The organism is Bacillota bacterium (assembly GCA_013314855.1).
GTDB lineage: Bacteria > Bacillota > Clostridia > Acetivibrionales > DUMC01 > Ch48.
The window spans coordinates 1-55,662 of the sequence record JABUEW010000010.1 but is presented as its reverse complement, the minus strand read 5'-3'; the positions used below and the strand labels follow the sequence as shown (position 1 = coordinate 55,662).

Genomic DNA, 55,662 nt, shown 5'->3' with positions numbered 1-55,662 from the left:
AAAAAATTTTTAAAGAGACGAAAAAATAAAAAAAGTACGCAAATTTTATAACAGCAAGGAATCCTGCAAAGCCTTTCATATCAAGACTTTACAGGATTTTTATTTCTTCCAAGTGTCAAACTTGGGATTATATAACATGAGAAATAATAAAACAATAATAAGTGTGAGATCTCAGAGCTGACTTCTTCATTCTCTATCATTCTCTGTTTTCTGCCAGTGTAACATAATATTGCCTGAAGGAATATTATATATAAGAAATAGTGTTTTACATAAAACACTATAAAGTTTAAAGGAGGATGTAAACTATGAGCCCTTTCTATTGGTGTCCATTCATGCCTAAAGGTACTATCGGGATGAATATTTATCAGCAGCAAGACCAAATAGTGCCCGGTCAAATGATTCCGGGTCAAATGCCACCAGGACAATTGCCGCCAGGCAGCGTGTATCCGGGCTTCATGCAACCGGTACCCCAGTTATATCAAGGTCAAGGGATTCATATGCCCCCAGGAATGGGTATGTTCGGTCCTTATGATACGGATAATATGCTTGATATGTACGATATTGATGAAATGGATGAAATGGAGGATATGGATATAAAAGGTATAACTACCGACCCTCCTCCAGTATTAAGTAACAACCCGGCTGTAACTACAGTAGTACTTTTTAAGGAATTGACGGGGTATCCTAACTACGGTAATCCAAGCGGTAACGCAGATATTTTATATACAGGGAACAGAGGTGTATGGACTTTTGAAATACCCGCATTTTTATTTGTACCGGGAGCTTTAAGAGCACAACTTGCTATTCGCGCTGTTTTGGATGATCACTCCAATGTACCTGTAGATAGATATTCCGCAAGAATAACAGTAAACGGTACCGTAGTCCATACAGGACGTTTACCTCTTGAACATGGAAGGCCTGCAGGCGGGAAATTCACAAACTGGAGTCTTTTAACCTTTAATGTACCCAATATAAGAAGAATCAACAGGGTTGTAATTGTTAATACTTCCAACACCGGCCCGGATGACTGGATTGGATTAGACTGGATGGAAATGAGGTTAAGCCCTGCAAGGTGAGTTGCAGGGCTAAGGTACTTCAATTATAGGTATACTTACTGTTACAGTAGTACCTTCCCCGGGAATACTGTCAATAGTTAGTCCATAGTCATTTCCGAAATAAAGATTTATACGTTTCTGCACGTTATATATTCCTATGCTCTTTCCTGTATTATCACCCAGGTTATTCCTGATTTGGGCAAGTTGCTCACTGTTTATGCCAATGCCGTTATCAGTAACTTTGAAAATTATTAAATCAGCTGATCTGAAAATATATATTTTTATCAATCCACCTGTATCCCTATCCTGTAGTCCATGATATATAGAATTTTCAATCAATGGTTGAAGGATAAGTTTTGGGCACAAACAATTCACAACAGTATCTTCAACAAACCAGAAACATTCCAGCTTACTTTGATACCTTACTTTTTGAATATCCACATAGGCTTTTGCGTAATTAACTTCTTCTATTATTGGAATGAATATTTTATCTCTACTAATTCCTAGTCTGAAAAGGTCTCCTAATGCAGTAATCATTACATCTACTTTATCTTTTTCTCCCCTCTTATTCATCCATTTTATAGATTCCAGTGTATTATATAGAAAGTGGGGATTAATTTGTGCTTGAAGTGCAATTATTTCTGCATCCTTCTTTTCTTTTTCAAGTTCAATTAACCTACGGACGCGTCTTGCCATAATATTAAAGGTTTCAGCCAAATCCTTGATTTCGTTAATGTAAATATTTCTACTGAAATTTATTTCCGTATCACCCTCACCTAATCTGATCAGGTCGTTATTAATCTTGTTTATTGCCTTTGTAAAAAAATAGGAAAAAAAGTATGATATTATAAATGCTGAAAGAAAGGCAACAAGTATAGTATAAATGTTAGCTAGCAAAATTCTCTGATTATTGGTTGATACATAATCATAAGGTATTTTACTAACAAGCACCCAGGGTAATTTTTTGCATTTAGCATATATAGTAAGAATTGGTTTCCCATTTTCATATTCAATATTGCTCCAGTTTTTCGTTGTTTGATCATATATGTTAAAAGGAACCTGTTTTCCTATCATTGATTTATACTTATGTGTGATAATGGTCCCTAAACTGTCAATAATATATATACTAAAATCTTTCTCATTAATATCAAAATCCTTATAGAGACTCTCTATAGTAGATTCATTATACACCAAAAATAAAAATCCCAGAGTTTTAAGGTTATACCTGCTATCGTTGACTATACCCTTTACTCTCCTGGCAAGTCCCAAAATGTTTAAGTTATTACTGTCGCTCCTATAGTTTACCCAGAATGGTTCACCATAAGTTTTCATTAGTTTTTCATATAATTCTGGCTCCATACTTTCTCCCGTTCTATAAATAGTAGAAAAAATAGTTTTCCCTTTACTATCATAAATTATAGTTTCGAAGAGATTATTAACTATAGCTGCCTTTTCAGAGAGCACATCATTTAGCTTATTTATATACAACTCATTATCATAATCTAAAGACGCTGTTTTAGCTATGAGATATTCTTGTATGTTTTTATCAAACATAATGGTAGTAGATACTCTTTCGTTTCTTTCTATGAATGCATCAATATTTTCAACAGTTTGATTCATTGTTATATAAAGTGACTCCTGAACCTTATCTTTAATAATTCCGGATGATATGCTATAAGTTACAATTGAATACAATAAAACAGGTATAAAAACGATGAACAAAAAATAAAGCATAGCATTTACCATAAGGTTGCTTCCAGCACTTTTAATGCTTACAAATTCTATTTTCTCTTCTACCTTATATCTCGAAGCTACTTCTATTAATTCATATATAGGTTTTGTTATGCGGAACGAAAAATACTTTGAAAGGATAAAACTTACAACAAGACTTATAAGAATAGCCATTAAAGAATAATTTCTAACCTGTCTGACAGGCCGGAACATTTGGGATATATTACTAAATGTCAGTATTGTCCAATTATTTATATCAGATTTAATATAAGAAATATTATAGCGGTCTTTATCGCACGCAAAAACTATAGTACCTTTATTATGTTTTATTAGTTTTTTGATATTATGGTAATATTTGGTTAAAAAAATATCGCCCGACCAGATAAGATGGTCCATATCCAGATCGCATATCATCGTCTTTGAATTAAAAGATAACATATCAAACCAGTTGCTTTGCATAACAATAATCAAATAGCCAATTTCTATATTGTCTCTATATACAATACTACCAAAACAGGGTGAATTAAAGGAACCTAAAAATTCATCCCTGTATCCCGGCTCAATAAGAATAACAGAATCCTTTGATTTTAATGTATTTGAATATAAATTAGACTTAATAATATTATTATACGTAATAACAGGAATATCCTTCCTTTCTGCTTGAACTGTATTTGAAACATGCCCATCTTTAAAATAAAATTCAACTGAATTAATACCTCTATAATACATATTGGAATTATCAAATGAGCTTTTTATTGCTTCATAAAGGTTTATCTTAAGCATATAATCATTTCCGGCTTGTATGTATTTTTTTAAAAGATCAACCAAGGATTTGTTTTTAGACATGTTTACCGTATATCTTTTCATCTCATTTACTGCAGCAGTAAGACTATTATTAATTTGCTTCAGATTTGTATATTCAATTGATTGAAGTTTATCAAACAAAATACTAGTAGTTGTACTATAACAAATATAGCTAATAAAGGAAAGGAAAATAAAGACTATTCCTGACGATAATATCACAAGTAACGTTCTAATTTTAAGTTTTTTATATCTATTTCTAATAGTATTAAAAAAAAACATATAACCTCCCCTGTATTATTAGGGTGTTATTTTAAAAGACTTCTGAACCTTTGAGGGTTTATCCCGGTTATCTTCTTAAATATACGGCTAAAATATCTAAAATCATCATAACCAACCATATTAGCAATTTCATATACCTTAAGGCTTTTATTCCCTAGTAATTCCTTTGCTTTTTCTATTCTCATAATTGTGATGTATTCTGTATAATTCAAACCTGTTTTCTGCTTAAAGTAAACACTAAAATAAGCAGGATTCATATATACAATATTTGACAACAATTCAAGTGTTATTCTTTCATTATAATGTTTATTCATATATTCTTTTACTTTTTGTATAAGCGGATCAGCTCCATTGCTATTATTCTTTTCATCTATAATATCATCAGGAATATTATCCTGTTTATCTTCAGATATTCCTTCCTTTTTAATTAAAGATATTGTATTTGCTTTCTTCCTGAGGATTTCAAGTTCTCTAATGCTACTATTTATATGATCAAGTTCTTTTTTCAGCTTGCAGAAAACTTCTTTTATTTCATCTTCCTTTGTAGGTTTTAGAAGATAAGAGAACACTCCATACTCTATACTTTGCTTTGCATATTCAAATTTATCGTAACCACTAAGTATTACTATTTTGATTTTAGGATTTATACTATTAACTCTGGACATGAATTCTATTCCGTTCATCAATGGCATTTTTATATCCAACAGTATTGCATCAGGAGCAAGCCTGGTTATTAAATCAAAAGCAACTTTTCCATTTTCAGCTTCACCTATTACCTCAAAGCCGATTTCCTCCCACTTAATCTCATTTCTTAATCCCCATCTTATAATTTCTTCATCTTCGACAATTAACAGTTTATACAATACAACCCCCCCTTCACAATTGACTTCTATTCATTAAGTATTCTCACATGGCTAAACCTTCTTCATAAACTACAGAATAATCACATATACTATATACTATATACTATTATAAATCAAATTATAAATGTATGGAATTACTTATGTCAATTCTTAAGGGAGTACAAGAGCATGGAAACAACTCATAATATAATACTTACAATGCATTAACTGCAATTTATAATAAACTACAGTTAATGCATTGTATCTAAAACATTGGTTATAATTACTTGTCAAGCCTCGGAGCCTTTTGTGCTTCTTCAGTTAATATTTTTCCTCCAAAATCCATCCATTTCTTGACATAATTATCCCATTCACTATTTACGTCAACTTTTCCTGTAATTGCATTGAAATAAAATTCTTTTACAAGCTTATCCATTTCTGCCGTGTTAACTTTATCTTTATTAAGGGTAATCAAACGTCCTGAATCCACAATACTTCTCATTAATGGATGATTTATAGTAGACATAACTAAATTAATTGCATCCTTCGATAAAAATGTTTTAACTACATCCATTGTCAGATACGAGCCTGTTCTAAACATTTTTATACCATGCTCTGCTTCCACTATTCCTTTTCTTATTACACACTGGTCTCCAACCACATCATAATGCTCTCCTTCTATTCCTGCAAATGTAAGCTTGAAAAGATTAATGTCTGTATTTAAAGCTTCACCAATTTGCATTGCCCTTATTACTTTTTCCTCAGAAGCTTTTACACTATACATCATACCCCAACTACCTACTACACCATAACTGATTGCTCCTGATTTGCCCTGAGGTCCTTTGGGTGGATCAAGAAAAACAAATTCTGCTTGCGGATTTTTTTCTTTTATCATTGCTGGTGGTAATGTGGGGTAAAATCCTGTATCAAAATAAGTAGGATGCCCCTCATACATTCCAAGCATTCCACTTGCTACTTTATTCATATAATCAGCATTGGTATTAGTGATAAATTCATAATCTATTACTCCATTTTTGTACCAATTGCTTAGAGTTCTCAAGGCCTCTTTATAGCCATTTGCTACAGCTCCAAATACAACCTTCCCGTCCTCTTCAACCCAATACTGAGGATGTACCCCATATCCGCCAAAAATGGTTTGAAACTGCCAGAATAGGGGGTTTGGATGCATTCCTGCTCCGCCTAGCCCATAAGTATTATTTTTACCATCTTTATCCGGATCATTGAATGTGAAAGCTTTTGCCAAATCATAAATCTCATCTATAGTCTTTGGTAGTGCTGTTATTCCTAAATTATTCATCCAGTCCTTTCTTGCTGCAAGCACCAATTTTGCCGCACCATTTGCTGCAATTTGTGGCACAGCAAAAAGTTTTCCATCCTCATAACTGGTAAATGATTCCCATGCTGCTTTTCCGCCAAGCTCATCAATTACCTTGTATGTTGTGGGCATATATTGTTTAATCATATCTTTTGAAATAGCTCTAACTATACCATCTGAATATAGCTTCCTACTATCCCACCTAACTATAACATCAGGAATGGTTCCCGACGCGATGGTAGCATAGAATTTTTCATTATCCATAGAGTTTATTGGCACAACTTTCAGGTCGACATTAAACTTATCCTCAAGCTCTTTTTCAACCTTGCTGCCTTCTTTGTATGCACTGGCATCATAAGCTATAAGCCAGGTTATTTCCAACCTTTTTTCAAATCCGGTTGTTTCTTCTTTATCCTGAGCAGCCGGTTCCCCTGTCTTTGCTGTAGCATTAGAAGTCCCCCCCTCCTTTCCATCTTTTGTACTTTTTACTACACACCCTGACAAAATTACAGTACTAATAATTATTATTGTTAGAATTAAGGAAAAAATCTTTAGCTTTTTTTTCATTAAAATCAACCTCCTAGTATTTTTTATTTTTAGGTGTTATGAATAACACCAGTTGCAACAAATTCAATTAGTTTTAATCTTTCAAAATAATTACAATAATAAAACCTGCTTTTGTTATTCATAGCGTGCCACCAATTGAGATTTCAATCCATTCAACACTAAAAAAGCGTTTAATTGAAGCTATTTCAACAATACTAGCTTCAGGAAACTTATTGTGAGTTTCTACTTTAAAGGAGTATGTTCTACATGCAGGTTTTGGCTGAGGCAAGTCAACAAGTCCTTCAAATTCACATAGTACTCCGTTTAAATATACCAAAAAATCCGAGGCTTCAAGTTTATCTTCAGAATTTGCTCCTATTATCAGAGTCACTTTTGAATCTCTATTGATAGGACCTGTAGCTATACGGGCATCTGCAAACTCTGGCTTAACCGCAGAGTTAATAGGATGACAAATAATTGGTAGTATGTTTCCCACTCTCACACCAGGTGCAGTTATATCATGGTATGTTACAATGTGGCGTCGAGGAAGATTCATGGCAATTTTTAGTTCACCTATAGTTGTTAATAACTCTTTGTAGTATTTTGGATCAACAGCTGAACCTGCCATTCGCGGATCAAAACTTTCCGCAACAGGTAAATCCATATAATTAAACAAATATATCCTGTCTGCCCCCATGCTAAGATAAGCAACTGCACTCCCCCGGGCAGTTTCTACCGAATTAAACATCCATCGCTTTGGCTGGGTACAGGTAGCCTCAATAAGAATTTCCAACCCTGCACCAAGCATAACACCAGTGCCGTCGAGAATACGTTTCCACAGGTCAATGGGCATATCATTATCTGTAGTTGCCCAACGTGCTGTTGGAACTATAACATCGACAAGCTTTTCTTTTGCCCAGGTTACAACATCTATGCCGAAGCGCAAAGCTAACTCAGGACTCTGAGGAACACGAACACCTATTTTTATCTTATGTTTCTTTTGTTTTTCAGCATAATCTAATATTTCTCGTATCTTTCGCATAAATTCAGTAAGTATTTTAGTACCTTCCCATTCGCTTCCGATTTTAAGGCAGAATACTTCGCGCATCCAATCCAGTTCTAGTCCGTCAAAATCATATCTTTCCGTAACTTCATAAATTAAAGAAAGATAGTGCTCACGTACTTCAGGAAAAGTATAATCAAGAGCGTTATCATAATAACTTGCATTAGGACGGTACGCAGCCCTTCTCATATGCTTATTCCTGCTAAAAAATGAAGAATGCAGGAAATGTTCTTCATCATCATTGTTATGAATATCATTCATTCGAATTGAAAGCCATGGTGATATGCCTTTCTCCCGTAAGCGATCAATCCATATTTTATACATATCAATACCCTGATTAATAAAAATATCGTAAGAAGTTGCTACAACATTTCCGGATTCACCCGGATCCTTACCTATTTTTTTTAACTTTATATATTTATCGATTACATTCTCCCAGGTTTTGGCTGGAAACCATGCAAGCATAGCATTAACATTCATTATGAATTCTTTTACATTAGTATTTGCATATTGATCAATAAATTCATGAAGTTCATTAATACCAACTTTTACTCCTGCTTTATGCCTTGAGTATACAAAATGATTACAGTCTTCATTTAGCATAATACCACCCATTATAAGCCTTCCCCCATTTCCCTTTATGAAAGTTTTTTATCCTCATTTTTTAACAGTTCTTTAAATTATTTAAATTATTATAATTACTGCATTGTAATTAGTGTAAATATGGCTTTCAATATACCTATCCTTTTAATGAGCCAATCATAATACCCTTTACAAAATACTTCTGAAGTAAAGGGTATGCAAAAAGTATCGGCGTTATTGTTATATACATAAATGCGGCTTTAAGAGAATCCGGTGTAAAGTCATTAATGTTCTGCCCCGATGCCTGTAAAAATTTTGTTACTTCAAGGTTGTCATATTGTATTAATATTTTTCTTAAGAATATTTGAAGTACCTGTTTTTTATTAGTATTAATATATATCATGGCATCAAACCATGCATTCCAATGGCCTACAATTGTCCACAATGCAACAGTTGCCAAAATTGGCTTACACACAGGAACAATGATTTTAAATAATATATATATATGATTAGCACCGTCCATTGAAGCTGATTCTTCCAGGCTTTTGTCAATTGACTGCATATAGTTCCTGATAATCACCATGTTAAATACATTAAACATTCCAGGTATAATAAGCGCCCACCTGGAATCTATAAGATGAAGCCATTTCATAAGTATATAGCTTGGTATCAACCCCCCGCTAAAGAACATTGTAAATAAGAAAAAAAATGTAATTGTATTTCTACAGGGTAAATCCTTTTTAGAGAGAGCAAATGCTGCGCTTACCGTTACCAAAAGAAAAAGTAATGTACCAAAAAATGTCCTGAAAATTGTATTAAAATAACCTATAGCTATGTCACTTCCTAGAAATACAGCCTTATACGCTGCAAAAGTTAACTCTTTTGGAAATAGATTAAATCCTACTTTAGTAGCTTCAGCAGGAGTAGAAAATGACTTCATCAGCATGTCCCAAAATGGATATATTATGCTGAAAGCAAAAATAAACATAAACATATAGTTAATTATATCAAACAGATTGAATTTTATCCTTCTTGTACTATTATACATAATTACCACCTTACCATACTCCATATTCGGATATTCTTTTTGTTATAAAATTAGTTCCTATTACAAGAAAAAAACCTATGACATTTTTAAAAAGACCTACAGCAGTAGCAAATCCATAGTCACTTTCTATCAGCCCTCTCCTGTATATATACGTATCAATTATATCTGCAACACGATATACAAGGGGTGTATAGAGATTAAATATCTGGTCAAATCCTGCATTAAGAATATTACCAATACTTAATATCAGAAGAACTGTTATAACCGGATACATCATTGGTACTGTAATATGGAAAGCTTGTTGGAACCTGTTTGCGCCATCAATTATCGCTGCTTCATACATCTCAATGTCAATATTTGCTATTGATGCCAAATATATTATACTACCCCATCCCACACTCTGCCAGATTCCGCTAATAATTAGCACTGTCCTGAACCACAAAGGGTCTGCAAGAAAATAAATCGACTTTCCTCCCAGTAATTGTATCAAGTAGTTTACAATACCACGCTGTGGAGAAAGTACTTCTCTCAGTATACCTCCTATAACTACCCATGACATAAAATGTGGCAAATATGAAATTGTCTGAATAATCTTTTTATATTTATTATGCATGATTTCATTAAGCATAAGGGCTAAAATAATAGGAGCCGGAAATCCAAATATCAGTCTATATAAGCTTATGATAATTGTATTTCTTAAAATTTCAAAAAAGCTTGGAGAAGTGAACATGGTCTGAAAGTGAGTAAATCCAGCCCAATCACTTCCCAGTATTCCCTTTATCATTTTATAGTCCTTGAAAGCAATAATAATTCCATACATTGGGACGTAATGGAATATAAACGTCAAAATAAGTGCCGGTGTCAACAAAAGAAAGAGATACTTGTACTTATTAAATTTTTTAAAACTATTTACACTTTTTACAGACCCCATATTTAGCAACACCTCATTCTATTAATTAATTTATCACAAATTACTTAAAGTAGGTGGTGCTTCTTTTTAGACAAAGTTGGATTTTTTTTAGAAAAATAGCTTATATCAAGAAAAATGTTTTAACCAATTTCAACCATTGCCTAATTATTTCATCCAAGTAATACTTAAAGTCTTTCCTTGCCACGTCATTCCATACTTTTAGTTTAGACTCGGCTAAAACTTTTCCATCCAGCATAAACTTTATATACCCCGCATCCATTCCACCAAAAATTGGAGCATTCAAGCTCTCAGGAAGTAATACCTTCTTTTCCAATCTTTCTAGCTCATCCTTTGTTAACGGATATATTATTTTATCTACTGTCCCTATGGGCACATTTTCATCCAAGCCTTTAACTACAGGCAATTGTCCAATAATTTCTCCCGGTTCAAGCAAAGTATACCTTATATAATTGTTAAAAGCATAGTCCAGTATTTTCTTACTGCTCTGTGCTCGTGTGTATCTACTGGAACAATTAAGTACTACGGAAATTATTCTCCAACCTTCTCTTGTGGCAGATGTTACAAGGCATCTTCCTGCCTTTCCGGTATAACCTGTCTTGACTCCATCAGCTCCCGGGTACAAGTCCAGCATTTCATTGGTATTATGTAGATTTCTTTTTGGTATCACAGCCTCTTTTGTCGCAACAATTTTTGAAAAAACGGGATTCGCGAGGGCATATTTGGCTATTAGCGCAAGGTCGTAGGCAGTAGAGTAGTGGCCTTCCATATCAAGCCCGTGGGGTGACTTAAAATTTGTGTTTCTTGCTCCAATTAGCTTTGCCTTTCTGTTCATCATTTCCAGAAAATTTTCCAGAGTACCTCCTATATGTTCTGCAATAGCTATGGCAGCATCATTTCCCGAACTGAGCATAAGTCCGTATAATAAATCCCTCAACTTTAGCTTTTCACCGGGTTGCAAACCAATATCAGAACCCCATATCTCGCTTGCCTGTTTACTTACTGTAACCTCATCATCCAAATTGCCCATTTCTATGGCGATAATTCCTGTCATTATTTTAGTGGTACTGGCAATAGGAAGCTTTGCATAAGCATTTTTTTCAAACAGCACCCTTCCTGTTTCCATATCCATAACTATTGCAGCAGCGGCATTTATTATAGGAACTTGTCCTGTAGATACACTGCAATCATCTATATTAAAAAGGTCTAAATCGATTGCCTCTTCCGGATAATCGTCTGCCCAAGCTTTTTCCAACGGAATGGCAATAATTATTAAAATAATAAACGGCAAAAGTATTCGTCGCATATTCATCACACCTATACACCTATGTATTTATATGTAACAACAGTTCTTGAATATAACTGCATAACAAATTAAATTATTAAAAAGTATTATAAAAAAATTGAGGCTGTCTTTCTTTTAAAACAGCCTCAGTCCTTCCTCGTTACAGTTTACTTTTGGGAGAAACCTCCGTATCTGCACTCATCCTCAGCTTTGCACCTCGCATTGTTTATACTGCATGTTCCTTTTTCTGACTTTATTCCGGGTGAAATCTCCCTTCCGGATTCCATCCTGCTTGACTGCCTGAAATTTATACAATCTTTACACTTCATAGTTATCCTCCATTAGCGTAATATCTTTTACTTTACATAGTAAAAGTTTGTTGAATCCTGCCCATTTCCTGCTGTGCCTGGGATATTTGCTGTTGACTTGCGCTTTGCACCTGGTACCAGCCTTTTTGTGTCATAAAATCAAATATCTGCTTTTGATGTTTGAAAGTCTTGTTTAGTATATTCGTCACATCATTTCTCAGGTTCTGGTTTACACTTTCAAGGACTAAATTAGTTAAAGATGTTGCACTAAGTTTATGCTGGTCCAATAGTACATTTACAATTTCCTTATCAGTTATACTTCTCATTATTCCCACCTCCAATTATTGCATTGTTGCTGAATTAATGTGTTTCATCAGCATCTGTATATCATTCTGGTGATCTTTGGCCATTTGCTGGCACATACTTTTTACTTGAGGGTCAGAAGCAATTTCTGCACACCCTTCCATAAACTTAACAGTATTTTCTGTCATCTTTATATTGTCCTGGATTAATAGTAGCTCTTTTGTAGTTAACGTCATAAACATCCTCCTTTTACTTATTTTGTTTTCGTAAATTATAATCTGCAAATTTTCTCATATTATACATAAAGCATAAAAAAGTATAAAAGTTTAAAAATGAATAAGAAATGTATAATACGGGATAATAAAATAGACCGTATGTTTTAATTTGTTTGATTTGAAAGGATGGCTATGCATGCTTATTGTTTTTATAAGGACTTTAATACTATATTTTCTTGTTGTTGTAGTAATGAGGATTATGGGAAAAAGACAAATAGGGCAGCTTCAGCCTTTTGAACTTGTAGTTGCAATTATGATATCGGAACTGGCGGCAGTTCCCATGCAAGATACGGCAATACCTCTTATTAACGGTATTATCCCTATATTAACACTTTTAATAGCTCAAATGTTATTGTCATTTATTTCTATGTTAAATGTATGGGCTAGGGGAGTAATATGTGGTACTCCAAGTATATTAATAGAAAACGGAAAAATTAATGAACAAAATCTTAGAAAAGAAATGTATACATTAAATGATCTTTTAGAGCAGTTAAGGAGTTCAAACATTTATAACATATCGGATGTTGAATTTGCAATACTTGAGACAAATGGACAGCTGAGCATAATACCAAAATCCCAAAAAAGGCCGGTTAATGCAGAAGACTTAAATATTTCTACCAAATATGAGGGTTTACCCCTCGATTTGATTATTGATGGAAGAGTAATGATAAAAAATCTCCAAAAAGCAAACCTGAATACAGAGTGGTTAAAAAATGAATTAAGGAATTTCGGAATTGATAATTTAAATAATGTCTTATTTGCAAGCCTCGATACCAACGGCAATTTGTATTATCAAGAAAAAAGCAAATAAAGAATATGGGAGGTTTTACAGCTTTATGAAACATTTCTTAAAAGTTATTCTTATTATATCACTATTATTACTAGTAATTATTTCTTCAGGTATTTTTACAAACCATATGCTTGGCAAAAATTCAAAGCTATTGGAAGAACATATTATCCGGATGGAAAATCATGTTAAGGATAGCAGTTGGCAGAAGGCAGAGGAGGAATTGGAATATATTAGACAATATTGGTCCAAGGTACAGGGTAACTGGGCTATGCTGCAAAGCCATTTTGAAATAGATAATATTGATAGTGCATTAGTAAGGGCATCAGAGTTTCTAAAAGCAAAAGAACTTTCATTAACGCTGGCAGAAGCAGCCCTTTTAAAGCAATATATAAAACATATACCGGAAAAAATGGCTTTTAATTTGGAAAATATACTATAAATGCGCTAAATAGGAGTATAGGAGGGTAACCCTTTACCGCAAGGCACTTTCCCGAGAGGCCTTTTGCCGGAGCGGTTCATACATCAACAAACCTGCTGCCACTGAAGCATTAAGAGATTCAGCTCTTCCCGGCATGGGTATCCTAATTAGTACATCAGCCATTGACTCAGATTCCATGCTAATGCCGTTGGCCTCATTACCTATGATTATTGCCATATCTTTAGTCATATCAACCTCATAATAGTATTTATTTCCTTTTAAATGGGTAGCATATATTCTTATGCCATTGGTCTTTATTTCTTTTAATGTTTCTGTTAAGTTAAGGGATAAATGGATAGGTATATGAAATATAGAACCCATAGTTGAACGTAACACTTTAGGGTTATATGGATCAACACAATCTTTTGAAGCAATAACACCTCTAAAACCTGCTGCATCAGCAGTTCTAATAATTGTCCCCATATTTCCGGGATCTTGTATTGTATCGAGAACAACAAAGCATTTAGTGCTTTTTTTAACACTTCCTTCAATGATATTTTCTCCAATAATATCTTTTAAACCATAAGAGTTCATTTTAACAACAGCAAGTATACCCTGGGGGGTTTGTGTATCAGAAATATCATTAAAAAGGCTTTCTCGAACTACAAATATATCATATCCCCTGTAATTGGCAGCTGATAGTAATTTTGCTATCTTTTCATCCTTTTCTACTTTCTCACATATGATTATTTCTTCTATTTCGGCTCCCGATATTAATGCTTCTTCAACAATTCTCACCCCTTCTATGAAAAATAATCCCTTTGCTTCTCTATGTTTTCTGAGTTTCAAAGACTTTATTTCTTTAATCAGGGGATTATTACTGCTAGATATGAATTTCATTTTTTCATCCTTTCTGCATACAATTGAAATACCCCCGTATTTAACACATTTAAACCGGGGGTATTCGGATTTACCATACTTGTCCACTACATCCTCATTAATATCATCCAACTTAAGTTTTCCTAATTTATAACGGTTTTAACCTGATTTACCAACTGGGAAAAGGCTTCAAAATCATTTACAGCCATGTCTGCCAAAACCTTTCTATTAAGGTTTATTCCAGCTTTCTTTAATCCATTCATAAACCTGCTGTAATTCATCCCGTTCATACGAGCTGCAGCATTTATTCTAGTTATCCAAAGCTTTCTAAAATCTCTTTTTTTTGCGCGCCTGTCTCTATACGCATAGAAAAGAGACTTCATTACAGCCTGGTTAGCTATTCTATAGAGTTTGCTTTTCCCGCCAAAATACCCCTTTGCAAGTTTAAGCACTTTTTTATGCCTGGCCCGGGTCCTTACTCCACCTTTTACTCTCGCCATAGTATATACCCTCCTTACTTATATGGAATCAATGCCTTAACTGTCGAATAATTTGCATTAGAAACTAAAGTACCTTTTCTTAGGTTCCTTTTCCTCTTAGCGGTTTTCTTTGTTAGAATATGTCTTTTATAGGCCTTGGCCCTCTTTATCCTTCCTTTTCCTGTTAAATTGAACCGTTTCTTAGAAGAACTATGTGTCTTAATTTTAGGCATCTTCTTATTCTCCTCCTTAAAATAACTTTATTTCGGGTTCAGTATCATAACCATATTTTTACCTTCAAGTCTCGGTTTTTTCTCAACCACTCCTACATCTTTAACAGCTTCTGCAAACCTTTCCAACATTTCTTGCCCTATTGAGGTGTAATTTATTTCCCTACCTCTGAACCTTACAATAACTTTAACCTTATCTCCATCCTGAAGAAACCTCATGGCATTCTTTGCTTTAAAGTTAAAGTCATTCTCCTCAATTGTAGGGTTCATACGTACTTCCTTGACATTGATAACTTTCTGATTTTTCCTGGCCTCTTTTTCTTTTTTGGAAAGCTCAAACATATATTTACCGTAATCCATTATTCTACAAACCGGTGGATTAGCCTTCGGGGCAATCTTAACTAAATCCAAATTCCTCGAATTTGCTATCTTCTGTGCTTCTTTCGCAGACATAATACCTATCATTGTCCCATCAACGTCAATTAGCCGTACTTCTTTGTCCCTTATTTCCTCATTTACCATTAATTGATCTTTTATAATAACCAGACACCTCCATCAAGTTTTCCAGGCAAGAAGCATTGAACCTCCATCACCTGTTAATATTTTCCTGTTTAATTATCCCCTCAAATTTAATATAACAATTACTTTATATAGTAATTAATTAATAATAATTAAAGTGGATTGAAGAACTCAATCCACTTTTTCCTAAAAGGTCCTACCTTTTATAACTCCTTAACATAACACAGTTAACCTAACCTGGCCCGCTGTATCATAGTTATTAACCTTGACAAACGCACTGTTCGCAAGGTGAGAAGTGGTTGACTTCTTCTTTATTTTGCTTTTTTATGATAGCACAAGTTCATTAAGTTGTCAATTTAGAGTTTGCAAATTTATAATATTTTTTTATTAATTTCATTTGTAATTTTCTCTATAAACTTATCTACAGCCATAGGACCTAAGTCGCCTTCTTTCCTCGACCTTACAGCAACTTCACCCTTTTCCATTTCCTTATCCCCTATAACCAGCATATAAGGTACCTTTTCAAGTTGCGCTTCCCTTATTTTGTATCCGATTTTCTCATTCCTTGAATCCATCTCAACCCTTAAACGTTTTTGTTGCAATATTTTCATTACTTCAGCCGCATACTCGTAATGTTTATCTATAAGGGGCAATATTTTAACCTGGACTGGAGCAAGCCATACAGGAAAAGCTCCTGCGAAATGCTCAGTCAGTATTGCAATAAACCTCTCTATGCTTCCAAAGACAACCCTGTGGATCATTACAGGTCTGTGTTTTTCGCCGTCAGGCCCTATATATGTTAAATCAAACCTTTCGGGCATCTGAAAATCAAGTTGTATAGTCCCGCATTGCCAGGTACGTCCTATGGAATCCTCGAGATGAAAGTCTATTTTGGGGCCGTAAAACGCACCATCCCCCTCATTAATTTTATACTTCATGCCAATAGATTCCATTGCATCCTTTAATGCATTGGTTGCCATTTCCCATTGTTCCTCTGAACCCATGGAATTCTCAGGCCTGGTAGAAAGCTCTACATGGTATTTAAAACCAAACACCCTGTAAAAATCGTCAATAAGGTTAATTACCCCTTGAACTTCATCTTTGACATGCTCGGGTGTCATAAATATATGGGCATCATCCTGAGTAAAACATCTAACTCTCATTAACCCATGAAGCACCCCGGAAAGCTCATGCCTGTGGACAAGTCCCATCTCTGCCATCCTTTGGGGCAAATCCCTGTAAGAATGCAGCCTTCTTTTATAAACCAACATTCCACCTGGGCAGTTCATTGGCTTTATTGCATAGTTTTCATCATCTATTTTAGTAAAGTACATATTTTCTTTATAATGGTCCCAATGGCCTGAACGATGCCACAAATCTTCATTGAGAATAATGGGTGTCCTTATTTCCTGGTACCCTCTCTTTCTATGTTCTTCACGCCAGTAGTCTTCAAGTACATTTCTCAAGACCATACCTTTGGGAAGAAAGAAAGGAAATCCGGGGCCTTCCTCCATAATATCAAAAAGGTCAAGTTCTCTTCCCAACTTCCTGTGGTCTCTCTTTTTGGCTTCTTCAAGCCTGAAAAGGTATTCATCCAACTGGCTTTTTTTCGGGAAGGAAGTACCGTATATTCTCTGCAACATTTTATTTTTTTCATTTCCTCTCCAATAGGCACCTGCAACGGATAAAAGCTTGAAAGCTTTTATTTTCCCTGTAGAAGGCACATGAGGGCCGGCACACAAATCTATAAATTCACCCTGCTTATAAAAAGATATTTCTTCTCCTTCCGGTAAATCCTTTATTAATTCAACTTTATACGGCTCACCTTTTTCCTCCATAAATTTAATTGCCTCATCCTTTGGAAGGGTAAATCTTTCAATAGTGAAATCTTCCTTGATAATTTTCTTCATTTCCTCTTCTATTTTTTCCAGGTCCTCAACAGAAAATGGCTTTTCCGTATCGAAATCATAGTAAAAACCTGTGTCAATCGAAGGACCTATTGCCAGTTTAACATCAGGATAAAGTCTTTTTACAGCCTGGGCCATTATGTGGGAAGTAGTATGCCTGTATGCTTCCCTCCCCCCTTCATCTTCAAAAGTAAGGATGTTCAATTTGCAGTCTTTTTGAAGAGAATAACTTAAATCCCGCACAACCCCGTCAACTTCACAGACCATGGCTACCCGGGCAAGCCCTATACTGATGCTTTCAGTAACTTCCTTAATAGTAATGCCTTTGTTAAATTCCATAACACTTCCATCTTTAAGAGTAACTTTTATCATATAACTCACCTTCCTGGTACAATATTTTTACTTACTCACCGTTCTCATTAAAAAGGCTCTCATCCCTCTACAAGGGACGAGAGCCTTCTCCCGTGGTTCCACCCTACTTTGAACTCATTATGATTATATAGGAATCACCTTTCCAGCTCAGAGGTGGTCTTCAACTGCTTTTCCCTAAAGGTGCTTCCAGCAACTACACCTTCTCTCTTGAGGGAATAGGGCAGCCTACTCTTCTCGTCACTGCCGGATTAATAAATATCTACATTTAATTATAGCTGTATGTATTGTGTGTGTCAATATCTTAAGATGATATGGACATCCCTTTTACAGCGGCGGGACCGCACAGGATTCTCACCTGTTTCCCCTATCAAGCCGATATTTTGCGGCACTTGCAATCTCATTATTCAGTTTATATAAGTAATTTTTAACAATATTAAGTACTTTTTTTATATACTATCTTACATTATAAACTAATTCTATAAATTATTTCAGATATTTTGTAGTTTTTTTATATTATGCTCATTTGCTTTTCCTTATAGCAGCTTTTCAATAAAATAAATTCCTAAACTATAGAAAAGTTATACTCTATTTGGTATAATAATTTTGTTGATTGAATTTTGAGAGAGGGGGAATCCTACATGCCGTTATTTGATAACCTTAGCAAAAAGGTCAGTGAAGCAGCCCAGGCTGCCGCAAAAAAATCTACTGAACTTGTTGAAATCACAAAATTAAACATGAACATCAGCTCAGAAGAAGATAAGATCAAAAAACTATACATAAAAATCGGTGAAAGTATTTACGCAAAATTTTGCTCTGGCCTCCAAATAGACCCGGATTTTATCAATGACTGCGAAGAAATAAAGTCTCATCTAGAAGCAATAAAGGGTTTAAAGGCCAAAATTATGGAAATCAAAAATATTAAACTGTGCACATCATGTGGAACAGAAATTGACAGAAATGTAATGTTCTGTCCCAAATGCGGTGCAAAACAGGAACAAGGAGCACAAGCTGCTGGAGGGCAAGGTAGCAGTTCCGTCAGCACTTTTTGCACAAAATGCGGCGCATCTGTTGTGCCAGGTGCAGCATTTTGCCCAAGCTGTGGTAATAAGTTAAATTAGTTTTTTAGTTTTATTAATTAGCTCTAATAAGGCGGATGTACAGTACATCCGCCTTTTTTCCTTGTAATATTTTATAATCAATAAAATTCACTTCGCCCATAGGTTTGGAACATCGCAGTAAATTTTATTGTTCACAAGGGAACCCTACAGTTCCATGCAAAAACTTATTTAAACTTGTTGTTTTATATTTTAACTGCGTTACTAAATACATGTTTCATCTTTTGCACCAGTTGGCTGTATGTATAAGGTTGGTGGTTAACTATGGCAGTTTCATCTTTTGTTTTTTCCAGCTCAAAAAAATGGTTGGAAATGCTTGTAGGAGCTATGAAAAACCGCGACAGCACAATTATACCATCTCCGGTTAAGCGCTTTATTTCAAATCCCGCACCCATAAGCCATGTCCTGTAAAACTCCATTCCCATATTTCTCCCTGCTTCCCCAAAGCCAATACTTTCAGCTCCTGTTTCCTTATCAACAACTGTTACTAAAAAATTACGGTTCCATGCTTCAATGAAATTATCAGGACTATTGTTTAATCTATATTCTCCAATACCCGGAACCAGAAAAACAAAAGCCGGGAGCAGCCATCTAATATCCATACTTCTTAACGCCTTATGGACAGTTTCCGTAAACTCTTGGGATGAAATTGATAAAACACGGGTAAATTCATAATTCAATAGGTTTTTATATGTAGCTCGCCTAAAGGCATCAATGGTATGAAATAACGTCATTAGCCCGTCCAGTGTTATTGTTGGGGGGATATAATTTACAGTTACTTGTTCATTTTTACAAGCAAAATTGCTACACCACCAATCAAAAAAAGCATCAGCCGGCTCATAACTTTGTAAGCTTAAGTTTTCTTCGCTTATTTCCAATAAGGAAACCAACATATCGCCGGAAAACTTACGGTAACAAAGCTGCATCTGCTCAAATGCCACACTTCCCCCTCCTATACGGCTGGTAACAAGCACTACAGGGAATGCAATAATTTCAAACATTTTTTTTATGTGGGGTTGATTAATAAGGTTCTGCGTATAATTAGACAGTGTGGCCGCTCCTTGTCCTAAATTATTAATTATATTGTTTAGCGGCGATAAAGGGTTTATATTCAGCCCCAATTGCCTTAATATTAAACTGATCTCATTTTTGTTAATTATTACCGGCTCACCAATACTCATAATTATTCTACCCCTCCTTCTCTAATTTCTTTTAATAATTGGTCTACTTCTTCTTCTGACATATGGAATGCGATGTTTTCGTCCTCATCCTCTTCTTCCGCATATTCGATGCTTCCATCAATGATAATTTGGGGAAGTCTTTTATTACATTCTAAATTTAAGTATGGACAATTCTCCCAATCAGCCCTGAGTGTTAAAGAGTAATCTCCCGGCTTAATCCAAAACAACTTTCCAGCCATAATCCATGGTTTTAAATCATAATCATACTGAAACCAAAGGATAGGCGAATTTAAAAACCTGTCTATACCTTCATCATCAACAATGCGGTAGTAGTTGCTACCCCAGTCGTTAGTCCGCTCTTCGGGAATTTCAGCTCCTACTGCATAGTATACTATCGGGTAGCCGGTATGCTTCCCTATTTTCAAGCTCGAAATAACAGCTCTGACATTATCTTGAGATAACAAGCTTGGAATTATAAAGGGAACTTCCGGACCTGGCTTAACTAAAAAGGGGGACTTTTCAATCTCACCCTCCAATTTCATTGCACCATCTATGCATAAAAATGTCTCTATCCTTTCCTCCTGGTTTCGTAAAGGCCTGTCATATTCCCACCAAGGCCCGTCAATGCCCCCTGTATCAATACTTATATTCAAAATCTGTCCTGTAAAAGGCGATCTTGAAATATTTACGTATGGCAAGTGCTTTAGATATTCTTTTTCCCAGGCATCTATTTCGTTTAAAAGTATTTCTAACCTGTCGTCTTGTTTATTTATTTCCTCTGCTTCTTCATCCGAAAAAAACTCCCGGTTTATCAATACTCTTTCATACTCAGTTCTCAATTTAAAATACTTCTGCAAAAATTCTTTTCTACTGATGTTATTATAATTAAAATAATCTTCTCCCATCTTTTAACCTCCTTTCAAACCAAACTTAGATTTTCCCTGTTAAAACGCTATGGGTGGGCGGACCTCCTGGCTTAAAACCTAAAACTCCCTCTCCACCCTCTGCAGCCTCTTTTACCATACCCTCAAAAGCTTTTTTGTTAAAATCCGAGCGGCTGGTCCATTCGGTAAGCGCTCCATGTTCTACCGATGCCCCTTCTTTCTGCAATTCACGGATAATTTTATCGTGTTTTGCATACGAAACAGGTTTACCTGTAGCATCCCTTATATCAAATATATCAATATCACCTGCATAAGGTTTTCCTGTTTTAACATCCTTAACAATACCATTTTCAATTTTAATGAGAGGTTTACCATTTTTGTCAACTAATGACTTGGCTTTTTTTGTAAATTGTTTAAACTCTTCCATTCTTTGTTCATAACGCTTATAAAGTTTAGTAACTTCTTCAGGCCTCATCTTATTTATTACTTCTTTTGGCGGCCATTTGGGCTTAAAACAACCTACCAACCCTTCATTCTCTTTTGCAGCCCCAAGCAAAGTATCCAATTTATTTATTGTTTTATTCTTAATAATCATAGGTTTTGGAAGCGCCGCGCCGCTTTCAATAAATTTTCTGGACGCAGGGTTTCCATATCTCACGTAAATTTGGACTCCTTCTTTTTCAGCAACTTTTTGTATTGTTTTTGTGGCATTTTTAGGCATCCAAGTAGTATTGCCCGCTCCCTTGGATATGTACTGGCTCTTTGCTCCCGGCATCGTTCTCGTATACCTTCTTGGATCTTTTGTAAAGTTAATTATATCATCAGCTAAATTTTTAAATGTCTGCTTAAGCCCCTGTTCCATTATCTTCTTTCCAGCACTTGCAGCCATCTGTGCGCCGGTTAATGTAGTATATAATTTTGCTACTCCAATTCCTACTTGGCTAATTCTGTCAATTAATGATCTATTCGGATCAATAGAATTGCTAAAATTATTGATGCCAAGAGCATCTTTTGCAAATTCCCATGCTTTTTTCGGATCGGTTAAAGTTGTATAAATTCCATCAGCTATGTTTTTACCTATATTCCATACAGTTTCAGCACTATTTTTAAAAGTGTCAACTATTATCCTGGGATCATTATAGATTTCATTCGCAATCTGCCAGGTTTCGTTTAAAGCATCTTGCACTGTTTGCTTAAAGCCTTCCCAATATTTCCCAGGGTTATTATAAATATCATATGCCAATTCCTTGGTTTTATCCCAAGTATTTCCTGTAAATTCCTTAATCTGGGTTGCTGCTTCCGCAAAATCCTGTTTTATGTTCTTCCAGGTCTGGCTCAATATTTCCGGATCTGTAAGGTCCCTTACAAATTCCTTGGTAGTCTGGTATGCTGAAGATACGGTACTTTTTACATAATCTGCACCTTCCTTTATCTTACCCCCTACATAGCTTGCGCCTTCCTTAATCTTACTTCCTACATAAATTGCTCCGTCAACCACTTTTCCACCTGCATATTTAACTCCGCTCCATGTTGCTTCTGCTGCACTTGTTACAGCATTTTTTGCGCTTGTAAAAATGCTTCCTAATAGCGAACCGGCACTTCCTAACAAACCCGGTTTAACGCCTAATTGTTTTATTTCATTAGCTCCCGGGCTGTTATTCCAGCTCTGCCATGTGCCTCCTGCTTCCTGTAGACCTCCATCATCGGCCAAAACTTCTCTGCCTAAAAAGTGCAGTATAAAACATGTTAAGGTAAAGAAAAATATTGCTGCTGCGGTTTTCGGGGCCATTTTACCCCTAAGTATAAGAAACGCCAACACAAAGCAAATAACTGAAACTAAAATTGGTATTAAAGGCTGTTTTCTTATTACGCCAAGCAAAACAAAACCGAGAAACAATCCTAAAATAATCATCGACAGAGCGTACGGGTTTAATTGAGATGGTTCTTCCTTTTTCCGAAAAACTCTCTGCAGATCATTCCACAAAAAAGTTAGAAAAATATGAGGAAAAGTATTATATTGGCTGGAGAAAGTCATTAAGAACCCAAAAGCTAAAGTAAACATAAGATATTTATTTCGCGAATAAGACGAAAAAAATGTTAGTAACATCGATAATCCCATTGCTAGAAAGAATACGGCAGACGCTGTTTTTTTTGACCCTTGAATACATTTAATAATATAACCGGGTATACCTATCATTTCTAAAAAAAACACTTTAAATCCCTGGTCAATTATCCTTTGTATAATTGTAGAAAGAAAATAAAAAAAGAACAAGCAAAGCGCCGAAAAGGCCGCCTGATTGTTCCCCAGGTTTAAAAGCCAATACCAAGGGCTTGACTCAGGTAGTTCTATTCTCCATCCTTCATTTTTAACCGCTATGACATAAATATTCAAGAAATAAACCAATAAAAACGATAAGATGGAAAAAATTATAAGCCGTACGATCATTTTAGGGAAATTCTTAATCATGCTTTTCAAAATAAACCAAATTAACTGTAATGTATTCTGTGGAGCCTTCATCATCTTTGGATTTTTATCGCTGCCGGTTTTCAAAGTTTCCTCCATTAGCCACTTCACCCCCCTATAAACACTAAATTTTATAAAACCTCATAGTAAAATTATACTTTTTCTCTTGTTAAATAGCAATATACCAATAATAATAATAAGTTTTTAATAATTTTAATAAGCCTAATCTAAAACTTCATTAAATCCTGCTAATTCCTTTTGAAGCCATTCAGCCGGGATATAAGTAATCCCTCTTCGGCATGCTAACCACAAGTTGCCTTCAGTGTCAGGACATATATCTTTTACTTCATTATCTGAAAGCCCATTTTTATCCGTTAATAAGTATATTCTTCTCTCTTCTCTGTTAAATATGGCAATTCCATCATATTCGGAACAAAACCATCCATTGCCATATACATCAAAATATATATGCCTTACTTTGTCTCCAGCCAGGCCATCTTCCAGTTTCAACGCCCCAGATAGAATATATTCCTTGCCCGTATAGGAAAATACATTTGCACCACCACTGGTATATACCCCTGACCCAACCCAAACTTTCCCATCACCGTCTTCAGTTATACTGGTTATATAATTTTGTAAAAGACCACTTAAAATATCAAATGTCTTTATTCTATCATTTTTAATATTAGTTATTCCTCCTCCTTTAGCAGTATAACTACCAAACCATAAAAAGCCCCTGCTGTCGCAAAACATCACATTAACCATATCGTGCAAAAGGCCATCTGCTGTGGTTATTAGTTTAATATCCCCTGCTTTGGTATAGTTATCCGAATTGATTCCCGTTTTTATGCTATTTTTTATACTATTTACCATACCAGGACCAATCCGCCAAGCTCCATTATATGTACCGCAATAAATATTGCCATCTTTATCTTCCATGAAGGAAGTCACTTGCCCTATTTTTTTATCATTTAACATAGTAATATGGACTACCTCGTTTTCAATCATAATAGAAATACCATCTTGATGTCCTATCCACCATAGCCCCCTGGAGTCCTTCATTATTGAGCGTACCATCTCATATTTCCTTTTATTATTAAGCATAATTGAAAAACCGTTTTCTTCTTTATTTTTTTTAAATAGTCCTTCTGTTCCCCCTGCCAGTACAATATTTTCATCTGCCAAAATACAAGAGAACTCATTCTGTTTCTCAAAGTGATACCATCCTTCGGGCAGCACATTAATAGTTGACTCGTCCGGATTTTCAATCTTTTCACATCCTGACATTATGTACATAAATAACACACAAATAATTGTTCTAATTAATATTAATAGTATTAATGTACAAAACTTGTTTTTGTTACTATTTAAGTAAGTTTGTACATAATTTTTTTCATAGTTTTTTCTCACATATTTCATAGTGCTATCCATTATTCTTAACTCCTTAAAATAGCTTGTTTACAACCCCGTTTTTTAAAATAATTACATTTCCTTGAAAAGCACTTATATCTTCTTTATTATGAGTAACGCAAATCAGGGTTGTTTTTTGCTTTGCAATCCATTCCCTTACAAAAGCATATACATTTTTTCGGCTTTCGTCATCAAGGTTAGAAAATGGTTCGTCCATTAAAAGAAGTTTAGGACAGTGCGCCAGCATTCTAGCTATGCTTACTCTACCTGCCTCGCCTGCTGAAAGTTCACTTGGATAACGGTCTGCATATCCTTTTAGTCCAAGCCCTTCCAACAAAGTATGTACACGCAATGATTGTTCCTTTTTATCCATATCCGCTATACCAAATGCAATATTGTGATATACGGTCATGTGTGGCCAAAGAGCATGGCTTTGAAAAACAAAGCCCAAGTTTCTGAGTGAGGGGTGGACGTGAAATCCTTTTTTTACAACAAGCTTGCCATTCTGGAAAACAAAGCCTTCGTCAGGCTCCAAAAGTCCTGCAATAATCCGTAAGATGGTTGTCTTACCGGCTCCTGATGGTCCAATAATCCAGGTATTGGTTCCTTCGTAAAATTCAAGATTTATTTTCTCAAATAATATCCGGTTTTTAAATTTTTTAGTAATATTTACTAATTTAATCAAAACCACATCCCGACCTTTTTTTCGATTTTGATGATAATATAACAATTAATAATCCCGGTAACATTACTATACTTACAATAATAAGGCACAGGGCCATTACCCGTTCATTTGCGCCATAATGCAAATAGTTATATATTTTCAAAGTCAAAGTACCCATGCCTGGCGGCAATAGCATTACAGTTGCTCCAAGTTCTCCTATTGAAAGAAAAAAAACGCTCAAAAAAGTTAGAATAAATGCAGGCATAAGCATTGGAAAAGATATATTAAATAAAATTCTAATCCGATTTCCCGATAGTATACCCGCTGCTTCAATTGCAGAATAATCCAGCCGTACCAGGTATGATGAAAAAATTAATACTCCTACGGGAGAAAAACGTACTGTACAAGCTAATACAGGCATTAACATGCTGTTATATAAAAACTGCATTAATTTAATAGGATGGTTAAAAAGAGCGATTATTGCCGTACCTACTAAAGGAGCTGGAATAGCAAAAGGTAAAAGAATAATACTCCATAGTATTCCGGGGTTTTTTAATTCATTAAGTGCTTTTGCTGCAAGGGCACATAAAACTAATGAAATTAATGATGCAAGTAAAGAAATCATTAAGGTATAGGCTATATCCGAAGTACTGGAAGAAATAACCATAGGTACTTGCTTAAAAACCTCAATATTAAAAAGCATTACAATAAGCAATACAGCTGCTCCTGAAATCAAAATAAAAAATGATGTAACCTGTATCAGCCTTAAAGGTAATCCCCATTGAAATAAAGATTTTAGTACATATTGTTCTCTTTTCATTAGGAACAACTTGCGCACATTTTTCATAGAGAAAAAAAATACAAAAACAGATGGTACAAGTAAAGGCAGAGATGTAAAAAGTGCTCTGAATACGTTGTATGAAGAGCTGTATTCCACAAATGGTTCCACCGCATAAACATTTATTGAAAAAAGAGAAGGTATTGTATAATCACAAAAGCTAAGTAAGAAAATTAGTCCCGTCGTGGAGATAATTTGGGGTGCCGCTGTTGGGAGAACAATACGCCACCATACCTTTGGATCTTTTGCCAAGACCTGTCCAGATGCAACCATATTTTCTTCAATCGGTAAAAGTCCTGAAAGTATTAAGGCGGTAGCAGCAGGTAAAAGAGCCATAGTCTGTACTGCTATTGTTATGAACCAACCCCGGCTCAACCCTGAAAAGAATAGCGGGAAGGAAATAGCTAACCTTCCAAATAATTTGGACCAAGCCATAGCATGTATATAAGGCGGCAATATGGCAAAAGCCACGGTTAGCCAGCGTAAACGACACAAAAATGGTGAGTTTAATCTCCATAAAAATGAAGCTGCCCAAATTCCTAAAAAAGTATCCAGGGCAGCTACACTAAAAGAAAAGAACACACTGTTTAAATAAATTCCTATACGCCTGCCGGAAGGAAAAACAAAATTAATTAAATCCACCTTATTTTTTATGGCATATATTATTCCGCCCGTAAAAAGGTATATGAAAGGCAATAAAACAATAAAACAATAAGGAAGAAGTTTCAAAGTTTTTTCTGGCTTTTTCAACGAATAAACAGCTCCTTAAGTTCGTTTTTAGCTTGTTCCATATATTGGTAAATATCTTCTAATTTTACTTTTAAGGACTTTACGCTATCAGGGTTGAAATATTTATTTGATGCTCCTACAGGCCTAACTGTTGTTTGTATCCACCCTAATTCTTCCAATAAATACTTTTCACTCTCAGGCTTTAAAATAAAATCAATAAATACTTTTGCATTCTTTGGATTAGGACCGCCTTTAATAATTGCGACAGTATTTGGAACAATAAGTGTCCCCATTTCACCTTCTCCTTGATCAGGAAATACCATTTTTACGGGAGCGCCCTTTTCTATAGCTCCAATAGCGTCATCGGTATCAGTAAGCCCAAAAGCCAATACTCCTTCTACAACTAAGTCACGTACTACTGAATTCCCGTCAACAATCCTTATTTTTCTCTTTGCAATCTGTTTAAAAAACTTGTTTGCATCAGTTGGTCCAAAAGCGGCATATATTGCTGCAGCGTGTGTTGCCGTGGTTCCAAACAACGGGTAAGCCATTCCTATTCTGTTCGGGTCATATTTTTCGTCAAGCAGGCTGTAAATTGAACGCGGCATATCTTCTTCGCTCAAAACGTTTGTATTTACAAGAAGCACCCTTGCTCTCCCTCCAAAAGCCGTCCAATAGCTTTCTTCATCCTTAAAATATTCCGGTATTGCTGCCGCTTCTTCAGACTTATATGGGGCTAGCACCCCCTCAGATTTTAATACTAATGTTTGGGCAAATTCCCCATTCCAAAAAACATCCGCCCTAGGATTCTTACTTTCTTCAATTAGTCGATTAACAAGTCCCGTGGTTTTTGACGCTTCTGTATCAAAAGCAGGAATTACTTTGATGCCTGTTTCTTTTTCAAAATATTTAAAGAACTGCTCAGCATAATTTTGATCAACAGAAGTATAGACTACAACCTTGTTTTCGCTCCTGCATGAAGTAAACAAAATAAAAACCAATAAAATGGCAATAATAATTGAGAAAATACGTGTTTGTTTATACGAAACGTCAGGCACTCTCATTGCCGGTTACTCCCCTTCCTCCATTTATCTTTTTTATCTTTCTTATTTTTTAATAATTATATTTTATATCAATATTATTCAAAATAACAAGATTTTTTCGTAAATATCGGGCGCTGAAGCTTCATAATTTTATTCTTTTTTTATTTGCTTATATTTGCAAAATGCAAGTAGTTATCATTCATTATTAATTCAACACCTTCACCATTTCTTAAAACTTCAACAAAATCTTCCAAAGTAACAATATTATTCTTTAGTATAATTCCGCCCTTTGCCAAGTCCTGGATCTGGTGAAAATCTGAACCGGATACCATTTTAAGACCATTTTCATATGCAAATAAATATGCAATAGGGTTTCTCGAATCATGCCTTGGGTTTCCATTATACACTTCAATACCATCCAATAGCCCTGGATCTTGAACAGTAATCCCCGTCCTGAAAGGGTGTGCCTGGTATATCAACATTCCCTTACCTTCAATCAGCCCTCGGAACTCCCTGAGATTGAGGTTGTAAAGTTCAGGGTTTTCTTTTAGAAACTCTTCATTTATACCATAAACTAAAAAATCGTTGGGACTGTCAGTAAATGTTATTTCCATACCCAGTATTACATTCAATCCTATCCTTCTGCCTTCGTTAAATGCCTTTCTGTATCCTTCTAGATATTGATCCATTTTATCTTTCCAATTGTAAGAATTTATGCTCTCGAAAAATCCTTTAAAATAATGGTCGGTTATTACAATTCCTGCATATCCGGCTTTTTTATAAAGTTTAACCACTTCCAGGGCATTCACTTTTGCGCAAGGACTAACTTCAGAAGTATGCACGTGCACATCATATTTATACATAGTTTTATATAGAGCCATCGTTTATGTCCCTCATACATCCTTTACATAATTTCTTAATATACCAATGCCTTCAATTACCACTTCTACCACATCACCTGGTTTCATAGGCCCTACACCCTTTGTAGTGCCTGTTGTAACTATATCCCCGGGGTAAAGAGGCATTACTCCTGAAATAAAGCTTACCAGCTCCTCTACCTTCCATATCATATTAGATGTATTTGAATGTTGCTTAATTTCTCCATTTAATAAAAGCTTTATATCAAGGTTGTTATAATCAATATCTGTAACTATATACGGACCTATAGGACAAAATGTTTCAAAGTTTTTACTTCTAGTCCATTGACCATCCTGTGCTTGTATATTTCTCTCAGTAACATCATTTAAACAAGTTGCGCCTAATATATAATTGACTGCTTCCTCCTTTCCAACTCGCCTGCAGTACTTTTTTATTACCACAGCAAGTTCTGCTTCATAATCCACGCGAGTTGCTCCTCTCGGAATAATTATACTGTCTTCCGGCCCAATGATTGTATGAGGAAGTTTAATAAATATTGTTGGTTCCTTCGGCAGCTCACGTTCACCGAATTCCTTTATATGATCTATGTAATTTAAACCTACAGCTACAACTTTCAAAGGCATACACGGTGGAAGCAGCTTTACATCTTTAATTTCATAGAATGTATCAGTTAGTTCAAATTCCCCGTAACAACTTCCTAAAATTTCTCTAATTCTATTATCTTCCAAAATACCTGTCCTGTTTTTACCATTATAATCAAAACTTAATATAACCATTAATACACCATCCTTATAAAAACCTTGTAAAAATTTCCCATATTATTGGGTGACTAAACCCGCCCAAAATTTACATTATTATTGATGATGACTCACTAGAAAAGTATAGCACTACATGTTGTTTTACACAAGATATTGAACTGAGTTTTCCGATGTATTTAATATAAGCGTAGAAAGCATATTTCCAGGAAATAGCTATCTTTTATTTTTTTTGGTATTATTTTCTTATATTAAAGTGCATTATGTTAATAATTTCAGGAGGTAGCTACAAATTATGAGAACTAAAAGGCTGATTAAGTTTAAAAAACTCAGGCAAAGAAGAATACGGAAATTACTACTGTTTGGGTTAGTTATTCCATTCACTTCCGTGTTTTTAGGCTATGTATTAACATTACTTATTATTTTGCCGATTATGTCAAAATAATCTATTGTTGAATTTGCATAAAAATATACCCCAAGTTTTCAAAAAAGTCGTTAAATAATAGCATTACTTTTTCTTAATAAAGTTAATATAATATAATTAACAATAACAAAGATTAAAAATACATGAAGTTTCCTCCTTTTTTATATATATAAGGGCCAGTAAAATTTACTGACCCTTAGGTGATTTCATTCATCTTTTTTTACTCGACAGTTATAAAATCTTTTATTTTTTCAAATTTACTCTCTTTTATTCCCGGTACATTCATAATATCATCAATTTTTTTAAATTTTCCGTATTGCTGTCTGTATTTTATAATACTTTCCGCTGTCACCTTTCCTATACCAGGCAAAGTGTCAAGTTCAGCAATAGAGGCGGTATTAATATTTATTTTTTCCCCTAAGGCCGCTAATGAGTTTTCTTTACCTTGAATTCCGCCAGTGTAAATAAGCAGCGAATCTCCCTCATCCCTTATTATCTGTATGCCTCCCCCTGCATCTGTGCTTTTTTCTCCCCCTGGATTGCTTTGGTCCTTTTCGCTTGCAAAGGCCCTATCTTTGGGTAAGATGTTTAACATTACATTCTCTTCCAGCTTGTATACCATATTAATGTTTTCTATATCTGCTTCTTTTGTAGCACCTCCTCCAGCCTCAATAGCTTCATATATCATTTGTCCTTTCTTTAAAGTAACTATACCTGGATTATTAACACAGCCTATTATATACACCTTGATTTCTTCAGTTTCAACACTTTCTTTTTCATTATCCATATCTTTATGTATACTTGTATCGGCATTCTGCAAATCCCTAGCATCAATAACAACGTCATCTTCGCTTTTAGAAATCAAGTAACCCGCCAATGCTGTTAACATAAACATAAAAACAACTATTACTGCTATTATTTCCTTTTTTATATATATTGTTATATTAAATAACTTTATTGGCATATTTAGCCTCCTTTCTTTTATATATAATTCTACACAAAACAAAAATTTCCTTCTTTTTATTAATTTTTTTGCAAATCTATTGTACAGTCTTCATTATTAAAATTATTAAATTAATGTTGTATTACTAACGTATTCTATGATATAAATATAAATATAATATCGATCATGTTGAAAATGGACAGAAATATATAATACTCTGAAGCTTAAACCTAAAGCATAACTAATCAAATAAATTTATATCTTTCGGGGGGATTGTAAGTTATGAATACTATGCCCATCTACAAAGTCAGACCTATAAGAGATTTGAAAGACATGGTAAAACAAAGTGTGGAACTTTTCGCCAATAAAAATGCATTTTGGATTAAAGCCGATAAAGAAGAAAATTACAAAGGAATAACTTATTCTGAATTTAAAGAAGATATTGACGCTCTTGGTACAGCTTTGATTAACATGGGTCTTAAAGACAAGTTTATAGCAGTAATAGGTGAAAACCGTTATGAATGGTGTGTTACCTACCTTGCCGTAGTAAACGGTACAGGAGTCATTGTGCCGTTAGATAAGGAATTACCTACGGCAGAAATTGAAAACTTACTGATACGTTCTAATGCGTCTGCTGTATTCTTTTCCGGAAAGTTTATCGACCAGATGAAAATGCTATCCTCCAAGCTTACGACAGTCAAATATTTTATAAACATGGACGCAGTTGACGATGTTGCTAAAGATGCTTTCGAAGGAGCTACTAAAGATGAAGCTGTTTTTTTATCCTTCCGTGGACTTATAGCCAAAGGGAAAGATCTTATTCTATCCGGTGACAGATCCTTCATTGATGCTCCTGTCGATGCAGAGAAAATGAGTATACTTTTATTTACTTCCGGTACTACAGACCTGGCAAAAGGGGTAATGCTGTCACATAAAAACATCTGTTCCAATTTAACTGCCGTATGTTCCGTCCTCTATATCGACAGCAACGATTCCGTATTATCCATACTGCCTCTCCATCACACATATGAATGCACTTGCGGTTTTTTAGTAATGATATATAATGGTTGCACCATATCTTTTAATGAAGGATTAAAACATATTGCCAAAAACCTTAAAGAAACAAAGCCGTCTATAATTATTCTTGTGCCGTTAATACTTGAGGGTATGTATAAAAAAATATGGGAACAGGCATCAAAGAAAAGGGGCCTGAAAACAAAACTGAAAATTGCCATATTCATTAGCAATATGCTGCTAAATGTATTTAAAATCGATATTCGCAGGAAGCTTTTTAAACATATTCATGAAAATATCGGCGGAAGAGTAAGGCTAATTATATCGGGGGCAGCTGCAATCAACCCCGAAGTTTCAAAAGGTTTCAGGTCTTTAGGAATTAAGGTGCGTCAGGGTTACGGCCTTACAGAATGTTCCCCTATTGTTACGGTAAACCATGATAAAGAATTCAGAGATGACTCTATCGGCAAACCTTTGCCTGGGGTTGAGGTTAAGATTGAAAATGCCGATGAAAATGGCATTGGCGAAATAGTTGTCAAAGGCAATAATGTTATGCTTGGTTATTTCGGTGACCCTAATGCCACACAAAAAGTAATGAAGGACGGCTGGTTATACACAGGTGACTTAGGCAAAATGGATAGTAATGGATTCTTCTATATAACAGGGCGCAAGAAAAATGTCATTGTTACTAAAAACGGGAAAAATATTTACCCTGAAGAAGTAGAAGCCTGTCTCAATAAAAGCCCTTATATACTTGAATCACTTGTATGGGGTAAAGATGAAGAAGGTTCGGACGAAACTCTCGTTTATGCGAAAATAGTACCCGATTTTGAAGCTATTAAAAACAAGCTGGGTACAGACAATTTTTCGGAAGATGATATTTATAAAATAATTGAAGATGAAGTTAAGGCAGCAAACAGAAGCATGCCCTTATACAAAAGGGTAAGGGATTTTTCAATAAAAGAAGAGGAATTTGTAAAAACCACAACAAGAAAAATTAAACGATATGTAGAAAGGATGTAATCAGGTAAAAAATAATTATTTGAAGTAAATGCCGCATATCATAATTGCTTGATCCAAAGATGAACCTTCTGTACTTTTAGATTCAATAGCAAGTGCAGTAGCAAAGATAGGGTCATGTACACCTTCGGATATTCTTTCATGGTATTGACCCTGTAAAGATACCTTTTTTGCAGGTGCAATATCCACTGAAGACCACCCTGCTAAAAGCATATTTCAGTTTAAAATTTAAATAATCTTCAACAAGGACATACTTACTTGTTTTTTCATAAACGCACTTTTCATTTTTCCTTAACCATAATATTTTTGTTGCAGGCCAGGTAAGCAGTTACTTCAGGTTGGCCTGTTATTCTATATACCTCTTCTGTACCAAATACGCTCTTTATTTCTTCCGCCTCGCAAGTGGATCTGTTATCAAGCCATACTATAGCTTTTCGTAGGGGATTTCAAAGGTCTTTTATCTTGTTTCAAAAAAATACTGGTTCCAGTGATTGATTATACTAAAAGCTCTGAAAGCACCCTACTTACAATTTCTGCATTTTCCTTTAATTGGTCTTTATATTTTTGAAATATACCTACTACTGCAACATCATAAGGTTTTATATTTTCATAAGTTTCTCTAAACGCACCCTCCAGTGTTTCGGGTGTTACTGCCAGGTGACCGCCTGAAAGAATTTTGAAGGCAATACATGGTTTTTCAACCTTTTTAATTACATTAAACATTTCCTGGCGATCCTCTTTATAAAAGGTATGGTTTAGAGTTTTTCCGGTTATGAAAGAACTTTGATATCTATTATATTTACGTAAATTATGGACACAGGCCATGTAGAAATCAGCCCCCCAGTTTTCTTCTTCTGCTCTTATTATTGTTTCCGGCACATGAGTACTTATTCCGGTAGGCTTACCTGTTTCTTTAATCATTTTAATATTATCTTTCAATTCTTCAATTTTACCGGCTTCAACCAAATTATCCGTCATTGTCCCCTGATGGAAAATGGCAATGGGATTTTGCTTCATGATCCCCATTAGATTTGCTTTCAGCATAACGGGCGGATGAGTCTGGGCAATCCAGTTCATTTTTCCACCACTATTGCGATATTGACGTAAAACTCGCAAAGTAAAATCGTCAGATAATAAAAGACTGGTTTTATAACCTAATTCTTCAGCATGGAAAAAAGTTTCAACAATCCGATCGGCTGTATAATAATCAAGAACCTCATCACTGGAAATCCACGGGACATACATATGTCCGGAAAATGGGTTTCCACCCACTATAAGCCTACTAATTTCATGACCAAAAAAGTTAACTGTTGGCAGCATAACATAGCATCTCCTTTATCAAACTGTTTCGTTTTTCATATACATACATATAATTCCTAACTCCTATCTCCTTCTTAAAAAATATTAACTTAGGCAAGCTTTTCCAAACCTTCTCGTATGCAGAAAAAATAATCAGTACGGTTTAACGGCTTTTATATCTTTCATTGGGAAATGCTTTAAATTTTAGAGATAAGATAATAGATAGCAGTAATTAGTTATACTACCGATGTAACTACGTATATCTTAGGCAAACATTTATCCGAAGCTGCAACATATTCAAATCCGTTATGGTTTGCAGCCCCACCAAAATTACCTTTGTTGTCCGCACATACAACAGCAATATTGCCTACACTCCCGCTTTTTTCAAATATTCTTTTATGTGTTCTCTTTACTGCCAGTTCTGCGGCTTCCTGGGGATTACATCCTTCCCTCATTAACTCTACAGCATAAAAGCAGGTACAGCATTTCATTATATCTTCTCCAAGACCTGTTGCAGCTGCTCCACCTATATAATTATCAACATAAAAGCCGGATCCTACCAAAGGGCTGTCCCCTACCCTTCCTCTATACTTCATACCTGTTCCGCTGGTTGAAGTGCCACTTGCCATCTTTCCGAAAGTATCGAGAGCAACGATCCCTACAGTATCGTGACCTGCAACCTCCTTATTTCCTGCTTTTAATTCACTCTTCTTTTTTAGCCAGATTTCAATACTTTTATTATTGAGAAGAATTGTCTTTTCAAATCCCTTCCTGGCTGCGAAATCTTCCGCTCCCTGTCCTACAAGGATATTGCAGGGAGTATCCGTAAGAACTTTTCGGGCTATGCTGATTGGATTTTTATATCCCTTAACGCCCATGACAGCACCTATTGAAAGGTCTTCGCCGTCCATAATTGCAGCATCAAGCTCAATTTCACCTTCAATATTAGGTATTCCACCATATCCTACTGACTCCACAGAAGGATCATCTTCAACATATCTTGCAACTTTCTCTACTGCATCAAGAGAGTTCCCCCCTTCCTCAATCAATTTTGCAGCAGCAGTAACTCCCGTTATTGAAAATTTCCATGTAGCAATAATGGACCACGTCATTATTAAAAACCTCCTTTTACAACTAACTGTCTATGCTTAAACATTACAATTACTTTTAATGACCCAAGACTCGTCATACGTAGAAAGGATGTGAAACAGGCAACTCCTCTTCACATCCTCTGTTTTGGTAAGCACTCAACTTCTATTTCACAACAATATTAACCAGTTTGCCGGGAACTACAATGACCTTGGCGACATCCTTGCCGTCAAGCAAATCTTTCACTTTCTGGGTTTTCATAGCCTCTTCCCTGGTTTCTTCATAGCTTAACCCTGCAGGAATCATTATTCTATCCCTAACCCTACCGTTTATTTGTATAACTATTTCAACCTCATCTTTTACAAGGGCATCGGCATCATAAGAAGGCCATTTTTGGCTGTGCACGCTGTCATCTTTCCCTATGGATGTCCAAAGCTCCTCTGTAATATGAGGAATAAAAGGCGCTAACAGAATAATTAAGTTTTCTATTGCTTCTTTCAAAATATAATGATTTTTCAAACTATCGTCCACTTTATCTTTATAGGCATACAGAGCATTCACGAGCTCCATGACGGCGCTTATAGCCGTATTAAAGTTAAACCTTTCCCGAATATCTTCAGTTACTTTTTTAATAGCGTAATTTATAGCATATCTTAACTCCCTGTCTTCTTTAGTTAATTTAAATTTAGGGTCTTCTCTAGTTAATTTACATAATTCGGCTTTAGTTATTCCTTCTTTTACATCCCCCTTGCCAAATACATACCTACATTCATTCACTATTCTCCATACCCTGTTTATAAACCGGTAACAACCTTCGACTCCCTGTTCGCTCCATTCCAGATCCTTTTCAGGTGGAGAGGCAAAGAGGATGAATAACCGGGCCGTGTCTGCACCATACTTTTCAATAATTTCTTCGGGGCTCACAACATTGCCTAAAGATTTAGACATTTTAGCTCCATCCTTCAACACCATACCCTGTGTCAAAAGATTGATAAAAGGTTCGTCATATGACACATAGCCCATATCATACAGTGCCTTCATAAAGAATCTTGAATAGAGAAGATGGAGGATTGCATGCTCAACCCCACCTATATACTGGTCAACGGGCATCCAATAATCAACACTTTCTTTCTTAAAAGGCATTTCAGTATTGCAAGGGTCACAGTACCTTAAGAAATACCAGGAGGAGCATACAAATGTATCCATTGTATCCGTTTCCCTTCTGCCTTTTTTACCGCACTTAGGACAGTTTGCATCCAAGAAAGCTTTATCTTTTAAAAGAGGAGACTCTCCTTTCTTTGTAAAAGTAACATCTATAGGGAGGATTACAGGTAAATCTTCTTCAGGCACAGGTACTATTCCGCAGTCTTCACAATAAATAATTGGAATTGGTGCCCCCCAATACCTCTGCCTGGAAATAAGCCAATCTCTTATTTTATAATTGACTTTTCTCTCACCATATCCCTTTTCTTCAATATATTCAATTATTTTTAAAATAGCTTCGTCACTTCTTATACCGTTGAACATACCAGAGTTTACCAGATAGCCTACATCAACAAAGGCTTCTTTCATTGTATCCGGGTCCAGTTCTTTTCCTTCTGGTTGAATTACAACTTTTATTGGTAGTCCGTATTTTTTGGCAAATTTGAAATCTCGTTCATCATGAGCAGGCACTGCCATAACAACACCTGTACCATACTCTGCAAGTACGTAATTGCCAAGGTATAAAGGAACTCTATCTCCATTCAAAGGATTAATTACATACCTCCCTGTAAAAACCCCTTCTTTTTCAGTTTCTTCGGAAGTCCTTGTGATTTCATTCATGAGTTGTGTATGCTCAATAAATTCCAGGCATTCCCTCTCCTGGGGCATACTTTTTATTATATCCTTTACCATTTCGTGCTCGGGTGCCATAACCATATAAGTAACACCATAGATGGTATCAGGCCTAGTGGTGTAAATTCTCACCGCTTTGTCCATACCTTCTATCATAAATTCCACTTCTACGCCTTCACTCTTTCCTATCCAGTTTTGCTGCATGACCTTTACCTTTTCAGGCCATCCTTCCAACCTTTCAATATCATCCAGCAACCTTTGGGCATATTTGGTTATCCTGAAAAACCATTGTTCCAAGTCTTTTTTCCCAACTTCAGTATGGCACCGTTCACATTTGCCATTTACCACCTGTTCATTGGCAAGTACAGTGGCACAGGAAGAGCACCAATTAACATTGGCCTTTTTCTTGTATGCAAGGCCATTTTTATACATTTGCAGAAACATCCATTGTGTCCATTTATAATAATCGGGTTGACAGGTAGTAACCTCCCTGTCCCAGTCATAACTTATTCCCAACTCTTTAAGTTGTTTTCGCATGTTGTCAATATTTGAGCGTGTCCAGCTATCAGGAGGCACATTATTTTTTATAGCCGCATTTTCGGCAGGAAGTCCAAAGGCATCCCATCCCATAGGGTGAAGAACATTATATCCTTCCATTCTTTTAAACCTGGCAACTACATCACCTATTGAATAATTCCTCACATGTCCCATATGAAGCTTGCCTGAAGGATAAGGAAACATTTCAAGTACATAATATTTCGGTTTTTGAGACTTTTCCGTCTTAAAAACCTTTTCATCCAACCACTTTTTTTGCCACTTTTTTTCAATTTCTTTAAAATTGTAATTCATTGGTTCATACCTCCAACTACAGTTTATATCTATATTGGTATCTCTATATTGGCAGAATGTGTTGCCTATTTTCTTATCATTATTCCATCAGCCCACAATCTCTCAAGGTTATAAAATCTTCTTTCTTCTTCATGAAAAATATGGACTATCACGTTTCCATAATCCATCAATATCCATCGTGCGCTCTCATACCCTTCCATATGATGCAGAAGAATACCCAACTCCCTTAATTTTAAATCTAGCTCATCAGCAAGGGTTTTTATATGAATAGTAGAAGTTCCCGAGCATATTATAAAGTAATCTGCAAGAATAGTAACGTTAGTAATATCTATGATATCAATGTCCCTTGCTTTTTTTTCTTTTAATATTTCGGCCATTTTTTCAACCAGAACAGCACTTTCCAATAATTCTCAACCTCCAGACAAAAATCAATATTAATAATTTTTTCTATATCCTATATTTTAATCCTTATTATACATTAAATAAACAATTTTGTTAAATAAAATTTTCTTTTTAGTCCGGACTTCTATGCCATCTTACAGAATGCATTATGATATAATTTCTAGCACTGACTGTATCAGGATGCAGCAGTGTTCCCTTTTCAAGCACATATCTTATAGTACTGTCAAAAGCAAACACCATAGCTCTATCAATATCTTTTAGCGCCCACTCCCTAATATTATTAACACCTGGAAATTTTCTCCCCGGTTCTATATAATCGGAAATGAATATTATCTTTTCCAACATGCTCATATTTTCTTTGCCGGTAGTATGGACCCTTATTGCCTCCAATATTGCCTCGTCTTTAATACCATAGTCAGCTTCGGCAATATATGCACCAACCGGCCCATGTAAAAGCTCCGGCTGTCTTTTTTTTATTTCATCAATTTCAATACCAAACTCTCTACAGAGCTCATACATATTCTCCTTTTGAAAATCCCGTGCGCAATCATGCAAAATGCCGGCCACCTCCGCCTTTCTTTTATCCACGCTGTAATAGCCGGCAAGGTCTGATGCAGTATTCATCACATTTATTGAATGTATATACCTCTCAGGTTTAATATTTTTCTTTAGTTTCTCTTTTATTTCTTCTAATGTCACAATTTTTCACCTGTTTTTGCCTGTATTTTTTACCTGTATAGTCTTTTTTCCCTAATATATTCTTCTACTTTTTCCGGGACAAGGTATTTTATTGATCTATTCCCTCTAACCCTTTCACGTATTATTGTAGATGATATTCCGATTAACAGAGTATCCATTATATGTATTTTGGCCATATAGTTATTTTTTAAGAGTTCTATTTCCTTAATTAAAGCCTCTTTATTGTAACCCGGCCTCAGTGCCGCAACAAATTCGCACATTTCAAATATTTGTTCAAACTGTTTCCAGGTGGTCAGTTCAGGTATTACATCCGCACCGGTTATAAAGTAAAGTACGGTATCCTCCCCATACATTCCTCTCAATTTATTAAGAGTGTCTACCGTATATGAATAACCTTCTCTTTCTATTTCAATTGCAGACACTTCAAAAAAAGGGTTACTTCCTATTGCCCTATGTACCATTTCATACCTGTATTCAGCAGGTGTTACGCCACAACCAACTTTATGGGGAGGATTACCGGAAGGTATAAATATTATTTTCTCCAATTCAAGGGTTTCTCTTGCCTCTTCGGCTATTACCAGGTGGCCGTAGTGTATTGGGTCGAATGTCCCTCCCGAAATACCGATTTTTTTATACTGCTTATTCATAATAAACACTTCTCTTCTATTGACACTAATTACTAATTACTTTATTCCAATATCTTTCCTATAGTGCATACCGTTAAAATGAATTTTTGATATTCCCCTATATGCCCTATTTACAGCCATTTCAAGGTTATGATCCAGGGCGGTAACCCCAAGAACGCGTCCTCCGGTTGTATAATATCTTCCATTTTCATATTTTGTCCCTGCATGAAAAATTATGACACCTTCTTCTTTTTCTGCTTCCTCTATACCATTTATCTCATAGCCTGTGCGGTATGTTCCAGGGTAACCATCGGACGCGGCAATTATGCATGCCGTAGCCCTGTAATCCCATTCTATGTCAATTGTATCCAGTTTCTCATCTATTATTGCATTAAATATTTCTACGATATCGTTTTTAAGCCTAGGCAATATAACCTGGGCTTCGGGATCCCCAAACCTTGCATTGTATTCCAGTACCTTTGGGCCATAATCAGTAAGCATAAGGCCAAAGTACAACACTCCTTTGAATACATGCCCTTCCTTATTCATTGCTTCAATGGTTGGCATAAATATTGTATTCATACAAATTTTTGCCATTTCATCGTCATAATATTTACTTGGCGAAAATGCACCCATTCCTCCTGTATTTGGACCTAAATCATAATCATATGCCTTTTTGTGGTCCTGTGAACTAACCATTGGGACTAGTGTTTTTCCATCGGTAAAAGCCAATACGGTTACTTCTTTCCCTGCCAGGAACTCCTCAATTATTATTCTGTTTCCAGCCTCGCCGAAAATTTTTTCCTCCATAATTTCATGTATAGCTTTAACAGCCAGGTCATAAGTATCGGCGATTATAACTCCCTTCCCTGCTGCAAGGCCATCTGCTTTTATTACAAGGGGATATTTGCGATGTCCCAAATGTTTCAATGCATCATTAGGATTATCATACACCTCATACTCTGCAGTTGGAATACCATACTTTTTCATAAGATTCTTTGCAAAAGATTTACTGGACTCAATAATTGCTGCGTCCTTCACAGGTCCAAAAGCTCTTATTCCCGCAGCCTGCAGAGCATCTACCATACCTGCACCCAAAGGGTCATCCGGTGAAACTACAACCAAATCGATCTTATTCTCCACTGAAAAATCAACTATTCCTTTAATATCCATGGCTTTTATAGGAAGACACTTAGCAATTCTTGATATTCCACCGTTACCTGGCGCACAGTATATTCCCTTTACCGAAGGATTTTGAGCTATCTTCCATACTAGAGCATGTTCCCTGCCTCCACCGCCAACAACAAGTACTCTCATTTTCTACCTCCCACCTCATTTCACGTCAGCTTCGCGTCAGCTTTCATTTCTTATTTGACACTACCATCAGTGCTTGAAATGTCTCATCCCTGTAAATATCATTGCTATACCCTTTTCATTGCAGTTGTCAATAGATTCCTGGTCTCTTAAAGAGCCTCCCGGTTGTATAACAGCCGTTATGCCAGCCAAAGCTGCCATTTCTACCCAATCCGAAAAGGGGAAAAATGCGTCTGATGCCAGTACTGCACCTTTTGCCTTTTCTTTTGCATAATCAAGGGCAATTTTAACAGAAGTAACTCTGTTAGCCTGGCCTGGGCCAATACCTACTGTCTGTTTATTTTTTGCTACCACTATGGCATTGGATTTTGTATGCTTAACAACTTTCAAAGCAAAAATTAAATCTTCCATTTGTTTTTCATCAGGTTTTTTATTTGTAACATATTTAATCTCGTCCATATTAATTAATTCATTATTATATTCCTGCACCAAAAGCCCTCCGGATACCTTTTTCATATCATAAGCACTCTTTGAAAGTTTTTGTGAAATACTATCCAATTCCAATATTCTTATGTTTTTCTTTTGAGTTAAAATGCCAAAGGCTTCCTTACTGTATGACGGTGCTATAACAATCTCTACAAATATTTTGTTAATTTCTTCGGCTGTTTTAGCATCAATTTCTCTGTTTGCGGCAACAATACCGCCAAATATGGAAACAGGATCGGCCTCATATGCTTTAAGGTAAGCTTCATAGATATTTTCCGCACTGCCTACTCCACAAGGGTTTGCGTGCTTTACCACAACAACTGTTGGCTCATCAAATTCTTTAAGCAAATCCAGGGCCCCGTTTGTATCGTTTATATTGTTAAAAGAAAGCTCTTTCCCATGAAGTTGACGGGCGTTGACAAGACAGCCTTCATTTACTCCAACCTCTTTATAAAAGACTGCTTGTTGATGGGGATTTTCCCCGTATCTCATATCCTGGACTTTTTCAAAGGTTAGTGTAAGAGTATCAGGGAAAACATTTATTTTCCCACAGATACTATCTTCAAAGACTTTCTTCCTTAAGTAACCGGCTATCAATGCGTCATAATGGCTTGTATGTTCAAAAACCTTGCAAGCAAGTCTAAACTTGGTCTTAAAGCTGACATCACCTGACTGCTTTATCTCATCTAAAACCAACTGGTAGTCTGCCGGATCAACAACAACTACAACATCCTGGTAATTTTTTGCAGCAGCCCTGAGCATCGTAGGTCCGCCAATGTCAATGTTTTCGATTGCTTCTTCAAGAGTCGTGTTTTCTTTGAGGATCGTCTCTTTAAACGGATAGAGGTTTATTACTACCATATCGATGGGATCTATTCCAAGCTCCTTAATCTGTCTCATATGTTCCGGGTTATCCCTTATAGCAAGAAGCCCCCCGTGTATTTTAGGGTGTAAAGTCTTTACTCTTCCATCAAGGCATTCCGGGAAACCTGTAATGTCGGAAACATTAATCACTTTTATCCCTGCATCACTTAATGCCTTGGCTGTCCCCCCTGTCGAGATTATTTCTATACCTGACTGCTCCAACGCTCTTGCAAACTCTACTATACCGTTCTTATTTGATACACTTATCAGTGCACGTTTAATCATCATATTTCACTCCTTTTCCTCCAGCTTTTTGCCTATTTTTTTCTATTTTTTCTTTTAGTTAGAACCTTTCTTTAGTATGTGAACTCTCCTACCCTCAATAACAAGCCTGCCTTCAGAGAAAAGCTTTATTGCCTTTGGCAGTATCTCCCATTCCGCCTCTTCCATTACCCTTTTTTGTAGGGTTTCAGGAGTATCATCCTCTTCAATATATACTGCCTTCTGCAATATGATAGGTCCTGAATCAGGCTCAAGGGTCACAAAATGTACGGTAGCTCCCGTTACTTTAACCCCATATTCTAAGGCCTTTTGATGAGGTATAATACCGTAATACCCTTTACCGCAAAAGGCCGGAATTAATGAAGGATGGACATTTATTATCCTGCCGGCAAATTCATTAACAAACTTCTCACCAACTATGGATAAATAGCCTGCCATAACTACTAAATCAACATCATATTTCTTCAAATGGGCAATAAGGGCTTCATCATACTGCTCTAATGTATTATAGTTTTTACGTAGTATGCACACAGCAGGTATATTATACTTTTCAGCCCTTTTAAGAGCAAATGCATCCTTCCTGCTGGACACTACTGTAACAATAGAGCAGTTTTCCAGGTACCCGGATTCTATTTTATCAATTATAGCCTGTAAATTAGTGCCGCCTCCGGATACCATAACTCCCATCCTCAACATAATTCCACCCCGGATTCGCCCTCAACCACTTCACCTATTATATATGACTGTTTTGTTTCACTGTTAAGATAATCTGTTATTTCATGAGCTATACTTCTATCAACCGCCAAAATCATCCCAATCCCCATGTTAAATGTATTAAACATATCCTTCTCTTCAATATTTCCAATATTTTGAAGAAGACTAAAGATTGGCGGAACAGGCCAGGTCTCCTTTTCAATCCTTGCTCTAAAACCCTCAGGAAGCATTCTTGGTATGTTTTCAAAGAATCCTCCTCCCGTTATATGGCATATTCCTTTTATTTTAAACTTTGAAATTAAATCCAGAATTACTTTTACATATATTTTGGTAGGTTTTAATAACTCTTCTCCCAAGGTTGTTTTTAAAACTTCGACATATTCATGAAGCTTTTCTTCGTTAGGGTTTAGGAGCTTTCTTACCAGGGAAAAACCATTACTGTGTAATCCTGAAGATGCAAGACCTATAAGCTTGTCCCCTGTCTTTATATCTCTCCCGTCAATAATATTTTCCCTGTCAACAATGCCTACAGCAAAACCGGCTATATCATATTCTTCATCCATGTAAAATCCCGGCATTTCTGCTGTTTCTCCTCCAACTAAGGCGCATCCTGCCAGTAAACATCCCTCTGAAACACCTTTTACAATATCTGCTACTTTTTCGGGGCGATTTTTCCCAAGGGCAATGTAGTCCAAGAAAAATAAGGGTTCTGCGCCGCTGCATACTACATCATTAACACACATGGCCACACAGTCAATTCCAACTGTATCATGTTTATTCATAAGAAAGGCAATTTTTAGCTTAGTCCCTACTCCGTCAGTACCTGAAACAAGGACCGGTTCTTTATATTTGTCTTTATTTAAAGCGAATAACCCGCCAAATCCTCCAATATCAGTCAAGACTTCAGGCCGGAAAGTCTTTCTGACATGGTTTTTCATAAGCCTTACTGCTTCGTAACCGGCTTCAATATCCACACCTGCATCTTTATATGTCAGCATTTGAATCCTCTCCTCTACAAGGTATTTCAATAGGATACTCTCCGTTAAAACATGCACAACAGAAATTACATTTTGAGCCTATAGGTGTTTTCATCAACCCTTCCAAGCTCAAGTACTCCAAACTGTCCGCTCCTATAATATTCCTTATTTCTTCCAGGGAATAAGTTGATGCCATCAGTTGCTCTCTAGAAGGAGTATCAATACCGTAGTAGCATGGAAATCTATAAGGGGGTGAACTTACCCTTATATGCACTTCCCTGGCTCCGGCACTTTTCAGCATCTGTACAATAGCTTTTGTGGTGGTTCCTCTAACTATAGAATCGTCTACCATCACAATCCTTTTTCCTTCTATTTCGCTCCGTATTGCATTAAACTTAATTTTTACTGCAATTTCCCTTTGCTCTTGGCCAGGCCTTATAAAAGTCCTGCCTACATACCTATTTTTTATAAGCCCTGTTCCATAGGGTATGCCTGACTGCCTGGAAAAACCCATTGCTGCAATAAGACCGCTGTCGGGAGCTCCTATAACAATATCCGCATCTACCGGATGTTCAATAGCGAGTCTTCTTCCTGCTTCCAGTCTTGCTTCATATACACTGACTCCATCTATATAGCTGTCATGCCTGGCAAAATATACAAATTCGAAGATACAAAGCCTGGACTCTCCAGGTACTTCCGTTTGGATAGATCTAATTCCGTTCTCATCAATTACAACTATTTCACCGGGATTTACATCCCTGGTAAATTCCGCTCCTACGGCATCCAGGGCACAAGACTCAGAAGAAAATACATATGAGTTGTTTATCATACCTATGCATAAAGGTTTTATACCCAATGAATCCCTTATCCCTATAAGTTTATGGGGAGTTAAAACTACAAAGGCGTAAGCGCCCTTAATATCCTTCATTGTTTTAATTAATGACTCTTCAATACTGCCGCTGGAAATTCTGTACCTGGATATGAGGTTGGCTATTATTTCCGCATCATTATTGGTCTGGAATATTGCTCCTTTTTCCTCCATATCGCTTCTTACTTGATTTGCATTTACAAGAGTGCCGTTATAAGCTAAGGCCAACTGTCCCTCCTTATACTTTATAACAATCGGCTGGATGTTTTCCCTGTAATCTTTAACATCCGCTGTATATCTAACATGGCCTATTGCCATTTCTCCCTTCAAATGCTCAAGTATAGTATCGTTAAATACTTCTGAGACCAACCCTATATCTTTATAGTATATTATAGTGCCTGCATCATTAACTGCAATACCTGTGCTTTCCTGCCCCCTGTGCTGAAGGGCAAATAAACCGTAATAGGTTAGTTTTGCCACATCAAGATGATCCTTACTGTATATACCAAATACCCCACATTCTTCATTCAGCTTGTTCTCATAAATATCGTATTCCATAAAACCTCCTAACTTTAATAACCAATAGCCAATTCATTAACAACAACAAATACCCTATAAACCTTCTTTACAAAGTGTTTCCTGAAGTTCAGCATTTTTTTCTTCAACTTTTGCAGCTAATTTCCCTTTATACTCCCTTATCTTTGCTCTTAACTCTTTATTGGCAGTTGATAATATTTGCAGTGCTAACAGTGCCGCATTTTCAGCTCCGTCTATTGCAACGGTAGCTACCGGAATACCGGAAGGCATCTGTACAATAGACAACAGGGAATCAAGCCCGTCCATGGTGGAAGATTTTATGGGTATTCCTATTACCGGTAATGGTGTGTAAGCTGCCAGTACACCCGGTAGGTGAGCTGCCTTTCCTGCTGCGGCAATAATAACGCTAACCCCTTGTTCTTCAGCCCTTTTCGCGAATTCCGCCGCTTTGTCGGGAGTCCGGTGAGCGGAACAAACCATAACCTCATATTCAACCCCAAACTCTTTAAGTATAGCAATGCACTTTTTGATAACAGGAAAATCCGAATCGCTTCCCATTATAACAGCAACTTTTTGTCCATTTACTTTCATTTTTAAACCTCCAATATATATATTAAAGGTATATACATATGAATTTTAACTTTTAAAATTTATATAATATTATTGTTGAATATTTCTACCTCTTATAATATCCATCATTTTAATGGCGGATAATTTTAAAAGCGGGGTTAGGACAGAGCCCGGTATTTATTATTAAGCAGAACCTGGCTCCGTCATTTCAAGCAGGCCATTAAAATAAAATATTTATGCCACAATTTTATGCCACAATTTTTAAGATAAACAAAATAACCAACACATAAACAACCGGGTGTATTTGCTTAATTCTTCCTGAAACTATCTTCAGTATAAACCATGAAACAATTCCAAACATTATACCGTCAGCAATGCTGTAAGTAAGCGGCATTATAATCATTGCAAGGAAGGCTGGAAGAGCTTCTGTAAAGTCCTCGCTAAAATCAATTTTTACAATGGCTGAAGCCATAAAAAGTCCAACAATTACCAGCGCAGGTGCAGTTGCAAAAGAAGGTATTATTGTAAGAATAGGAGAAAATATTAATGCTATAATCATCAAAAGCCCTGTCGTAAGAGCTGTCAAGCCTGTTCTTCCTCCTTCAGCCACACCTGCTGAACTCTCAATGTAACTGGTTACTGTAGATGTACCAAGGCTTGCACCCACTACTGTACCTATTGCATCTGACATAAGCGCCTGTTTCGCCCTTGGCAGTTTACCGTCTTTATCCAGTAAATTTGCCTTACTTGCTACACCTATTAGCGTGCCTACCGTGTCAAACAAATCTACAAAAAGGAATGCAAACATTACAACAAGGAAATTTACTCCTAATGCAAGAGCACCACTGAAATCAAACTTAAGGAATATCGATACTAATGATGGCGGTAAGGAAATTATCTTATCAGGGATAAGGCTATATCTTCCTGCTGCTGCATCTACAACATAAAGGCCTGTAAATTGGCATATTATACCTAAAACATAAGTTGCCAGAATACCCCAGAGAAGCGCTCCTTTTATTTTTTTATGTACCAAAAAAGCTGTTAATATTATTCCTATAATTGCCAGAATAACTGTTAAACTTTTAAGATCTCCAAGTCCTACAAGAGTTGCATCATTATTCACAATAATGCCTGTATTCTGAAAACCAATAAATGTAATAAACAGGCCTATCCCAACGGTAATTCCGTATTTCAGGTTTATCGGTATAGAGTTAACTATTGCTTCTCTGAACTTAAACATCGTTAAAATAACAAATATTATACCTTCAATAAATACAGCTGTAAGGGCAATCTGCCAGGAATAACCCATGCTAAGAACAACAACATATGCAAAATACGCATTAAGTCCCATACCTGAAGCCAGCGCAATGGGATAATTGGCCAAAAACGCCATTAGTATGGTAGCTATTGCAGATGAAAGGGCAGTAGCTGTAAAAACAGCGCCTCTATCCATGCCTGCATCTGATAATATGGCAGGATTTACAATTAAAATGTATGCCATTGTCATAAAAGTTGTAACACCTGCAATAATTTCCGTCCTTACATTTGTGCCGTTTTCCTTAAGTTTAAAAAGCCTTTCCATCATAAATTTAACCTCCTTAATATAATTGGCGCTGAATTGTACCTTAATTAAATGATTTAAGTGCAATGATTAAAACTGTATTTAATTGAAAATTTAAAACGGGTTGGTAGAACCAACCCGGTATTGCGTAGACTGCCTTGCTTGAATCCCCAAAAATATACTATCAAATTTATCTACTGTTTGTCAATCAGGAAATTAATCCTCACATTATCTTTACATACACCTGTCTATTCCGGGGGCCGTCAAATTCACAGAAGTATATTCCCTGCCATGTGCCGAGGGCCAGCCTGCCTTCCTCAATAATCAACTGCTGTGAAAAACCAAATATGCTGGCTTTTATATGGGCTGCCGAATTTCCTTCCAAATGAGCATAATTATCATTAAAAGGCACTATTTTATTCATTTCCTTTAGTATATCCGACACAACATCAGGGTCTGCATTTTCGTTAATTGTTATGCCGGCAGTGGTATGGGGTACAAATATCATACATATACCTGATTTTACACCGCTTTTACTTACAATTTCTTCTACTTTTGCGGTTATATCCACCATGGCAGTCCTGCCTGGTGTCCTTATACTTATGCTTTGCATATGCAACCTCCTGTCCATGTTACTCCAGGCAATGCAGTAAATTTCCGGGCGCCTGTAATTCATTCCCACTCTACGGTTGCCGGAGGTTTAGCCGTTATGTCGTAGACCACCCTGTTAACATGGCCTACTTCATTGACAATCCTATATACCGTTTCCGCCAATATATCATAAGGAAGCCTTACCCAGTCTACTGTCATAAAATCTTTAGTTTTTATAGCTCTTAGGGCTATTGTATAATCATAAGTCCTTTTACCGTCTCGTACACCAACACTGCGCATATCGGTTAAAACTGCAAAATACTGGCTTAATTCTCTATCAAGCCCAGCCTTTGCAATTTCCTCTCTAAATATATAGTCTGCATCTCTAAGTATATCCAATTTTTCTTTTGTTACCTCTCCAATAATTCTTACAGCAAGTCCAGGTCCGGGGAACGGCTGCCTCCATACTATATTGGCTGGAATACCTAGTTCCTCTCCAACTTTTCTAACTTCATCCTTAAAGAGGTATTTCAAAGGTTCAATTATTCCCTCAAACTCTATTTTCTCAGGCAATCCGCCCACATTATGATGGCTTTTTACAACTCCCTTGTTTCCTATACCGCTTTCTATAATATCAGGATAAATGGTACCCTGTACAAGGAAATCAACTTCACCAATCTTTTTGGCTTCTTCTTCAAACACTCTAATAAATTCTTCGCCAATAATCTTCCTTTTCTTTTCAGGGTCCCTTACCCCTTTGAGTTTTTCCAAAAATCTATCTTCTGCATCTACTTTAGCAAGATTAATATCAAACTGGTTTCTAAAAACCTCTTCCACCTGGGATGCTTCATATTTTCTTAGTAAGCCGTGGTCGACAAATATACAGGTAAGTTGCTTTCCGACTGCTTTATGGACTAATACGGCTGCAACAGACGAATCCACGCCTCCGGAAAGAGCACAGAATACCCTTCTGTTTCCTACCTTATTCCTTATCTCTTTTATGGCATTTTCAACAAAAACCTTCATATTCCAAGTGCCTTGGCACTTGCAACTATTAAAAAGAAAATTTTGCACTGTATCTTTATCCGGTTTATCGGTTTTTAATACAGGTATACCCAGGCTGGAGATTTCATTAAACAGCAAAAGATTCCTGCTGCCATCATTTCTACCGACAAATATAACCCCCTTGGGGCTTTTATCCTTTATTTCCCCTATTATTTTCTTTGCTTTTGCCTCTTTTTTTGTTCCCTCCACTCTATCACTATAGATGAGCACTTCACTGTATATTCCCATTTCTCTTGTCATTCTTGCTGCAACCTGGCTTACCTGAAGTTCATCACTTATAACAAGAATTAATTCATAGTTTGATTTATTAACCGTTTCTTTATTTATTATGTTATTCATATTGTTATTCATATTATCAACCATATTATTTCCCATAACATTATCTCCTTCACTATTTCTTTATTCAATGTCAACAATCTAATTATGGTAGTAGCGGCTGTATACAAGATTATACACTTCCCTTAAGGGAATACCGTTTCTTTTTGCTATCTCCTTACAATCTTCATATTCAGGAGATATTTTCTTTGATTCTCCTTTTGTAGCAATTTTTACCCTTATCTTGCCATATTGCGTCTCTATATGGCGTATTTCCCTATCCATACAATATCTCCGTGTAATGCTCCTCCGTATCCCAAGGGTGGATGTTTCTCTAAATACAATATCAATCAGCTTGTCCTCATCTTCTATTTTCCCAAGGACAGTAAGCAATACGCCTGGTCGGTTCTTTTTCATATATACAGGAATATAATAAGCATCTAAAGCACCGTTATTCATCAATTGCTCCAAGGTATACCCTAATATTTCAGGACTTATATCATCAATGTTTGTCTCAAGTATTAATATCTCATCCATCTCACATTTTTCTTCTATAAACTTCTCTTCCAATAAATCACCCAGAACAACTCTAAGAGCATTTAGTCTTCCTATCTCCCTTTTTCCCATTCCGTAACCTATACGGTCAATAATCATTGCAGGCATATTGCCGAAATCTAATGCCAGGCATTTAATTAGCCCCATACCCGTTGGTGTTACAAGTTCAGTATTTATATCTGTAGTTATAAGGGGTATATTACTTCCTGACAGCATTTCCATTACGGCAGGTACAGGTACAGGTATTATACCGTGTTGGCACTCTATAAAGCCTTTCCCGTCATATAAAGGAGACGAAAATACTTTATCTACACCTAGTAAGTCAATACATATTGCCGTGCCCACTATGTCTACAATAGAATCCACAGCCCCTACTTCATGGAAATGTACCTCGTTTATACCTTTATTATGTACTTTTGCTTCAGCCCTGGCAATTTCTCTGAATACCTTTTTGCTGAAATCTTTTACCTTTTGCTTCAGGTCACTTTTATCAATCAGCAGTTCAATGTCGGTCAAATTACAGGCTGTATGGGAATAAAGGTCATGTTCATCATCTTCAACAATAACAGTCACATCCGTCCCGTATATTCCGCTTTTTTGCTTCTTCTCAATTTCCACTCTGTATCCTGTCAGGTTAAGTTTCTCTAGTTCTCTCCGGAAAACCTTTTCATTTATGCCAAGGTCAAGGAGCGCACCTAAGGCCATATCTCCGCTGATACCGGAAAAACAGTCAAAAAACAATACTTTCATTAAACTCTACCTCCATAACCCATTAGTTTATTATAAGCAAATATAAGCAAAAATTTACAAGCAAAAATTTCAATGCAACCTGCAGGTTAAAGCCTATTAAAGCCTATTAATCATACTAGCCAAATAACCTGCCCCGAAGCCATTATCAATATTAACCACCCCTATTCCGGCAGCACAGCTGTTAAGCATTGTTAAAAGGGCTGAAAGTCCGCCAAAGTTTGCCCCATACCCTATACTGGTAGGTACTGCAATAACAGGTTTATCAACCATACCTCCCACAACGCTGGCAAGGGCACCTTCCATCCCTGCAACTACAACAAGCACATTTGCTCTAAACAAAGCATCAATATTTGCAAGCAGCCTATGAAGCCCTGCAACGCCTACATCATATATTCTTTCAACCTTATTCCCCATAATCTCTGCTGTAACAGCAGCTTCTTCAGCTACGGGCAAATCCGAAGTCCCTGCACTGACAACTGCAATAATCTTTTCAGATACAACAAGCTCCCTTCTTTTAACAACCACTATTCTTGCAGTCTCATAGTATAATGCATCTTCAGCAATTTCACTAATTCCGTCATAAATTTCCCGCGTAGCCCTGGTAGCCATAATGTTGTTGTCTTGCTTCATCAGCTTCATGATAATTGATTTTACTTGGTCAACGGTTTTTCCCAGGCAAAATACAACTTCAGGATACCCGGTCCTCAAATTTCTATGGTAATCGACTTTTGCAAAACCCAAATCCTCAAAAGGCAGTTTCTTCAAGTGGTTTAAGGCATCTTGAATAGATACCTTTCCGGACTTTACATTTTCAAGTAAATTTCTTAAACTTTCAGAATTCATCAACATCACTCCAAGGCCATCTTTTCATAATACCTGCTATTACTCATCAGTTACTCATCAGTCCAATAACCTCTTTAATAACTCTGCCTGTTCATCATGTATAGTACCCTTTTCCAACCCAATCTCTACCGTAATTCTACCTAAAGCTTTGTAGACATCCAATATTTCCGGATTTTTTTCTTTTATTGCTTCAATATGACCTGCAACAGTCTCAATATCGCCTCTGGAAATCGGACCCGTAAGCGCATTTACAGGGCCCAGAGAATCTATATTATATAATGTTTTTTCAATTAACGGCTTAAGGGCTTTGATTCCTTCATCAGATTCTGCCCCAATGCTCTCAAATAAGTGGCCTGCAATATATGCCAGTGTTACAAAATAATTCGACACAATACACGCAGCAGCATGGTAGAGAGACTTGTATTTCTCATTAATATTCAAAACTTTCCCCTTAAATGATAATATTATGGGCTTTATAATTTCATAAGCCCTATTGTTGCCTTCAAATCCGTAATATATACCGTATAACCCCTTCCATCCCGTTTCTTTATCGGCAAAAGTCTGTACAGGGTGGAGAGAACCTGTATACGCACCTTTTTCTTCTAATAACTCCAATACATGACTTGATAATGCCCCACTGCAATGAATAAATACCTTGTTGCAAATACTTTCCCGGCTTAAACCGGATGATATTTCCATGACTACATTTACAATGCTGGAATCGGGTACGGTAATAAACACTATTTCAGACTTCTCTACAGTATCAACCAGGCTGTTTTCAAAATTTGTGTCCAGCTTGGCATTTGCAAACTTCACTGAATCGGCAGATTTACTATACAGACCTGAGATTATATAGCCCTCCTTTTTTAAACCAACAGCCAGAGAACACCCTAATTTGCCTAATCCAATAATCCCTATACCCATATCCATATCCATACCTGCTTTTTTTATACTAATTTATTTTTTTACCCCATCATTTAAACTTCCGGTCCTGTAACCCATTAAATCAAGGGTTATATACTTAAATCCATATTGTTTAAGCTTGTAATGAACTTCATCCATAAATCCAGGATTAAAGAAATTGCTCCGTTCTTCTGCAGATACCTCAATCCGTGCTATATCCCCGTGATGTCGTACCCTCACTTGTTTGAATCCTGAATCAATCAGAAATTGCTCCGACTTGTCAATTATTTCCAATTTTTCTTTTGTAATTTCGTGTCCATAAGGTATCCTGGAAGCAAGACATGCAAAAGCCGGCTTATTCCATGTAGGAAGGCCTGTCTCTCTGGATAGCTCCCTTATGTCGCTTTTCGTTAAACCCGCATCTCTTAATGGGCTTATAATACCCAACTCCTTTAAAGCAACAATACCCGGCCTGTAATCCTTAAGGTCATCAATATTGGAGCCATCGGCAACATGTATAAAGCCATTTTTCTTTGCAACCTCTTTAATTTTTTTAAAAATCTCCCTTTTGCACAAATAACACCTGTTTTCAGGATTTTGAGAAAACCCTTCTATATCATCAATACTATCTGATTTCAAAATTATATGTCTTACATTTAACTGTTTCACAAAATCTACAGCTTCTTTAAATTCTCTTTCGGAATGAATAGGCCACTTTGCCGTAACAGCTATAACATTATCTTTTAAAGTGTCCTGGGCCACTTTAAGAAGAAACGTACTATCTACACCACCTGAAAATGCTATAGCCAGGGCAGCTTTCTCTCTTAAAATAGATATTAGCTTATTCAATTTATTGTTAAGCTCTTTATTATTAGCCTGATTTCCGATAAGCATATTTTCAATGTGATTCGTAGTGTTCATAAATATTCATCCTTTATTAATATTTCTATTAATACTTCCTACAAGGTAAGCATTAATAAATCCGTCAATTTCTCCATCCATAACCGAATTGACATTACCTTCCTCATAGTCGGTCCGATGGTCTTTTACAAGGGTATAAGGACAAAAAACATACGACCTTATCTGACTACCCCATTCAATTTTCATTTGAACACCTTTGAGGTCCTCTATTTTCTCCTTTTGCTCCCGTTCTTTTAATTCAAACAGCTTTGCCCTAAGCATTTTCATAGCAGTTTCCCTGTTTTGAAATTGAGAACGCTCATTCTGGCATGAGACCACAATCCCTGTAGGAATATGAGTAATTCTTATGGCCGACTCAGTCTTATTAACATGTTGTCCTCCCGCTCCGCTGGAACGATAAGTATCTATACGCAAATCGTCAGGGTTTATGTCGATTTGTATATCCTCATCCAATTCAGGCATCACATCTACAGAAGCAAAAGAAGTATGTCTACGTCCTGAAGCATCGAAAGGGGATATTCTGACCAACCTGTGTACACCCTTTTCCGATTTTAGAAATCCATATGCATTTTCTCCTATAACATGGATAGTAATACTTTTTATTCCTGCTTCGTCACCTTCCAGATAATCAAGGATTTTCACAGTGTAGCCTTTATTTTCCGCCCAACGGGTATACATCCTTAAAAGCATCTGTACCCAGTCCTGGGCTTCCGTTCCACCTGCGCCTGCATGTAAACTCATTATAGCATTATTTTTATCGTAAGGTCCGTTTAATAGAGTTTCAAGTCTTAAAGTTCTAATTTCTTCCCTCAATTTTTTAAGCCCTTCCCTTACTTCTTCTACTACACTTGCATCATTTTCTTCAATACCAAGTTCATTTAGTGTTTGTATATCCTGCAAAGTTTTTTCCAATTTTTCTAAACTACCAAGTTTGGACTTTAATACCTTTATTCTCTGCATAATCGTTTGATTGGCTTCAATATTGCGCCAAAATTCAGGTTCGGCAGCCTTTTGCTCAAGCTCCTCTATTTCATTTTTTATACCGAGAACATCAAAGTGAATCCCTCAATTCCTTTAATTCTTCTGCCAAGTCATCAATTTCCAATCTAAATTGCTCTAATTCAAGCATATTATCTATCATTCCTTCCAATTTTTTAATAAAATATTAATCATTGAATATTGAATATTTTATATTGTTATTATCTATTGAATATAGTTGTTTGTCAACCGACTTATTACTCCAGGCGCATTTTCTTTTTATGAAGAAAATGTTTCCAGTAACTAAATGCTCCAAGTCTTAAGAGCCTGTAAATTCACTTCGGGGCAAATCAAACTCGCAAAATAATTTGAATAGAATTTAATAATATTTCAATGTAATTATTTTGCTTAGAACAGTTGATTTGC

51 protein-coding genes, 1 pseudogene, 1 riboswitch and 1 other annotated feature are annotated in these 55,662 nt (G+C 36.1%); of the genes and pseudogenes, 6 read left to right on the top strand and 46 right to left on the bottom strand.

All coding sequences use genetic code 11. The features are described from left to right. Positions 1–614: 614 nt before the first annotated feature. Positions 615–1,076 (top strand): annotated as a pseudogene (locus HPY74_02975) (hypothetical protein). A gap of 9 nt (positions 1,077–1,085) precedes the next feature. On the opposite strand, the gene HPY74_02970 reads toward HPY74_02975, so the two are convergent. The 10 genes from HPY74_02970 to HPY74_02925 form a co-directional block, all read right to left on the bottom strand. Next, the gene (locus HPY74_02970) at positions 1,086–3,869 is read right to left on the bottom strand and encodes a sensor histidine kinase (GenBank protein ID NSW89640.1); all 2,784 of its coding nucleotides are present in this window, start codon (positions 3,867–3,869) and stop codon (positions 1,086–1,088) included. Positions 3,870–3,895: 26 nt separating this feature from the next. After that, positions 3,896–4,732, bottom strand: coding sequence for a response regulator (locus HPY74_02965; protein NSW89639.1), 837 nt, complete (start codon positions 4,730–4,732; stop codon positions 3,896–3,898). Positions 4,733–4,994: 262 nt separating this feature from the next. Next, entirely contained in the window at positions 4,995–6,614 is a 1,620-nt protein-coding gene (locus tag HPY74_02960; protein NSW89638.1) for a hypothetical protein, read from the bottom strand. A 118-nt stretch (positions 6,615–6,732) separates the two neighbouring features. Continuing rightward, positions 6,733–8,271, bottom strand: coding sequence for a hypothetical protein (locus HPY74_02955; GenBank protein ID NSW89637.1), 1,539 nt, complete (start codon positions 8,269–8,271; stop codon positions 6,733–6,735). A 124-nt stretch (positions 8,272–8,395) separates the two neighbouring features. Further along, positions 8,396–9,286 carry a carbohydrate ABC transporter permease gene (locus tag HPY74_02950; protein ID NSW89636.1) on the bottom strand — a complete coding sequence of 297 codons (891 nt, stop codon included), beginning with the start codon at positions 9,284–9,286 and terminating at the stop codon, positions 8,396–8,398. A gap of 10 nt (positions 9,287–9,296) precedes the next feature. Continuing rightward, positions 9,297–10,217: a sugar ABC transporter permease gene (locus tag HPY74_02945; GenBank protein NSW89635.1), complete on the bottom strand. Its 921-nt coding sequence runs from the start codon at positions 10,215–10,217 to the stop codon at positions 9,297–9,299. A 100-nt stretch (positions 10,218–10,317) separates the two neighbouring features. Further along, the gene (locus tag HPY74_02940; GenBank protein ID NSW89634.1) at positions 10,318–11,526 is read right to left on the bottom strand and encodes a D-alanyl-D-alanine carboxypeptidase; all 1,209 of its coding nucleotides are present in this window, start codon (positions 11,524–11,526) and stop codon (positions 10,318–10,320) included. Positions 11,527–11,666: 140 nt separating this feature from the next. Further along, entirely contained in the window at positions 11,667–11,828 is a 162-nt protein-coding gene (locus HPY74_02935; protein NSW89633.1) for a hypothetical protein, read from the bottom strand. 32 nt (positions 11,829–11,860) lie between these two features. Next, on the bottom strand, positions 11,861–12,133 hold the full coding sequence (locus HPY74_02930) for a spore coat protein (protein NSW89632.1): 273 nt from the start codon (positions 12,131–12,133) through the stop codon (positions 11,861–11,863). A gap of 15 nt (positions 12,134–12,148) precedes the next feature. Then, positions 12,149–12,346 (bottom strand): hypothetical protein, encoded by a 198-nt coding sequence (locus tag HPY74_02925; GenBank protein NSW89631.1) that lies wholly within the window; start codon positions 12,344–12,346, stop codon positions 12,149–12,151. A gap of 175 nt (positions 12,347–12,521) precedes the next feature. Here HPY74_02925 and HPY74_02920 point away from each other — a divergent pair, with 175 nt between their 5' ends. Together HPY74_02920 and HPY74_02915 are read left to right on the top strand one after the other, a co-directional pair. Beyond that, positions 12,522–13,196 (top strand): DUF421 domain-containing protein, encoded by a 675-nt coding sequence (locus HPY74_02920; GenBank protein NSW89630.1) that lies wholly within the window; start codon positions 12,522–12,524, stop codon positions 13,194–13,196. A 25-nt stretch (positions 13,197–13,221) separates the two neighbouring features. Continuing rightward, positions 13,222–13,614 (top strand): DUF4363 family protein, encoded by a 393-nt coding sequence (locus HPY74_02915; GenBank protein NSW89629.1) that lies wholly within the window; start codon positions 13,222–13,224, stop codon positions 13,612–13,614. Positions 13,615–13,647: 33 nt separating this feature from the next. On the opposite strand, the gene rlmB is transcribed toward HPY74_02915, so the two are convergent. The 5 genes from rlmB to thrS form a co-directional block, all read right to left on the bottom strand. After that, positions 13,648–14,493, bottom strand: a complete 846-nt coding sequence (rlmB, locus tag HPY74_02910) for a 23S rRNA (guanosine(2251)-2'-O)-methyltransferase RlmB (protein NSW89628.1) — start codon at positions 14,491–14,493, stop codon at positions 13,648–13,650. Between the two features lie 122 nt (positions 14,494–14,615). Beyond that, the gene (gene rplT / locus HPY74_02905; protein ID NSW89627.1) at positions 14,616–14,972 is read right to left on the bottom strand and encodes a 50S ribosomal protein L20; all 357 of its coding nucleotides are present in this window, start codon (positions 14,970–14,972) and stop codon (positions 14,616–14,618) included. Positions 14,973–14,986: 14 nt separating this feature from the next. Continuing rightward, positions 14,987–15,184: a 50S ribosomal protein L35 gene (gene rpmI / locus HPY74_02900; protein ID NSW89626.1), complete on the bottom strand. Its 198-nt coding sequence runs from the start codon at positions 15,182–15,184 to the stop codon at positions 14,987–14,989. Between the two features lie 27 nt (positions 15,185–15,211). Next, positions 15,212–15,703 carry a translation initiation factor IF-3 gene (locus tag HPY74_02895; protein NSW89625.1) on the bottom strand — a complete coding sequence of 164 codons (492 nt, stop codon included), beginning with the start codon at positions 15,701–15,703 and terminating at the stop codon, positions 15,212–15,214. Between the two features lie 140 nt (positions 15,704–15,843). Next, positions 15,844–16,018 (bottom strand) — a sequence feature (ribosomal protein L20 leader region). A gap of 53 nt (positions 16,019–16,071) precedes the next feature. Next, entirely contained in the window at positions 16,072–17,979 is a 1,908-nt protein-coding gene (thrS, locus tag HPY74_02890; GenBank protein ID NSW89624.1) for a threonine--tRNA ligase, read from the bottom strand. Between the two features lie 174 nt (positions 17,980–18,153). After that, positions 18,154–18,387, bottom strand: a riboswitch (cobalamin riboswitch). Positions 18,388–18,617: 230 nt separating this feature from the next. Here thrS and HPY74_02885 point away from each other — a divergent pair. Beyond that, complete coding sequence (locus tag HPY74_02885) at positions 18,618–19,097, top strand: zinc-ribbon domain-containing protein (GenBank protein ID NSW89623.1); 480 nt, start codon at positions 18,618–18,620, stop codon at positions 19,095–19,097. A 182-nt stretch (positions 19,098–19,279) separates the two neighbouring features. Here HPY74_02885 and HPY74_02880 read toward each other — a convergent pair whose 3' ends face one another. The 6 genes from HPY74_02880 to HPY74_02855 all read right to left on the bottom strand — a co-directional run bounded on the left by HPY74_02880 (position 19,280) and on the right by HPY74_02855 (position 26,871). Then, complete coding sequence (locus HPY74_02880) at positions 19,280–20,275, bottom strand: hypothetical protein (GenBank protein ID NSW89622.1); 996 nt, start codon at positions 20,273–20,275, stop codon at positions 19,280–19,282. Between the two features lie 2 nt (positions 20,276–20,277). Continuing rightward, on the bottom strand, positions 20,278–21,180 hold the full coding sequence (locus tag HPY74_02875) for a hypothetical protein (GenBank protein NSW89621.1): 903 nt from the start codon (positions 21,178–21,180) through the stop codon (positions 20,278–20,280). Positions 21,181–21,205: 25 nt separating this feature from the next. Then, positions 21,206–23,722, bottom strand: coding sequence for a hypothetical protein (locus HPY74_02870; GenBank protein ID NSW89620.1), 2,517 nt, complete (start codon positions 23,720–23,722; stop codon positions 21,206–21,208). A 123-nt stretch (positions 23,723–23,845) separates the two neighbouring features. After that, positions 23,846–25,054 (bottom strand): hypothetical protein, encoded by a 1,209-nt coding sequence (locus HPY74_02865; protein ID NSW89619.1) that lies wholly within the window; start codon positions 25,052–25,054, stop codon positions 23,846–23,848. A gap of 13 nt (positions 25,055–25,067) precedes the next feature. Then, complete coding sequence (locus tag HPY74_02860; GenBank protein NSW89618.1) at positions 25,068–25,718, bottom strand: ATP-binding cassette domain-containing protein; 651 nt, start codon at positions 25,716–25,718, stop codon at positions 25,068–25,070. Next, complete coding sequence (locus HPY74_02855; protein NSW89617.1) at positions 25,711–26,871, bottom strand: iron ABC transporter permease; 1,161 nt, start codon at positions 26,869–26,871, stop codon at positions 25,711–25,713. The genes HPY74_02860 and HPY74_02855 overlap by 8 nt, the downstream gene beginning before the upstream one ends. Before the next feature lie 121 nt (positions 26,872–26,992). On the opposite strand from HPY74_02855, the gene HPY74_02850 reads away from it, so the two are divergent. Further along, complete coding sequence (locus HPY74_02850) at positions 26,993–27,130, top strand: hypothetical protein (protein NSW89616.1); 138 nt, start codon at positions 26,993–26,995, stop codon at positions 27,128–27,130. 151 nt (positions 27,131–27,281) lie between these two features. Here the strand turns inward: HPY74_02850 and HPY74_02845 are convergent, their stop codons facing one another. The 4 genes from HPY74_02845 to HPY74_02830 form a co-directional block, all read right to left on the bottom strand. After that, entirely contained in the window at positions 27,282–28,328 is a 1,047-nt protein-coding gene (locus HPY74_02845) for an extracellular solute-binding protein (protein ID NSW89615.1), read from the bottom strand. 140 nt (positions 28,329–28,468) lie between these two features. Next, positions 28,469–29,188, bottom strand: coding sequence for a PHP domain-containing protein (locus HPY74_02840; protein NSW89614.1), 720 nt, complete (start codon positions 29,186–29,188; stop codon positions 28,469–28,471). A 12-nt stretch (positions 29,189–29,200) separates the two neighbouring features. Then, positions 29,201–29,962 (bottom strand): fumarylacetoacetate hydrolase family protein, encoded by a 762-nt coding sequence (locus tag HPY74_02835; GenBank protein NSW89613.1) that lies wholly within the window; start codon positions 29,960–29,962, stop codon positions 29,201–29,203. A 623-nt stretch (positions 29,963–30,585) separates the two neighbouring features. Next, entirely contained in the window at positions 30,586–31,053 is a 468-nt protein-coding gene (locus HPY74_02830) for a helix-hairpin-helix domain-containing protein (protein ID NSW89612.1), read from the bottom strand. Between the two features lie 537 nt (positions 31,054–31,590). Between HPY74_02830 and HPY74_02825 the strand changes: the two genes are divergently transcribed. Further along, on the top strand, positions 31,591–33,345 hold the full coding sequence (locus tag HPY74_02825) for an AMP-binding protein (protein NSW89611.1): 1,755 nt from the start codon (positions 31,591–31,593) through the stop codon (positions 33,343–33,345). A 15-nt stretch (positions 33,346–33,360) separates the two neighbouring features. Here the strand turns inward: HPY74_02825 and HPY74_02820 are convergent, their stop codons facing one another. From HPY74_02820 to HPY74_02720, 21 genes are all read right to left on the bottom strand, one after another. Continuing rightward, positions 33,361–33,531, bottom strand: a complete 171-nt coding sequence (locus HPY74_02820) for a hypothetical protein (GenBank protein NSW89610.1) — start codon at positions 33,529–33,531, stop codon at positions 33,361–33,363. Positions 33,532–33,837: 306 nt separating this feature from the next. Further along, positions 33,838–34,662: a hypothetical protein gene (locus HPY74_02815; GenBank protein NSW89609.1), complete on the bottom strand. Its 825-nt coding sequence runs from the start codon at positions 34,660–34,662 to the stop codon at positions 33,838–33,840. A gap of 215 nt (positions 34,663–34,877) precedes the next feature. Beyond that, positions 34,878–35,753 (bottom strand): N(4)-(beta-N-acetylglucosaminyl)-L-asparaginase, encoded by an 876-nt coding sequence (locus tag HPY74_02810; protein NSW89608.1) that lies wholly within the window; start codon positions 35,751–35,753, stop codon positions 34,878–34,880. A gap of 142 nt (positions 35,754–35,895) precedes the next feature. Next, the gene (locus HPY74_02805) at positions 35,896–38,415 is read right to left on the bottom strand and encodes a leucine--tRNA ligase (GenBank protein ID NSW89607.1); all 2,520 of its coding nucleotides are present in this window, start codon (positions 38,413–38,415) and stop codon (positions 35,896–35,898) included. A 65-nt stretch (positions 38,416–38,480) separates the two neighbouring features. After that, positions 38,481–38,819: a ribosome silencing factor gene (gene rsfS / locus HPY74_02800; protein ID NSW89606.1), complete on the bottom strand. Its 339-nt coding sequence runs from the start codon at positions 38,817–38,819 to the stop codon at positions 38,481–38,483. Between the two features lie 109 nt (positions 38,820–38,928). Then, entirely contained in the window at positions 38,929–39,516 is a 588-nt protein-coding gene (locus HPY74_02795; protein ID NSW89605.1) for an HD domain-containing protein, read from the bottom strand. A 29-nt stretch (positions 39,517–39,545) separates the two neighbouring features. Then, positions 39,546–40,163, bottom strand: a complete 618-nt coding sequence (locus tag HPY74_02790; protein ID NSW89604.1) for a nicotinate-nucleotide adenylyltransferase — start codon at positions 40,161–40,163, stop codon at positions 39,546–39,548. Positions 40,164–40,199: 36 nt separating this feature from the next. Then, a complete protein-coding gene (gene purD, locus HPY74_02785; protein ID NSW89603.1) occupies positions 40,200–41,459 on the bottom strand; it encodes a phosphoribosylamine--glycine ligase in 1,260 nt (419 codons plus the stop codon). A 66-nt stretch (positions 41,460–41,525) separates the two neighbouring features. Further along, entirely contained in the window at positions 41,526–43,091 is a 1,566-nt protein-coding gene (gene purH, locus HPY74_02780) for a bifunctional phosphoribosylaminoimidazolecarboxamide formyltransferase/IMP cyclohydrolase (protein NSW89602.1), read from the bottom strand. A gap of 54 nt (positions 43,092–43,145) precedes the next feature. Beyond that, entirely contained in the window at positions 43,146–43,784 is a 639-nt protein-coding gene (locus HPY74_02775; GenBank protein ID NSW89601.1) for a phosphoribosylglycinamide formyltransferase, read from the bottom strand. Continuing rightward, positions 43,778–44,800, bottom strand: coding sequence for a phosphoribosylformylglycinamidine cyclo-ligase (locus tag HPY74_02770; GenBank protein ID NSW89600.1), 1,023 nt, complete (start codon positions 44,798–44,800; stop codon positions 43,778–43,780). The genes HPY74_02775 and HPY74_02770 overlap by 7 nt, the downstream gene beginning before the upstream one ends. Continuing rightward, positions 44,787–46,205, bottom strand: a complete 1,419-nt coding sequence (locus HPY74_02765) for an amidophosphoribosyltransferase (protein NSW89599.1) — start codon at positions 46,203–46,205, stop codon at positions 44,787–44,789. Before HPY74_02765 ends, HPY74_02770 begins: the two co-directional genes overlap by 14 nt. A gap of 54 nt (positions 46,206–46,259) precedes the next feature. Next, a complete protein-coding gene (purE, locus tag HPY74_02760) occupies positions 46,260–46,775 on the bottom strand; it encodes a 5-(carboxyamino)imidazole ribonucleotide mutase (GenBank protein ID NSW89598.1) in 516 nt (171 codons plus the stop codon). Between the two features lie 226 nt (positions 46,776–47,001). Beyond that, positions 47,002–48,336 carry an NCS2 family permease gene (locus HPY74_02755; protein ID NSW89597.1) on the bottom strand — a complete coding sequence of 445 codons (1,335 nt, stop codon included), beginning with the start codon at positions 48,334–48,336 and terminating at the stop codon, positions 47,002–47,004. Between the two features lie 202 nt (positions 48,337–48,538). Then, a complete protein-coding gene (locus HPY74_02750; GenBank protein NSW89596.1) occupies positions 48,539–48,928 on the bottom strand; it encodes a YjbQ family protein in 390 nt (129 codons plus the stop codon). Positions 48,929–48,987: 59 nt separating this feature from the next. Continuing rightward, a complete protein-coding gene (gene guaA, locus HPY74_02745) occupies positions 48,988–50,322 on the bottom strand; it encodes a glutamine-hydrolyzing GMP synthase (protein NSW89595.1) in 1,335 nt (444 codons plus the stop codon). Between the two features lie 66 nt (positions 50,323–50,388). Continuing rightward, the gene (larC, locus tag HPY74_02740; GenBank protein NSW89594.1) at positions 50,389–51,591 is read right to left on the bottom strand and encodes a nickel pincer cofactor biosynthesis protein LarC; all 1,203 of its coding nucleotides are present in this window, start codon (positions 51,589–51,591) and stop codon (positions 50,389–50,391) included. A 96-nt stretch (positions 51,592–51,687) separates the two neighbouring features. Then, positions 51,688–52,434: a nickel pincer cofactor biosynthesis protein LarB gene (gene larB / locus HPY74_02735; GenBank protein NSW89593.1), complete on the bottom strand. Its 747-nt coding sequence runs from the start codon at positions 52,432–52,434 to the stop codon at positions 51,688–51,690. A gap of 57 nt (positions 52,435–52,491) precedes the next feature. Then, a complete protein-coding gene (locus tag HPY74_02730; GenBank protein NSW89592.1) occupies positions 52,492–53,364 on the bottom strand; it encodes a DUF2520 domain-containing protein in 873 nt (290 codons plus the stop codon). Positions 53,365–53,391: 27 nt separating this feature from the next. Further along, positions 53,392–54,231: an ATP-dependent sacrificial sulfur transferase LarE gene (gene larE, locus HPY74_02725; protein ID NSW89591.1), complete on the bottom strand. Its 840-nt coding sequence runs from the start codon at positions 54,229–54,231 to the stop codon at positions 53,392–53,394. A 33-nt stretch (positions 54,232–54,264) separates the two neighbouring features. Then, a protein-coding gene (locus HPY74_02720; GenBank protein NSW89590.1) for a peptide chain release factor 2 occupies positions 54,265–55,387 on the bottom strand; the annotation gives its coding sequence in 2 pieces (ribosomal slippage) (positions 54,265–55,311 and positions 55,313–55,387; 1,122 coding nt in all). Positions 55,388–55,662: the final 275 nt, after the last annotated feature.

Coding starts and splice junctions, on each gene's coding strand:
- HPY74_02880 (NSW89622.1), bottom strand. CDS start 20,275: ATGAGTATTGGTGAGCCGGTAATAATTAACAAAAATGAGATCAGTTTA.
- HPY74_02920 (NSW89630.1), top strand. CDS start 12,522: ATGCTTATTGTTTTTATAAGGACTTTAATACTATATTTTCTTGTTGTT.
- HPY74_02915 (NSW89629.1), top strand. CDS start 13,222: ATGAAACATTTCTTAAAAGTTATTCTTATTATATCACTATTATTACTA.
- HPY74_02955 (NSW89637.1), bottom strand. CDS start 8,271: ATGGGTGGTATTATGCTAAATGAAGACTGTAATCATTTTGTATACTCA.
- purD (NSW89603.1), bottom strand. CDS start 41,459: ATGAGAGTACTTGTTGTTGGCGGTGGAGGCAGGGAACATGCTCTAGTA.
- rpmI (NSW89626.1), bottom strand. CDS start 15,184: ATGCCTAAAATTAAGACACATAGTTCTTCTAAGAAACGGTTCAATTTA.
- HPY74_02970 (NSW89640.1), bottom strand. CDS start 3,869: ATGTTTTTTTTTAATACTATTAGAAATAGATATAAAAAACTTAAAATT.
- HPY74_02935 (NSW89633.1), bottom strand. CDS start 11,828: ATGAAGTGTAAAGATTGTATAAATTTCAGGCAGTCAAGCAGGATGGAA.
- HPY74_02940 (NSW89634.1), bottom strand. CDS start 11,526: ATGAATATGCGACGAATACTTTTGCCGTTTATTATTTTAATAATTATT.
- HPY74_02790 (NSW89604.1), bottom strand. CDS start 40,163: ATGAATAAGCAGTATAAAAAAATCGGTATTTCGGGAGGGACATTCGAC.
- HPY74_02885 (NSW89623.1), top strand. CDS start 18,618: ATGCCGTTATTTGATAACCTTAGCAAAAAGGTCAGTGAAGCAGCCCAG.
- HPY74_02870 (NSW89620.1), bottom strand. CDS start 23,722: ATGGAGGAAACTTTGAAAACCGGCAGCGATAAAAATCCAAAGATGATG.
- HPY74_02775 (NSW89601.1), bottom strand. CDS start 43,784: ATGTTGAGGATGGGAGTTATGGTATCCGGAGGCGGCACTAATTTACAG.
- HPY74_02875 (NSW89621.1), bottom strand. CDS start 21,180: ATGGGAGAAGATTATTTTAATTATAATAACATCAGTAGAAAAGAATTT.
- HPY74_02925 (NSW89631.1), bottom strand. CDS start 12,346: ATGACGTTAACTACAAAAGAGCTACTATTAATCCAGGACAATATAAAG.
- HPY74_02830 (NSW89612.1), bottom strand. CDS start 31,053: ATGATATATGAAGCTATTGAGGCTGGAGGAGGTGCTACAAAAGAAGCA.
- HPY74_02765 (NSW89599.1), bottom strand. CDS start 46,205: ATGGAATACGATATTTATGAGAACAAGCTGAATGAAGAATGTGGGGTA.
- HPY74_02845 (NSW89615.1), bottom strand. CDS start 28,328: ATGAGAGTGCCTGACGTTTCGTATAAACAAACACGTATTTTCTCAATT.
- HPY74_02810 (NSW89608.1), bottom strand. CDS start 35,753: ATGACGTGGTCCATTATTGCTACATGGAAATTTTCAATAACGGGAGTT.
- HPY74_02840 (NSW89614.1), bottom strand. CDS start 29,188: ATGGCTCTATATAAAACTATGTATAAATATGATGTGCACGTGCATACT.
- HPY74_02895 (NSW89625.1), bottom strand. CDS start 15,703: ATGGTAAATGAGGAAATAAGGGACAAAGAAGTACGGCTAATTGACGTT.
- larB (NSW89593.1), bottom strand. CDS start 52,434: ATGAATTCTGAAAGTTTAAGAAATTTACTTGAAAATGTAAAGTCCGGA.
- HPY74_02930 (NSW89632.1), bottom strand. CDS start 12,133: ATGAGAAGTATAACTGATAAGGAAATTGTAAATGTACTATTGGACCAG.
- HPY74_02815 (NSW89609.1), bottom strand. CDS start 34,662: ATGCTGCCAACAGTTAACTTTTTTGGTCATGAAATTAGTAGGCTTATA.
- HPY74_02770 (NSW89600.1), bottom strand. CDS start 44,800: ATGCTGACATATAAAGATGCAGGTGTGGATATTGAAGCCGGTTACGAA.
- HPY74_02825 (NSW89611.1), top strand. CDS start 31,591: ATGAATACTATGCCCATCTACAAAGTCAGACCTATAAGAGATTTGAAA.
- purE (NSW89598.1), bottom strand. CDS start 46,775: ATGAAAGTAAATGGACAAAAAGTTGCTGTTATAATGGGAAGCGATTCG.
- HPY74_02850 (NSW89616.1), top strand. CDS start 26,993: ATGGCAAAAGCCACGGTTAGCCAGCGTAAACGACACAAAAATGGTGAG.
- rplT (NSW89627.1), bottom strand. CDS start 14,972: ATGGCGAGAGTAAAAGGTGGAGTAAGGACCCGGGCCAGGCATAAAAAA.
- HPY74_02750 (NSW89596.1), bottom strand. CDS start 48,928: ATGCAAAGCATAAGTATAAGGACACCAGGCAGGACTGCCATGGTGGAT.
- HPY74_02945 (NSW89635.1), bottom strand. CDS start 10,217: ATGGGGTCTGTAAAAAGTGTAAATAGTTTTAAAAAATTTAATAAGTAC.
- larE (NSW89591.1), bottom strand. CDS start 54,231: ATGCTTATCGGAAATCAGGCTAATAATAAAGAGCTTAACAATAAATTG.
- HPY74_02855 (NSW89617.1), bottom strand. CDS start 26,871: ATGGCTCTTTTACCTGCTGCTACCGCCTTAATACTTTCAGGACTTTTA.
- HPY74_02730 (NSW89592.1), bottom strand. CDS start 53,364: ATGGATATGGGTATAGGGATTATTGGATTAGGCAAATTAGGGTGTTCT.
- HPY74_02755 (NSW89597.1), bottom strand. CDS start 48,336: ATGGAAAGGCTTTTTAAACTTAAGGAAAACGGCACAAATGTAAGGACG.
- HPY74_02960 (NSW89638.1), bottom strand. CDS start 6,614: ATGAAAAAAAAGCTAAAGATTTTTTCCTTAATTCTAACAATAATAATT.
- rlmB (NSW89628.1), bottom strand. CDS start 14,493: ATGAAATTCATATCTAGCAGTAATAATCCCCTGATTAAAGAAATAAAG.
- HPY74_02865 (NSW89619.1), bottom strand. CDS start 25,054: ATGGATAGCACTATGAAATATGTGAGAAAAAACTATGAAAAAAATTAT.
- HPY74_02835 (NSW89613.1), bottom strand. CDS start 29,962: ATGGTTATATTAAGTTTTGATTATAATGGTAAAAACAGGACAGGTATT.
- purH (NSW89602.1), bottom strand. CDS start 43,091: ATGATTAAACGTGCACTGATAAGTGTATCAAATAAGAACGGTATAGTA.
- larC (NSW89594.1), bottom strand. CDS start 51,591: ATGAAAGTATTGTTTTTTGACTGTTTTTCCGGTATCAGCGGAGATATG.
- HPY74_02950 (NSW89636.1), bottom strand. CDS start 9,286: ATGTATAATAGTACAAGAAGGATAAAATTCAATCTGTTTGATATAATT.
- guaA (NSW89595.1), bottom strand. CDS start 50,322: ATGAATAACAATATGAATAACATAATAAATAAAGAAACGGTTAATAAA.
- thrS (NSW89624.1), bottom strand. CDS start 17,979: ATGATAAAAGTTACTCTTAAAGATGGAAGTGTTATGGAATTTAACAAA.
- HPY74_02805 (NSW89607.1), bottom strand. CDS start 38,415: ATGAATTACAATTTTAAAGAAATTGAAAAAAAGTGGCAAAAAAAGTGG.